This is a genomic window from Streptomyces sp. NPDC091292, from assembly GCF_044757265.1.
Lineage (GTDB): Bacteria > Actinomycetota > Actinomycetes > Streptomycetales > Streptomycetaceae > Streptomyces.
On record NZ_JBIVUQ010000020.1, the window covers coordinates 56,004 to 112,954 of the forward strand.

The 56,951-nt window shown below is 71.5% G+C and carries 51 protein-coding genes, 1 pseudogene and 1 riboswitch (2 of these 53 cut by a window edge); of the genes and pseudogenes, 16 read left to right on the plus strand and 36 right to left on the minus strand.

What is annotated here, in order from left to right:
• From ACIQNU_RS35565 to ACIQNU_RS35605, 9 genes are all read right to left on the minus strand, one after another.
• Positions 1-309: the 5' end (the start) of a glycine C-acetyltransferase gene (locus ACIQNU_RS35565; RefSeq protein WP_401374316.1), read on the minus strand. 897 nt of this gene lie to the left of the window's left edge; 309 of the gene's 1,206 nt are visible here — the first part of the coding sequence; its start codon is at positions 307-309; its stop codon lies off the left edge, out of view.
• A 57-nt stretch (positions 310-366) separates the two neighbouring features.
• Positions 367-1,395 (minus strand): L-threonine 3-dehydrogenase, encoded by a 1,029-nt coding sequence (tdh, locus tag ACIQNU_RS35570; protein ID WP_401374478.1) that lies wholly within the window; start codon positions 1,393-1,395, stop codon positions 367-369.
• 155 nt (positions 1,396-1,550) lie between these two features.
• The gene (locus ACIQNU_RS35575; RefSeq protein WP_401374319.1) at positions 1,551-2,753 is read right to left on the minus strand and encodes a Gfo/Idh/MocA family protein; all 1,203 of its coding nucleotides are present in this window, start codon (positions 2,751-2,753) and stop codon (positions 1,551-1,553) included.
• A gap of 84 nt (positions 2,754-2,837) precedes the next feature.
• Positions 2,838-3,416, minus strand: coding sequence for a GAF domain-containing protein (locus ACIQNU_RS35580; RefSeq protein ID WP_401374321.1), 579 nt, complete (start codon positions 3,414-3,416; stop codon positions 2,838-2,840).
• Complete coding sequence (locus ACIQNU_RS35585; protein ID WP_401374323.1) at positions 3,413-4,012, minus strand: GTP-binding protein; 600 nt, start codon at positions 4,010-4,012, stop codon at positions 3,413-3,415. Before ACIQNU_RS35585 ends, ACIQNU_RS35580 begins: the two co-directional genes overlap by 4 nt.
• Entirely contained in the window at positions 3,990-4,361 is a 372-nt protein-coding gene (locus ACIQNU_RS35590; RefSeq protein ID WP_401374326.1) for a DUF742 domain-containing protein, read from the minus strand. Before ACIQNU_RS35590 ends, ACIQNU_RS35585 begins: the two co-directional genes overlap by 23 nt.
• Positions 4,362-4,363: 2 nt before the next feature.
• Entirely contained in the window at positions 4,364-4,831 is a 468-nt protein-coding gene (locus ACIQNU_RS35595; RefSeq protein WP_401374328.1) for a roadblock/LC7 domain-containing protein, read from the minus strand.
• Between the two features lie 109 nt (positions 4,832-4,940).
• Positions 4,941-6,887 carry a sensor histidine kinase gene (locus tag ACIQNU_RS35600; protein WP_401374331.1) on the minus strand — a complete coding sequence of 649 codons (1,947 nt, stop codon included), beginning with the start codon at positions 6,885-6,887 and terminating at the stop codon, positions 4,941-4,943.
• Between the two features lie 516 nt (positions 6,888-7,403).
• Entirely contained in the window at positions 7,404-8,648 is a 1,245-nt protein-coding gene (locus ACIQNU_RS35605; protein WP_401374334.1) for an MBL fold metallo-hydrolase, read from the minus strand.
• A 197-nt stretch (positions 8,649-8,845) separates the two neighbouring features.
• Between ACIQNU_RS35605 and ACIQNU_RS35610 the strand changes: the two genes are divergently transcribed.
• The 3 genes from ACIQNU_RS35610 (at position 8,846) to ACIQNU_RS35620 (ending at position 11,475) form a co-directional block, all read left to right on the plus strand.
• The gene (locus ACIQNU_RS35610; RefSeq protein ID WP_401374337.1) at positions 8,846-9,448 is read left to right on the plus strand and encodes a carboxymuconolactone decarboxylase family protein; all 603 of its coding nucleotides are present in this window, start codon (positions 8,846-8,848) and stop codon (positions 9,446-9,448) included.
• Positions 9,449-9,551: 103 nt separating this feature from the next.
• Positions 9,552-10,748: a Glu/Leu/Phe/Val dehydrogenase dimerization domain-containing protein gene (locus ACIQNU_RS35615; RefSeq protein WP_401374340.1), complete on the plus strand. Its 1,197-nt coding sequence runs from the start codon at positions 9,552-9,554 to the stop codon at positions 10,746-10,748.
• Positions 10,749-10,845: 97 nt separating this feature from the next.
• Complete coding sequence (locus ACIQNU_RS35620) at positions 10,846-11,475, plus strand: TetR family transcriptional regulator C-terminal domain-containing protein (protein ID WP_401374343.1); 630 nt, start codon at positions 10,846-10,848, stop codon at positions 11,473-11,475.
• Between the two features lie 70 nt (positions 11,476-11,545).
• On the opposite strand, the gene ACIQNU_RS35625 is transcribed toward ACIQNU_RS35620, so the two are convergent.
• On the minus strand, positions 11,546-12,694 hold the full coding sequence (locus ACIQNU_RS35625) for a DUF6745 domain-containing protein (protein WP_401374481.1): 1,149 nt from the start codon (positions 12,692-12,694) through the stop codon (positions 11,546-11,548).
• A 140-nt stretch (positions 12,695-12,834) separates the two neighbouring features.
• On the minus strand, positions 12,835-13,161 hold the full coding sequence (locus ACIQNU_RS35630) for a hypothetical protein (protein ID WP_389895499.1): 327 nt from the start codon (positions 13,159-13,161) through the stop codon (positions 12,835-12,837).
• 287 nt (positions 13,162-13,448) lie between these two features.
• On the opposite strand from ACIQNU_RS35630, the gene ACIQNU_RS35635 reads away from it, so the two are divergent.
• From ACIQNU_RS35635 to ACIQNU_RS35655, 5 genes are read left to right on the plus strand one after another with little or no spacing between them, the layout of a single operon-like run.
• Positions 13,449-14,402 (plus strand): STM4015 family protein, encoded by a 954-nt coding sequence (locus tag ACIQNU_RS35635; RefSeq protein ID WP_401374346.1) that lies wholly within the window; start codon positions 13,449-13,451, stop codon positions 14,400-14,402.
• Between the two features lie 3 nt (positions 14,403-14,405).
• On the plus strand, positions 14,406-15,545 hold the full coding sequence (locus ACIQNU_RS35640; protein ID WP_401374349.1) for an STM4014 family protein: 1,140 nt from the start codon (positions 14,406-14,408) through the stop codon (positions 15,543-15,545).
• 43 nt (positions 15,546-15,588) lie between these two features.
• Complete coding sequence (locus ACIQNU_RS35645) at positions 15,589-16,404, plus strand: STM4013/SEN3800 family hydrolase (RefSeq protein WP_401374351.1); 816 nt, start codon at positions 15,589-15,591, stop codon at positions 16,402-16,404.
• Positions 16,401-17,765 carry an STM4012 family radical SAM protein gene (locus tag ACIQNU_RS35650; RefSeq protein ID WP_401374354.1) on the plus strand — a complete coding sequence of 455 codons (1,365 nt, stop codon included), beginning with the start codon at positions 16,401-16,403 and terminating at the stop codon, positions 17,763-17,765. Before ACIQNU_RS35645 ends, ACIQNU_RS35650 begins: the two co-directional genes overlap by 4 nt.
• Positions 17,762-18,766 carry an STM4011 family radical SAM protein gene (locus ACIQNU_RS35655; protein WP_401374357.1) on the plus strand — a complete coding sequence of 335 codons (1,005 nt, stop codon included), beginning with the start codon at positions 17,762-17,764 and terminating at the stop codon, positions 18,764-18,766. The genes ACIQNU_RS35650 and ACIQNU_RS35655 overlap by 4 nt, the downstream gene beginning before the upstream one ends.
• Here the strand turns inward: ACIQNU_RS35655 and ACIQNU_RS35660 are convergent.
• The 3 genes from ACIQNU_RS35660 to ACIQNU_RS35670 all read right to left on the minus strand — a co-directional run bounded on the left by ACIQNU_RS35660 (position 18,716) and on the right by ACIQNU_RS35670 (position 23,289).
• Positions 18,716-19,507, minus strand: coding sequence for an SGNH/GDSL hydrolase family protein (locus ACIQNU_RS35660; RefSeq protein WP_401374359.1), 792 nt, complete (start codon positions 19,505-19,507; stop codon positions 18,716-18,718). The genes ACIQNU_RS35655 and ACIQNU_RS35660 overlap by 51 nt on opposite strands.
• A 199-nt stretch (positions 19,508-19,706) precedes the next feature.
• Positions 19,707-20,663 carry a peptidoglycan DD-metalloendopeptidase family protein gene (locus tag ACIQNU_RS35665; protein ID WP_401374362.1) on the minus strand — a complete coding sequence of 319 codons (957 nt, stop codon included), beginning with the start codon at positions 20,661-20,663 and terminating at the stop codon, positions 19,707-19,709.
• Between the two features lie 4 nt (positions 20,664-20,667).
• Positions 20,668-20,837, minus strand: a riboswitch (cyclic di-AMP (ydaO/yuaA leader).
• Between the two features lie 331 nt (positions 20,838-21,168).
• Entirely contained in the window at positions 21,169-23,289 is a 2,121-nt protein-coding gene (locus tag ACIQNU_RS35670) for an alpha-galactosidase (RefSeq protein WP_401374364.1), read from the minus strand.
• A gap of 266 nt (positions 23,290-23,555) precedes the next feature.
• Between ACIQNU_RS35670 and ACIQNU_RS35675 the strand changes: the two genes are divergently transcribed.
• A complete protein-coding gene (locus ACIQNU_RS35675) occupies positions 23,556-24,353 on the plus strand; it encodes a tyrosine-protein phosphatase (protein WP_401374367.1) in 798 nt (265 codons plus the stop codon).
• Between the two features lie 42 nt (positions 24,354-24,395).
• On the opposite strand, the gene ACIQNU_RS35680 is transcribed toward ACIQNU_RS35675, so the two are convergent.
• The 20 genes and pseudogenes from ACIQNU_RS35680 to ACIQNU_RS35775 all read right to left on the minus strand — a co-directional run bounded on the left by ACIQNU_RS35680 (position 24,396) and on the right by ACIQNU_RS35775 (position 46,192).
• The gene (locus ACIQNU_RS35680; protein ID WP_401374370.1) at positions 24,396-24,590 is read right to left on the minus strand and encodes a DUF6126 family protein; all 195 of its coding nucleotides are present in this window, start codon (positions 24,588-24,590) and stop codon (positions 24,396-24,398) included.
• Complete coding sequence (locus tag ACIQNU_RS35685) at positions 24,587-25,252, minus strand: helix-turn-helix domain-containing protein (protein WP_401374372.1); 666 nt, start codon at positions 25,250-25,252, stop codon at positions 24,587-24,589. The genes ACIQNU_RS35680 and ACIQNU_RS35685 overlap by 4 nt, the downstream gene beginning before the upstream one ends.
• A gap of 77 nt (positions 25,253-25,329) precedes the next feature.
• Positions 25,330-26,715, minus strand: a complete 1,386-nt coding sequence (locus ACIQNU_RS35690; protein ID WP_401374375.1) for an aspartate aminotransferase family protein — start codon at positions 26,713-26,715, stop codon at positions 25,330-25,332.
• A 248-nt stretch (positions 26,716-26,963) separates the two neighbouring features.
• Positions 26,964-28,847: pseudogene (gene dxs, locus ACIQNU_RS35695) on the minus strand (1-deoxy-D-xylulose-5-phosphate synthase); the annotation flags it as partial.
• 30 nt (positions 28,848-28,877) lie between these two features.
• Complete coding sequence (ispG, locus tag ACIQNU_RS35700) at positions 28,878-30,092, minus strand: flavodoxin-dependent (E)-4-hydroxy-3-methylbut-2-enyl-diphosphate synthase (protein ID WP_401374378.1); 1,215 nt, start codon at positions 30,090-30,092, stop codon at positions 28,878-28,880.
• Between the two features lie 4 nt (positions 30,093-30,096).
• Positions 30,097-31,119 (minus strand): adenosyl-hopene transferase HpnH, encoded by a 1,023-nt coding sequence (gene hpnH / locus ACIQNU_RS35705; RefSeq protein WP_401374382.1) that lies wholly within the window; start codon positions 31,117-31,119, stop codon positions 30,097-30,099.
• Between the two features lie 5 nt (positions 31,120-31,124).
• Positions 31,125-31,853 (minus strand): 1-hydroxy-2-methyl-2-butenyl 4-diphosphate reductase, encoded by a 729-nt coding sequence (locus ACIQNU_RS35710; protein WP_401374384.1) that lies wholly within the window; start codon positions 31,851-31,853, stop codon positions 31,125-31,127.
• Positions 31,853-33,955, minus strand: a complete 2,103-nt coding sequence (gene shc / locus ACIQNU_RS35715) for a squalene--hopene cyclase (RefSeq protein ID WP_401374385.1) — start codon at positions 33,953-33,955, stop codon at positions 31,853-31,855. Before shc ends, ACIQNU_RS35710 begins: the two co-directional genes overlap by 1 nt.
• Before the next feature lie 105 nt (positions 33,956-34,060).
• Complete coding sequence (locus tag ACIQNU_RS35720; protein ID WP_401374388.1) at positions 34,061-35,128, minus strand: polyprenyl synthetase family protein; 1,068 nt, start codon at positions 35,126-35,128, stop codon at positions 34,061-34,063.
• A 62-nt stretch (positions 35,129-35,190) separates the two neighbouring features.
• Positions 35,191-36,630, minus strand: a complete 1,440-nt coding sequence (hpnE, locus tag ACIQNU_RS35725) for a hydroxysqualene dehydroxylase HpnE (protein ID WP_401374390.1) — start codon at positions 36,628-36,630, stop codon at positions 35,191-35,193.
• On the minus strand, positions 36,627-36,776 hold the full coding sequence (locus ACIQNU_RS35730; protein WP_401374392.1) for a DUF6380 family protein: 150 nt from the start codon (positions 36,774-36,776) through the stop codon (positions 36,627-36,629). Before ACIQNU_RS35730 ends, hpnE begins: the two co-directional genes overlap by 4 nt.
• The gene (gene hpnD, locus ACIQNU_RS35735) at positions 36,773-37,726 is read right to left on the minus strand and encodes a presqualene diphosphate synthase HpnD (protein WP_401374394.1); all 954 of its coding nucleotides are present in this window, start codon (positions 37,724-37,726) and stop codon (positions 36,773-36,775) included. The genes ACIQNU_RS35730 and hpnD overlap by 4 nt, the downstream gene beginning before the upstream one ends.
• Positions 37,723-38,709 carry a squalene synthase HpnC gene (hpnC, locus tag ACIQNU_RS35740; protein ID WP_401374396.1) on the minus strand — a complete coding sequence of 329 codons (987 nt, stop codon included), beginning with the start codon at positions 38,707-38,709 and terminating at the stop codon, positions 37,723-37,725. Before hpnC ends, hpnD begins: the two co-directional genes overlap by 4 nt.
• Positions 38,710-39,101: 392 nt before the next feature.
• Positions 39,102-39,887, minus strand: coding sequence for an ABC transporter ATP-binding protein (locus ACIQNU_RS35745; protein ID WP_401374399.1), 786 nt, complete (start codon positions 39,885-39,887; stop codon positions 39,102-39,104).
• Complete coding sequence (locus ACIQNU_RS35750) at positions 39,880-40,809, minus strand: ABC transporter permease (protein ID WP_401374401.1); 930 nt, start codon at positions 40,807-40,809, stop codon at positions 39,880-39,882. Before ACIQNU_RS35750 ends, ACIQNU_RS35745 begins: the two co-directional genes overlap by 8 nt.
• A gap of 96 nt (positions 40,810-40,905) precedes the next feature.
• On the minus strand, positions 40,906-41,751 hold the full coding sequence (locus tag ACIQNU_RS35755; protein ID WP_401374483.1) for a glycosyltransferase family 2 protein: 846 nt from the start codon (positions 41,749-41,751) through the stop codon (positions 40,906-40,908).
• 47 nt (positions 41,752-41,798) lie between these two features.
• Complete coding sequence (locus ACIQNU_RS35760; protein ID WP_401374403.1) at positions 41,799-42,578, minus strand: CDP-alcohol phosphatidyltransferase family protein; 780 nt, start codon at positions 42,576-42,578, stop codon at positions 41,799-41,801.
• Positions 42,556-43,617 carry an iron-containing alcohol dehydrogenase family protein gene (locus ACIQNU_RS35765; RefSeq protein ID WP_401374405.1) on the minus strand — a complete coding sequence of 354 codons (1,062 nt, stop codon included), beginning with the start codon at positions 43,615-43,617 and terminating at the stop codon, positions 42,556-42,558. The genes ACIQNU_RS35760 and ACIQNU_RS35765 overlap by 23 nt, the downstream gene beginning before the upstream one ends.
• Positions 43,605-44,369, minus strand: a complete 765-nt coding sequence (locus ACIQNU_RS35770; RefSeq protein WP_401374409.1) for a sugar phosphate nucleotidyltransferase — start codon at positions 44,367-44,369, stop codon at positions 43,605-43,607. The genes ACIQNU_RS35765 and ACIQNU_RS35770 overlap by 13 nt, the downstream gene beginning before the upstream one ends.
• Positions 44,366-46,192, minus strand: coding sequence for a DUF5941 domain-containing protein (locus ACIQNU_RS35775; RefSeq protein ID WP_401374485.1), 1,827 nt, complete (start codon positions 46,190-46,192; stop codon positions 44,366-44,368). Before ACIQNU_RS35775 ends, ACIQNU_RS35770 begins: the two co-directional genes overlap by 4 nt.
• Positions 46,193-46,526: 334 nt before the next feature.
• On the opposite strand from ACIQNU_RS35775, the gene galE reads away from it, so the two are divergent.
• The 4 genes from galE (at position 46,527) to idi (ending at position 50,828) form a co-directional block, all read left to right on the plus strand.
• Positions 46,527-47,510: a UDP-glucose 4-epimerase GalE gene (galE, locus tag ACIQNU_RS35780; protein ID WP_401374412.1), complete on the plus strand. Its 984-nt coding sequence runs from the start codon at positions 46,527-46,529 to the stop codon at positions 47,508-47,510.
• A 168-nt stretch (positions 47,511-47,678) separates the two neighbouring features.
• On the plus strand, positions 47,679-48,617 hold the full coding sequence (locus ACIQNU_RS35785) for a cation diffusion facilitator family transporter (RefSeq protein ID WP_401374415.1): 939 nt from the start codon (positions 47,679-47,681) through the stop codon (positions 48,615-48,617).
• A gap of 243 nt (positions 48,618-48,860) precedes the next feature.
• Positions 48,861-50,114 carry a bifunctional class I SAM-dependent methyltransferase/N-acetyltransferase gene (locus ACIQNU_RS35790; protein WP_401374486.1) on the plus strand — a complete coding sequence of 418 codons (1,254 nt, stop codon included), beginning with the start codon at positions 48,861-48,863 and terminating at the stop codon, positions 50,112-50,114.
• A gap of 120 nt (positions 50,115-50,234) precedes the next feature.
• Positions 50,235-50,828, plus strand: coding sequence for an isopentenyl-diphosphate Delta-isomerase (gene idi, locus ACIQNU_RS35795; RefSeq protein ID WP_401374418.1), 594 nt, complete (start codon positions 50,235-50,237; stop codon positions 50,826-50,828).
• Positions 50,829-50,903: 75 nt separating this feature from the next.
• Here idi and ACIQNU_RS35800 read toward each other — a convergent pair whose 3' ends face one another.
• Positions 50,904-51,476, minus strand: coding sequence for an ATP-binding protein (locus ACIQNU_RS35800; RefSeq protein WP_401374421.1), 573 nt, complete (start codon positions 51,474-51,476; stop codon positions 50,904-50,906).
• Positions 51,477-51,709: 233 nt separating this feature from the next.
• On the opposite strand from ACIQNU_RS35800, the gene ACIQNU_RS35805 reads away from it, so the two are divergent.
• From ACIQNU_RS35805 to ACIQNU_RS35815, 3 genes are all read left to right on the plus strand, one after another.
• Positions 51,710-52,480, plus strand: a complete 771-nt coding sequence (locus ACIQNU_RS35805; RefSeq protein WP_401374424.1) for an enoyl-CoA hydratase/isomerase family protein — start codon at positions 51,710-51,712, stop codon at positions 52,478-52,480.
• 100 nt (positions 52,481-52,580) lie between these two features.
• Positions 52,581-53,444: a hypothetical protein gene (locus ACIQNU_RS35810; protein ID WP_401374427.1), complete on the plus strand. Its 864-nt coding sequence runs from the start codon at positions 52,581-52,583 to the stop codon at positions 53,442-53,444.
• Positions 53,445-53,632: 188 nt separating this feature from the next.
• The gene (locus ACIQNU_RS35815) at positions 53,633-56,119 is read left to right on the plus strand and encodes a Tex family protein (protein WP_401374429.1); all 2,487 of its coding nucleotides are present in this window, start codon (positions 53,633-53,635) and stop codon (positions 56,117-56,119) included.
• 63 nt (positions 56,120-56,182) lie between these two features.
• Here the strand turns inward: ACIQNU_RS35815 and ACIQNU_RS35820 are convergent, their stop codons facing one another.
• Positions 56,183-56,951: the end of an ABC-F family ATP-binding cassette domain-containing protein gene (locus ACIQNU_RS35820; RefSeq protein WP_401374432.1), read on the minus strand. The gene runs 869 nt beyond the window's last position; 769 of the gene's 1,638 nt are visible here — the last part of the coding sequence; the start codon falls outside the window, past its right edge; its stop codon occupies positions 56,183-56,185.

Consider the following 56,951-nt stretch of genomic DNA (forward strand, 5'->3'; position numbering starts at 1 on the left):
GAGGAACGCCGAAAGGCGCTGCTCCAGCTCCTTGTGGACCTCCTGCGTTCCGCAGATGAAGCGCACCGACGCCATGCCGTAGCCCCAGCGGTCCAGGGCCCGGTGGGCGGCGGCGACCACATCGGGGTGGTCGGCGAGGCCGAGGTAGTTGTTGGCGCAGAAGTTGAGGACGGCGCCGGGGTGCCCGCCGGCCGTGACGCCGACGGTCGCGGACTGCGGGGTGCCGATGACGCGCTCGGGCTTGTGGAGCCCGGCGGCGCGGATCTCGTCGAGTGTGGCGCGCAGGTCGTCGCGCACGGAGTCGAACATGGGGAAGCTCCTAGAAGTGCTTGTGCGGTACGGGGATCGCCACGCGCGGTACGGGAATCACGCGGTCCAGTCGAGGATGATCTTGCCGCCGCGTCCGCTCGCGGCGTCCGTGAACGCCGCCTCGTGGTCGCGGTAGTCGTAGCGCCCGGTGATCACGGGGGCCAGGTCGAGGCCGCCCTCAAGAAGCACCGACATCGCATACCAGGTCTCGAACATCTCGCGGCCGTAGATGCCCTTGATGGTGATCATGGAGGTGACGATCCGGGCCCAGTCGACCGGGAACTCCTCGGCGGGCAACCCGAGCATGGCGATCCGGCCGCCGTGCGTCATGTTGGCGATCATGTCCCGCAGCGCCTCGGCGCGCCCCGACATCTCCAGTCCGATGTCGAACCCCTCGCGCAGCCCGAGCATCCGCTGACCGTCGGCGATGCTCGCGCCGGACACGTTCAGGGCCAGCCCGGCGCCTATCTTGCGGACGAGGTCGAGCCGTTCCTCGCTGACGTCGGTGACGACGACATTGCGGGCGCCCGCGTGCCGGGCCACCGCGGCGGCCATCAGCCCGATCGGACCGGCGCCGGTGATCAGTACGTCCTCGCCGACCAGCGGGAACGACAGGGCGGTGTGCACGGCGTTGCCGAACGGGTCGAAGATCGCGGCGACATCGAGGTCGACGGGCACGCGGTGCACCCACACATTGGCGGCGGGCAGCGCCACGTACTCGGCGAACGCCCCGTCGCGGCCGACGCCGAGGCCGACCGTGGCGCGGCATAGATGGCGCCGCCCGGCAAGGCAGTTGCGGCACTTCCCGCACACCAGGTGGCCCTCGCCGCTGACCCGGTCGCCGGTGGCTATGTCGGTGACGTCACGTCCGGTGGCGACGACCTCGCCGACGAACTCGTGGCCGACGACGAGCGGGGTGCGGATCGCGTTCTGCGCCCAGCCGTCCCAGGCCCGGATGTGCAGATCGGTGCCGCAGATCCCGGTGCGCTGCACCTTGATGAGGACGTCACCGTGACCGATCTCCGGTTCCGGTACGTCCAGCAGCCGGAGTCCCGGCTCCGCTTTCTCCTTGACCAGCGCTTTCAACGACACGGCTCCCGTCGTGGACCGACGGGCCGTCCCACACGCACCCGTCGCACCGCACGCTGCCGTACGGCGGGCGCCGTGGTCCATCGAGGATTTCTTAAGCGCGACCTCAGCTTTCCTTCAGCCCCGGCGGCCCGCGCAGCCGGCCCGCTGCCTCAGCCGCCGACCGCCGGGGTCTGTCCGCGCGCGAAGTAGGCGATCAGCTCCGGGTCGAGCGGCGGGATCTCCCGGGGCGTGCCGCCGTCGCGCAGGGACTCGGTCGCGCGGACCCCGGCGGCGACGGCCATCCGGGCGGCGACGGGCGAGGTGTCGGTCCTGCCGCCCTCGCGGACGAACCGTACGAACTCGTCCATCAGCAGCGGGTCTGCGCCACCGTGGCCTCCGTCGTCCTGCGCGTCGGGCACCGGATACACCGCGTCGGCGTCGGCCCGGTAGCCGGAGCGGCGGGTGTTCCACACCTTCACGTGTCCGCCGGGCCCGTCGCCGAAGTTCTCCAGGCGGCCCGCGTCGCCGACGACGGTGTAGTTGCGCCAGTAGTCGGGGGTGAAGTGGCACTGCTGGTAGGCGGCGAGTACGCCGTTGTCGAGGCGGAGATTGACGAGGGACACGTCCTCGACGTCGATGACCGGGTTGAGGGCCCGCTGTTCGGCGGGCGGCCAGTGGCCGTCCTCGGTGTACCAGTCGGCGGCCTTGGGCTCGCCCGGTGCGCGCCGGTGCGGGCTGTCCCCGTACACCATCAGATCGCCGAACGCCTGTGCCTGCCGGGTGTATCCGCCGGCCAGCCAGTGCAGGACGTCGATGTCGTGGGCGCCCTTCTGGAGCAACAGGCCGTTGGTGTACTGGCGTTCGGCGTGCCAGTCCTTGAAGTACCAGTCACCGCCGTACCCGACGAAGTGGCGGACCCACACCGTCTTGACCTGGCCTATCTCGCCGCGCGTGATGAGGTCGCGCATCAGCCGGACCACCGGCATGTGGCGCATGTTGTGCCCGACGTAGAGACGGGTGCCCGTCTCGTACGCGGTGCGCAGGATCTCGTCGCAGCGGTCGATGCCGATGTCGAGGGGCTTCTCCACGAAGACGGGTTTCCCGGCGCGCAGCGCCTCGCACGCCAGCTCGGCGTGGGTGTGGTCGGGGGTGAGGATCACGACGGCGTCGACGTCCGGGTCGGTGAGGACCTTGCCGTGGTTCTCGACGGTCTTCACCCCGTCGAGCCGCTCGGCGGCGCGGGCGCGCATCGCGGGGTCGGGGTCGGCGACGACGCTCACGCGCGCGCCGCTGCCGGGCCGGTGGGCGGTCTCGGCGAGCGAGCCTCGCAGTCCGAATCCGAGGACGCCGATACGCAGGTCGGGTGCGGTCACAGGTGGATGCCCTTCCGGTCGGGCGGCGCGGAGCGGTGCGTACGGCTCCGAGTGGGCCGTCCGGCGCGGTGGGGACCGTCCGGCTCAGAGCAGCCCGTCCTCCCGCCGGTGGATCTCCTCGACCAGCTCGGCCGCCATGGTCTTGATCGTCTCCAGGCCGGGCCTTCCCCACGGCCGCGGCTCGGTGTCCAGTACACACACCGTACCGAGTGCGATGCCCGTACGGTCGATCAACGGCGCACCCAGATAGGAGCGGACGCCCGTCTCGTCCACGAGCGGGTTGCCCGCGAACCGCGGATAGTCGCGGACGTCCTCCAGGACCAGCGCCTTGCGGCGGACGACGACATGCGGGCAGTAGCCCCGGTCGCGCGCCAGACAGCGCTCGGGCCCGCCGTCCACCGCGGGGACCGCGCCGAGCGGGACACCGCTGCGGCCCCGCGGGGTGCGCAGCCCGGCGAAGAACTGCCGCCTCTCACCGACGAAGTTGACGATCCCGTACGGCGAACCGGTCACCTCGACCAGCCGGTCCGCGAAGGCGTCGAACACCAGGTCGGGCCCCGCTCCGAGGCCGAGGGCGCGCAGGCGCCGTACGCGCTCGGGGGCCTCCCGGTCGACGGGCGTCAGCAGACCGTGCGCGGGCCGCGCCCCGGGCTCGTATCTCATGTGTGCGCCCCATGGATCGGCGCGCGGCGCGGCGCGTGCGCGAGCAGATGGCGTACGAGGGTGAGCAGCGTCTGGATTCCGGAGCTGGAGATCCGCGCGTCGCAGCGGACGACGGGCACGCCCGGGTCGAGGTCGATGGCGGCGCGGACCTCTTCGGTGTCGTAGCGGTAGCCGCCGTCGAACTCGTTGACGGCGAGGACGAATCCGAGGCCGCGCTTCTCGAAGAAGTCGACGGCCGCGAAGCAGTCCTGAAGGCGGCGGGTGTCGGCGAGGATCACCGCGCCGAGCGCGCCCTCGGACAGCTCGTCCCACATGAACCAGAACCGTTCCTGCCCGGGTGTGCCGAACAGATACAGGACGTGCTCCGGGTCGAGGGTGATCCGGCCGAAGTCCATCGCGACGGTCGTCTCGGTCTTGTTCTCGATGCCCTCCAGACTGTCGGTCGCCGCGCTGACCGTGGTGAGCAGCTCCTCCGTGCTGAGCGGCGCGATCTCGCTGACGGCACCCACGAAGGTCGTCTTGCCGGCACCGAAGCCTCCCGCGACCAGGATCTTGAGCGCTGTGGGGAAGGGGTCAGAGCTGTCGTCGTAGTCCATCGAGCACTGCCTCCAGTAGGGACCGGTCCGTGGGGTTGTGGTAGAAGGCGGGCGGTTTGGTGGTGAGCGCTCCGCAGTCGACGAGGTCGGACAGCAGCACCTTGGTGACGGCGGCGGGCAGCCTGAGCTGGGCCGCGACCTCCGCCACGGAGACGGGGGCCTCGCACAGCGCGAGCGCTTCGGAGTGTTCCGGCCCGAGATAGCCGAAGGGCGTCGCCCCGGTCGACATCACCTGCGACATCAGATCGAAGGCGGTCGTCGGGCGGGTACGGCCGTTGCTGACCGTGTAGGGGCGGACGAGCCGGCCGGCCGCTTCGTCGAGCCACGGCCCGTCCTTCGGCGTGACCACGCTCAATGCCTCATCGCCGTGGGTTCCACGGAGGCGGGCACCTGGGCGCGGCCGGCGGCCGGCGGGGACTGCCGTGGAGCGGTCGCGAGATACGGCCGCACGCTCTTGACCAGCATCGCCATCTCGTAGCCGAGCACGGCGGCGTCGGCCTCGCGCCCCGCGAGCACCGCGAGACAGGTGCCGGACCCGGCGGTGGAGACGAACAGCAGGGTGGAGTCCAGCTCGACCACCACCTGCCGTACGTCGCCGCCGTCGCCGAAGCGGATGCCCGCGCTGCGGCCCAGCGAGTAGAGGCCGGAGGCGAGCGCGGCCATGTGGTCGGCGCCGTCCGGATCGAGACCGTGGACGGACTTCACCAGTCCGTCGGATGACAGCAGCACCGCGCTGCGGGTGTGCGGCACGCGCTGCACCAGGCCGCTCATCAGCCAGTCGAGATCGGAAACCTGGCCGGTCGGCACGTCGCTCGCCATGGTGGATCGACTCCTTGGGGTACGGACTTGGGGGTACGAAGGGGTACGAACGGTGGGGGTACGAACGGTGGAGTGCGGGTGGCACGTGGGGTGTCGAGGGGTACGGGGGTCAGCCGGCCGGGGTGCTCCCGTCGCGTCGGGGGGCCAGGTCGGGGCCGGGTATCTGGACGGGTCGCGGTGCCGGTGTCTGTGGGGGTGCCGGTGTCCGTTGGGGTGCCGGGTCGAGGGCGTTCTGTGCCTCGGCCAGGCCGATGCCGCGCTGGAACGCGGCCATCAGGCCCGGGTCGTGGCCGATGTACTGGTCGTCGTCGCACCGGGGTCCTGGACCCTCGCGGAGTTGGGGGGCCAGGTGCTCCTGGGCCTGGCGCTTGGGCAGTTGGGGCCGGCCCATGGTGCCTCGGACCGTGCCGTTCCGGGGGACGAGCGGCGCCACGGGGCGGTCACCGGCTCCCGGCGCCCCGCCGCCGGGTCGCGGACCGGGCGGCGCCTCGGCCGGGTTGGGGCGGGAGGTGTGGGTGCGGACGGGGAGCGGGACGTGGCCGTGGGGGGTGGCGGGGTCGCTCGGGTGGGTTGCCGCCGGGGCGGCGGGCGTGGGGCCGGTGGGAGCAGGGGCGGGCGCGCCGGTGGGATGCCCGTTCGCGTGGCCGTGTTGACGCGGCGCTCCGGCCGGTGGCCGGTGCCCGGGGTGCGTGGCCTCGGCCTGCTGATGCTGGGGATCGGTTACGGCGCCGGGCGCGGCGGGCGCCCCGGAGTGGGGGGCAGTGGAGGCGGGCGTGGGGCCCGGGGCGCCGGCGGCAAGGGCCGGGGCGCGGCGCGGGCGGGCCGCCGGGGGCTGTTCGTCGTCGCCGCCGAGCAGGTCCTGCGGCAGGACGAGTACGGCCTGCACTCCCCCGTAGATATTGGTCTGGAGCCGGACGGCGATGCCGTGCCGGTGGGCGAGTTGGGAGACCACGAGGAGCCCGATCCGGCCGTCCCGCAGCAGGCTGGCGACATTGACCTGGTCGGGGTCGGCGAGGAGGTCGTTCATCCGCTTCTGCTCGCCCACCGGCATGCCGAGCCCGCGGTCCTCGACCTCGACGGCGAGCCCGGAGGTGACCGGGTTGACGCGCAGCAGGACTTGGGTGTGCGGGGCCGAGAACACCGTGGCGTTCTCGACGAGTTCGGCCATCAGATGGACGACGTCGGCGACGGCGTGGCCACGTACGGTGCCGTCGATCGGCGGGACGAGGCGGACCCTGGAGTACTGCTCGACCTCGGCGATGGCCGAGCGCAGCACCTCGTGCACGGAGACCGGGTTGCTCCACTGGCGGCGGGACACGGCGCCGCCGAGCACCGCGAGGTTTTCGGCGTGGCGGCGGATCCGGGTGGCGAGATGGTCGACGTGGAAGAGGCCCTTGAGGAGTTCGGGGTCCTCGACCTCGTTCTCCAACTCGTCCAGGATCGAGATCTCGCGGTGCACCAGCGACTGGAGCCGGCGCGCGAGATTGACGAAGACCTCGACCTTCTGTTCGCTGCCCGCCTGCCCGGAGAGCTGGGCGGCCTGGTGCACGGCGGTCAGGGCCGTGTCGTGGGCCTTGGCCAACTCGTGGGCGAGCAGATCGAAGTCGTCGCTGTCGGCGGGTGCGGTCGCCGGTGCGGGGGCGCGGCGGCGCGGGGGTGTGTCGCCGCGCCGGAGCGCTTCCACGAGGGCGCGCAGGTCTGCCTGGTCGCGCCCGGCGCCCCTGCGGAGCGCGGCCAGCCGGTCGGTGACGGCGCGGGCCGCACGGTTCGCGGCGACGGCGGCGATGACGAGTCCGGCGGCGGTGACGGCGGCGGCACCGGTGAGCACGAGCCAGAGCGCGGGCCCGGTCCGTACGGGGGCGGCGCGCACGGTGAACAGCACGGCGGCGCAGGCGCTGAGGGCGACGGCCACGGCGGGGAGCACCGCGATCCGGACGAGTTGCGCGCGTATATGGGTCTCGGGCAGGGGTGGCGCGGGGGTGCGGCCACCGGGTCTGCCGTGCCGTCCGCCCTCACGGCGGTCTGCGCGTGCGGCCGGTGCGCGAAGGTGTGACATCAGCGTCCTTCTGGCGTCCTGAGAGGTACCCCAGGCCCCGGGGGCCGTGAGGAGCGTCGGGACTCCTGGAACGCGAATCGGGCACACGGCATCGCGGTGCCGGTGTGGTGGAGCGGCATCGCGGTGCCGTGCGGGCGGGCCGGTTCACCATTCCTGAGCCACTCGGCGACCACACACCGTAGTCGGGAACACCTCATGTGCGCCGGGCAGTTGACAAACTCCTCCGAGCAACATCCCGCTCTGGTATGACCCTTCGCACGACTGCCCGAAACGGGACCGGCTACGCAAGTCTCCCGGGCATCTCCCGGGCATCTCCCGCGCAGGGTTCACGGGTGATTACCGAGGGGAGGCAATGTCGCACGGTGAGTGATATGAGGTGGGGGGCTCAGGGTCGCGGCGGGCTGGGCCGGGGGCGAGTCCAGGGCCCAGGCGGGCCGATTTGGTGACTCTCCGCTTACGGCGGGGGGTGAGCTTGCGTGCACACCCCCCGCCCTGATTCCCGCCCTGATCCCGGCGCTACTTCCCCGCCCCTTCCGACTCCGACTCCCCCGCCCCGCCCACCGGAACCGCCTCCGCGGGTTCCGTCCCCGCAGGTTCCGACTGCGCGGGTTCCGTCTCCGATGTGGTCGCTGTCGTCGGCCAGCCGCCGTCCGGCACCGGTGCCACCGGGCGCCACCACAGGTCCTGGGGGAGCGAGTCGGCCGCGGGCTCGAACGGCTCACCCGGGCGCGGCAGGGCGATCCGCGTGGACAGGGCGCGTCCGGCGGCGACGGTGCCTTCGCCGGGGTCGGCCCAGGCGTGCGGCGCGAGATTGAAGGTGCCCCAGTGGATCGGCATCATCACACCGGACGGCACACCGCCCTGGAGGTCCACATGCGCCCGCATGCCCTCGGCGGGTGTCATATGGATGTCGGGCCAGTACTCGGAGTACGCCCCGATCTGGATCATCGTCGCGTCGAACGGGCCGTGCTCCGCGCCGATCTCCTGGAAGCCGGGGAAGTATCCGGTGTCCCCGCTGTGGTAGATCCGGTGTGCGTCGCCGGCGACGACCCAGGACGCCCACAGGGTGTTCTGCGTGTTGCGCAGCCCGCGTCCGCAGAAGTGCCGGGCGGGTGTCGCCGTGAGACTGAGCCCGGCGATCTTCGTGGACTCGCCCCAGTCCAGCTCCCGCAGCCGGTCCGCCGGGACGCCCCACCGCTCCAGATGTGCCCCGACGCCGAGCGGCACCGCGAACACCGTGTCCGTGCCGGCGAGGGCCTTGATCGTCGGCATGTCCAGGTGGTCGTAGTGATCGTGGGAGATCACGACCGCGTCGAGCGTGCCCAGCGCGGCCAGCGGCACCGGGACGGGGTGCAGCCGTCTGGGTCCCGCGAAGGAGAACGGGGAGCACCGCTCGCCCCAGACCGGGTCGAAGAGCACCCGCCGCCCGTCGATCTCGGCGAGCACGCTGGAGTGCCCCATCCAGGTGAGCCGCAGCCCGCTCGACGGCTCCCGGCCGAGATCGGTGAGCGTCGCCTCGTACAGCGGGATGGTGCCCGTGGGGGCCCGCCGGACGCGCTCTTCCTTGCGGAAGTAGTTCTTCGCGAACTCGGTCATGGAGCCGGACGGGCGGGTCCTCGCACCGAGCGGATTCTGGAACGTCCCGTCGGCGAAATGCGGTGATCTGCGAATACGCTCCAGCCGCTCGCCTGTCGCGTCCGCGCCGAAAGCAGCGGGCCGCAGCGCGCGAAGCCCGGAGCGCAGGGAACGGGAACCGGTCACGGTGCCTCCTGGTGGGGTCGGTCAGCTTTTCCATTATGGGCGGCCCCTCCGACAACGCCGGGTGCCAGGGACGGCCAACGGTGTCGTCGGGGCTCTCATGGATCTGGACGCGACAACCCTCTGCGGGGATGTCACATTCCGGGGCCTCCCCTCCGTCGTACAGGTGACAGCACACCGTCCGCCCTGGAGGTGGCCCCATGGCCCGCATCTCGCTCAGCCCGCCCCGCACCCTGTTCCACCGCGCGATCGAGTGGTACTCGAAGCGCTCCTACGGCGCGGTCCTGGAGCCGGCGAAGGCTCTCGGCCACCACCCGCGCGTCCTGTGGACCGATCTCCGCCTCGAACAGTCGGTCGCCAAGTGGGACAAGCTCGACCCCACCCTGAAGGCCCTCGCCGTGATGGCGTCGGCCGCGTCGATCGGGTGCTCCTGGTGCATGGACTTCGGCTACTGGGAGAACACCCGGCACGGTGTCCCGGCGGAGAAGCTGCACCATGTGCCGCTGTGGCGTGACAGCGATGTGTACGCGCCGCTGGAGCGGGACGTCATGGAGTACGCGGAGGCCATGACCGCGACCCCACCCACCGCCACCGACGCCCTGACCGAACGGTTGTGCGAGCAGCTTGGCGAGGCCGCGTTCGTCGAACTGACGGCGATGATCGCGGTGGAGAACCTGCGCTCCCGGATGAACTCGGCGCTGGGCCTGACCAGCCAGGGCTTCAAGGACTCCTGCGAGGTGCCGCCCGCCGCCGCCCGGAAGGCCGCCGACGCACCGGCCGGGGCCTCCGCGGAATCGCGTTGACACGCGCGACGCCCTCTCCTGATACTGACCGGCGGTTCAGTTGAGCCGCCCGGTCGTTGTCCCGAGGGGGCCGTCCGATCGCCGTTCCGCGAGGAGAGACCGCATGCCCGCCGCACCCGCCGCCACCGACCCGCTGATGTCGCTGACGTGGACCGATCACGTCACGGGGCGGCGGGGCCACCTGGTCGTGGACCGGCTGGTGCGGGGTGTCTCCAGCGGCGGACTGCGGATGCGGGACGGCTGCACCCTGGACGAGGTGACCGGCCTGGCGCGCGGAATGACCATGAAGGAAGCCCTCCACTACAACCCCGACGGCCGCTACGTCCCCCTCGGCGGCGCCAAGGGCGGCATCGACTGCGACCCCCGGGACCCGGAGGCGTACGGCGTACTGGTCCGCTATCTGCGCGCGATGCGCCCGTACATCGAGCGGCACTGGACCACCGGCGAGGATCTGGGGCTGACCCAGGACCTGGTCGACCGGGCGGCGGCCGAGGCGGGCCTCGTGTCGTCCGTGCAGGCGGTCTACCCGCTCCTCGACGACGAGGCGGGGGCCCGCCGGCGGCTCGCGGACGCCTTCGCGGTCGAGGTCGACGGGATCGGTCTGGACGAGTTGGTCGGCGGCTGCGGGGTCGCCGAATCGGTCCTCGCCGCGCTGGACCGGGCGGGCCTGCCGTACACGGGCACGCGCGTGTCGGTCCAGGGGCTCGGCACCATGGGCGGCGCCACCGCCCGCTTCCTCGCCCGCGCGGGCCTGACCGTGGTGGCGGTCGCCGATGTGCGGGGCACGCTCGTGAACCCGGCGGGCCTCGACATCGAAACCCTGCTCGCCGCCCGCGACGCCCACGGCACCGTCGACCGCGCCGCCCTGCGCCCCGGCGACCGCGAACTCCCGGGCGCCGCCTGGCTGGCCGTCGACGCCGACGTCCTGGTGCCCGCCGCCGTGTCGTACGTCATCGACGCCACCAATCAGCACCACATCAGGGCCCGTTGGGTGGTCGAGGCCGCCAACATGCCGGTCCTGCCGGGCGCGGAGGAACTGCTCACCGCGCGCGGGATCACCGTTCTGCCCGATGTCGTCGTCAACTCCGGTACGAACGCCTGGTGGTGGTGGACCCTCTTCGGCGACATCGGCGCCGACGCCGACGAGGCGTTCGCCCACACGCGGCGCGCCATGCGTCTGCTGATCGACCTGATGCTCGCGCGCGCCGAGGCCGACGGGACGACGCCTCGCGCCGCCGCCCACGCCATCGTGGCGGAACGGCTGCCGGTGATCGCGGAACGCTTCGGCTGGTACCGGTGACGGCCCGGCCCGCAAACGCCAGTGCAGTGCGTGCCCGACCGGGCACCGGAGGCGGCCCCCGGTCGCCGGTCCGTGACGAGCATCTAGGGTGGCCCGGGTGGCAAGAGTGCGGTTGAGCGTGGCCGAGCGGCGTGAGGAGATGCTGCGTGCCGCCATCGGACAGATCGAGGCGCGGGGTGTGGCCGCCGTACGCATCGCCGATGTCGCCTCCGCCCTGGGCGTGAGCAACGCCCTCGTCCTGTACCACTTCGGCTCCAAGGAGAACCTGGTCGCCGCCGCTTTCGCGCATGCCGCCGAAGCCGATCTGGCCCACCTCCGCAAAATCCTGAGCCGCCGTACGTCCGCCCTGCGGAGGCTGCGCGCCGCCGTCCGCTGGTACGCCCCCACCGGTCCGGCCAAGGGCTGGCGCCTGTGGATCGAGGGCTGGGCGGTGTCCCTGCGTGAGCCGGCCCTGCGCGAGGTGACCCGCGACCTCGACCGGCAGTGGAAGGCCGCACTGGCCGAGACCCTCACCGAGGGCGTGGCGGCCGGTGAGTTCGCCTGTACCGACCCGACGGCCGCCGCACTGCGCCTCACCGCCCTCCTCGACGGACTCGCCGTGCAGATGACGGCCTATACGGGTGCCGTGTCCCGCGCCCGCACGCAGGAGTGGGTCGACGACGCCCTCGCGCGCGAACTGGGTATGGAGCGCGAGGCGTTGACCGCGCAGGGGGCGCACGGGGTGTAGGCCGCGAAGGTCGCGCGGGGACCGATGGTCGTGGCGCAGGGATCGCCGGTCGTCGCATACGGGCGGCCGGTCATGTCTGGCGCTCCGGCTCGTACGCCTCGGCCGCGAGGCCGAAGGTCCAGGCGACGCCCTCCTTGGCCGTGCGCGTCGTCGGCGGCACCCGGAGCCAGTACGTGCGACTCGTGCCGTCGGGCTCCGGCGTCGAGTTGACCACCTCGACCATCACCACGTCCTCGTCACCGGTCAGGGCGATGCGCCAGAGCACCCCGGTCTCGTCCCGGTGCACCGGGACGGCGCCCGACTCGGTGAGATACCGGTCGTAGCCGAAGTGCTCCAGCATCACGCGGCGCAGTTCGGCGTTCTCCTCCTCGCGGATGCGCTCCGGGGTGAGCGCCGACAGTTCCTTCAGGAAATCACCAGGCACCGGCATCCCGCGCCACGCGTACAGGGAGAAGCCGTCGGGGAAGGCGAGCGCCGGGCCCTCCGCGTGGTCGAGGCGGCCCGCTTCGTCCCGGTGCAGCTCGGTCGGGCGCTCGCAGACCACGGCGACCCGCTCGAACGGCCACCACCAGCCCGCCGACCGCGCCACCGCCGCGAGTCCGTCGAGCGGCCCGCCCTCGGCCGTGTCGAACGCGCAGAGCCAGGCCGCGTCGTGCTGACCGAGCACCGCGTCCAGCAGGATCAACCGGAGCTGCGACTCCTTCACGGGGCTGCCCTGCGCATCGACGAGCGGTTCACCGGGCGGCTCTTCGGCGGCGCGCCCGGCGGTACGGACCGCCAGCTCCTCTATCAGGCCCGCTCGCAGACGCTCGGCCAGCGCCTGTACCGAGTCCCAGAGCTGACCTCCCGTGGCGCCCCAGTGGGCCGCCCAGCCGACCGGCCCCAACTCGGCGTGCAGGCGCTGCCGTTCGGCGGCCCACGGGCGGCTCCTGATCTCGTCCCGCACACTGCGGCCCGGCGCGCCGCCCAGCGCCTGAGGCCCACCGACGACCAGGCGGACGGCCTCGCGCGGGGACCCGGCCCAGACGATTCGCTCCGGTTCGGGCAGGCCCGCCCGTCGGTACGCCAGCCGCACCCCGGCCTCGGCCACGGCACGCTCGGCCGGCCGGCTCACCACCGCGGCCTCCCGCCAGCCCGCGACCGCGTCGCCGACGGTCTCCTCGCCGACCTCCGCCCCCGCTGTCTCCCCCGACCGCACTGCTTCCGCCAAACCCGTCATGCCCTCTGCCTCCGCCATGTCCGATGTCCCCGCCACGCTCGACTTCCCCGCCATGTCCCCGCGCCCCGTCATCTCCGTACGCACCGTCAACTCCCTGGCCCCACGTACTCGCTCAGCGCACTCGCTCGCCGCCCCGAGCCTCAGTCGGCGACGATCCGTACCGACCCCGGGATGTACTCCCGCTGCCGCACGACCCGGTACCACCCCTTCGGCAGCGGTATCGCCGCATGCTCCTCGTGCACCACGCGCCCGCCGTCCGGCAGATGGAGCAGAAACGGTCCGAACGGGCCCGGCTCCCGCACGAGTCGGCCCGGTCCGACCACCGCGTGGGCGTGGCCCGTGACTTCGCCGAGGGCGAGGATCAGCCGGCCCCGGGCATCCCTCGGCTCCTGCGGTGCGTCGGCCGCATGGGCCGGAACCGCGGACTCCGCGACCGGCACGATGAGGACGTCTCCCTGTCGGAACATGGCTCTCCCCTCCCCGGCCGTCACACGGTGCGACGGCCACGAGATCGACAGTAGGCCGAGGGTCTGACAATCGAGCCCCGCCGGCCGCCACGCCGGAGCCGGCGGTGGCCCGCCCACCGGAGCCGCCCCACCCGCCCCACCTGAGCCCGGACCGCCCGCCGCACAAGTTCCGTACGCCTGCCGTCCCCCCGCCGCACCCACCCGTCCCACCGGCTTGTCAGAGCGGCTTGGTACAACTTCAGGCACATCAGCCCGACCCTCGTCCTCATGTGTCAGGAGCAGCAGGCATGGCCATCTCGCAACACCTCCAGGAGCTGTACGGTTTGCCCGCGTTCCACTTCCCGGAGCCGGGCGAGGAGCAGAAGCTGCCCGATCCGGGGGCGGTGGCCTGGCGTGTGGAGGTCGACTCGTACGACAGCGAGGAGACGTGGGAGAGCGCGTTCGCGCGCTTCCTCGACGCCGTGGACACGACCGAGGTGCGGGCGCTGATCGTCGGCGCCTGGAGCGATGTCTACGACACGGCTCCTGACGAGGTCGTCGCGGCCCTGCTCGCGGCCAGTGACCGGCTGCCGGCGCTGCGGGCCCTGTTCCTCGGCGACATCACGTTCGAGCAGTGCGAGATCTCGTGGATCAACCAGGGCGCGGTCGCTCCGCTGCTCGAAGGGTTCCCGCAGTTGCACGAGTTCTCGGTGCGCGGCGGCACCGGCTTGGTGTTCGACCCGCTGCGGCACGAACAGTTGCGCTCGCTGACCGTACAGACCGGTGGCCTGCCCGTCGCCGTGGTGCGCGGCATCGGCGCGAGCGACCTGCCCGCCCTTGAGCACCTGGACATCTGGCTGGGCACCTCCTGGTACGGCGCGGAGGCCGAGGTGTCCGACCTGGCGCCGTTCCTGTCCGGTGCGCGGCTGCCCAGCCTGAAGCGGCTCGCGCTGCGCAACAGCGAGATCCAGGACGAGATCGCGGTGGCGTTGGCGGCGGCCCCGGTCGTGGCGCGCCTGGAGCGGCTGGATCTGTCGATGGGCACGATCGGTGACGTGGGGGCGGCGGCGCTGCTGTCCGGGCAGCCGCTGACCCACCTCAAGTCCCTGGACCTGAACCACAACTACTTCTCCGACGCGATGCGCGAGCGCCTGCGGCAGGCCCTGGAGCCGGCCGGTGTCGAACTGGACGTCGACGGGGACGACGCCGACGAGGACGAGGACGAAGACGGCGTTCAGCGCTACACGGCAGTGGCGGAGTAGCCGGTGCCTGGTGAGTCGGTCCGCTTCGTGGTCGTCGGGAACCCCGGCAACCGCCGTGTCACGTTCTTCCTGGACGCGGTGCGTGCCGCAGGGCTGCCTCCCGCGCGCGTGCTGCCGTGGCTGGACGTCCTGCGCGGGGGTGCGGAGTTCCGGCCGGGCGAGACCGTGCGGATCGACTCACCGGGCGAGGACCCGGAGGTCGACGCGATCCTGCGGGGTGTCGGCGATCCCGCGCGCGTGGAGGGCACGTCCCGCTGGTACGAGCGGTTCACGGAAGCGGTCCGGGGAGTCGCGGACGCGGCGGCCAGGACCGGCTGCCGACTGCTCGACGGACCGGACGACGTCGCGACGCTGTTCGACAAGCGGCTCTGTCATCGCGTGCTGAGCGATGCCGGTGTTCCGGTGCCGCCGTCGCCGACATCCGGCGCGCGCGTACCCGTGCGGGGCTGGGACGACGTACGGGACCTGATGGCGGAGCACCGGATGCCACGGGCCTTCGTGAAGCTCGCGCACGGTTCGTCCGCGTCGGGGGTGCTGGCCGTCGAGACGGCAGGGCTCGGCCGGGTCCGGGCCACCACGTCGGTCGAGCTGACGGACCAGGGGCTGTTCAACTCGCTGAAGGTGCGCCGCTACACGTCCGAGAGCGAGGTCGCCGCGCTGGTCGACGCGCTGGCGCCGGACGGGCTGCACATCGAGCGCTGGCTGCCGAAAGCGTCGCTCCACGCGCGCGTGGCGGACCTGCGGGTCGTGGTCGTCGCAGGCCGGGCCACCCACGCGGTCGTCCGCACCAGCCGCTCCCCCATGACCAATCTGCATCTCGGCGGCGCCCGGGGCGATCTCGCGCTCGCGCGGGCCGCCGTCGAGCGGGCGGGCGGCGACTGGGCCGACGCCCTGGCCGTCTGCGAGCGGGCCGCCGCGTGTTTCCCGGACACGCTCTGTGTGGGCGTGGATCTGCTGCCGGGCATCGGCTGGCGCAGGTTCGCGGTCGGCGAGGTCAACGCCTTCGGCGATCTGCTGCCGGGCCTCACAGGTCTGGCGGGCGGTGGGGCCGAGGGCCTGGACACCTACGCGGCGCAGGTGGCGGCCGTCCACCACACCCCGGCACCCGACCGACGGGAGGGGAGCCACCGTGCGACCGCCTGAACCACCCGAAATCCCCGACGTGAACCCCGGCACTAACCCCAACATGAACGAGGTCGTAGGCCGTGACGACCTCCTCCTCGTCACGCTCGACACCCTCCGATACGACATCGCCGCCGACCTCGCCGCATCCGGGCGGCTGCCGCATCTGGCGCGCCATCTGCCGGGCGGCGTCTGGGAGAAGCGGCACGCGCCCGGCAGCTTCACCTACGCCTCGCACCAGGCGATGTTCGCCGGTTTCCTGCCGACGCCCGCCACACCGGGCCCGCACCCCCGGCTGTTCGCCGCCCGGTTCGCGGGCAGTGAGACAACGGCGGGCCGCACCTTCGTGTACGACACGCCGGACCTGGTCTCCGGCCTCGCCCGCGCCGGCTACCGCACGGTGTGCGTCGGAGGTGTCGGGTTCTTCAACAAGCAGGGCGCACTCGGCGATGTCCTGCCGGGCCTGTTCCAGGAGAGCCACTGGGAACCCGAGTTCGGCGTCGCGTCGCCCACGTCGTTCGAGGCACAGGTCACGCGCGCGGAGAAGGTCGTGGCGGAGCTGCCGCCCGATCAGCGCCTGTTCCTGTTCGTGAACGTGTCGGCGCTGCACCAGCCCAACTGGTTCCACCTCCCGGGCGCCACGCGCGAGGCGGGCGACAGCCCCGCGACGCACGCCGCCGCCCTGGAGTACGTCGACCGGCACATCGGGCGGCTCCTCACCGCGATGAGCACGCGCCGCCGCTGTTTCGCGATCGTCTCCTCCGATCACGGCACGGCGTACGGGGACGACGGATTCACCGGTCACCGGCTCGGCCACGAGGTGGTCTGGACAGTGCCGTACGCCCACTTCTTCGTCGACCCGACCGAGGCACCCGTATGAAAACCCTGCCGAACACCCCGCCGAGCACTCAACTGAACACCCCCGTCGACACCCCGTACCAGAGCTACGTATACGCATACCCGCACAAAACGGCATACCGCCCGCTCCCCGACCGCCCCGCGCTGCGCGACCTCTGGCAGGGCGAGCCCAAAGGCGCGCTCTCCCTCTACGCGCACATACCGTTCTGCGAGATCCGCTGCGGGTTCTGCAATCTGTTCACGCGGATCGGCGCGCCGGACGAACTGACCACGCGGTATCTCGACGCACTGGACCGCCAGGCCACCGCCGTGCGGGACGCGCTGGGCGACGGTGAGCCGGTCCGGTTCGCGACGGCGGCGTTCGGCGGGGGCACACCGACGTTCCTGACGGCGGACGAGCTGAACCGGCTGTGCGACATCGCCGAGAAGCGGACGGGCGTCGACCTGCGCGCGGTGCCGCTGTCCGTGGAGGCGTCCCCCGCGACAGCCACCCCGGACCGGCTTGCCGTCCTCGCCGAGCGCGGCACGACACGGCTCAGCCTCGGTGTGCAGAGCTTCGTGGACGAGGAGGCGAGGGCGGCCGTACGACCGCAGCGGCGGGCCGATGTCGAGGCGGCGCTCGGGCACATCAGGGAGGCGGGCATCCCGGTCCTGAACATCGACCTGATCTACGGCATCGACGGGCAGACCGCGCACTCGTGGCGCACGTCGCTGGACGCGGCGCTCGCCTGGCGGCCCGAGGAGCTGTATCTGTATCCGCTGTACGTGCGGCCGTTGACGGGTCTCGACGGGCGGACGCCGCTCGGGGACCGAGCGTGGGACGAGCAGCGGCTGCGGCTCTACCGGCAGGGCCGCGACCATCTCCGCGCGCGGGGCTACGAACAGGTGTCGATGCGGATGTTCCGCCGGGCGGACGCGCCCCCGCAGGGCCCCGACGACTACGCGTGCCAGACGGACGGCATGATCGGCCTGGGCTGCGGCGCCCGTTCGTACACCTCGACGCTGCACTACTCCTTCGACTACGCCGTGCACGCGCGCGAGGTCCGCTCGATCATCGACGCCTACACGGCGACGGAGGACTTCTCGCGCGCGGCGCACGGGCGACACGTGGGCGCCGACGAGGCGCGGCGGCGCCATCTGCTCCAGTCGCTGCTCCAGGCCGACGGTCTTGACCGGGCCGAGTACCGGGAGCGCTTCGGCGGCGAACCGGAGCGCGACTTCGCGGCCGAGTGCGCCCGGTTCACCGCGCGCGGGTGGCTCGACGACACGGCGGACGACCGGCTGCGGCTGTCTCCCGAGGGACTCGCCCACTCCGACGCGCTGGGCCCGGAGCTGTTCTCGCCCGCCGTGCGCGCCGCGATGGCCGCGTACGAGGCCCGATGAGTACGGAGAACGGAGAGGGCGGGAAGAGCGGCACGGTGGGCGGCTCGGATCTCACGGTGCTGTACCGGGGCCCGCTGGCGTCCTGCGACTACGACTGTCCGTACTGCCCGTTCGCCAAGCGGCGCGACAGTCCCGACCAGCTTCGGGCCGACCGGGCCGCGCTCACGCGGTTCACGGAGTGGGCCGGGCAGCGCACGGACGGCCGGCTGTCCGTACTGTTCACGCCCTGGGGCGAGGGCCTGGTCCGCTCCTGGTACCGGCGCGCCCTGGTCGAGCTGTCGTGTCTGCCGCACATCGACCGGGTGGCGATCCAGACGAATCTGAGCTGCCGTACGGACTGGCTGGCGGAGGCCGACCTGGACACGGTCGCCCTGTGGTGCACATACCACCCGGGGCAGACTCCGTACGACCGGTTCCTCGCGAAGTGCGGTGAACTCGCCGAGCGGGGTGTGCGGTTCAGTGTCGGCGTGGTCGGCCTTCCCGAGCACCTGGAGCACGCCCGGCGGCTGCGGGCGGCGCTGCCCGCGCACGTGTACCTGTGGATCAACGCGGCAGAGGGCCATACGTACACCGACGCGGAGGCCGACCGGTGGACGGCGATCGATCCGCTGTTCCCGTACAGCCGCCACCCGCACCGGAGCGCCGGGCTGCCGTGCCGCACCGGCTCGTCCGTGATCTCCGTGGACGGCGAGGGCACCGTGCGGCGCTGCCACTTCGTCCCGGCCGAGCTGGGGAACCTGTACGACGGCTCGTACCGCGCGGCGCTCGGTCCGCGCGCGTGCCCGCGCACGGCGTGCGACTGCCACATCGGGTACGTCCATCTGGAGACGCTGCCGCTGTACGACGTGTTCGCCGGCGGCGTCCTCGAACGCATACCGGCGAACACGGTCGCCCCCGCGCGTGGTGCGTATGCGGGCGCTTCGGAGGCGGGCGCTTCAGAGGCGGGTGGTTCAGAGGGGCAGCAGGTCCGGACGCTTGGCCTCCACGTGATCACCCGATGACTCGCCCCGCAGCCGCCGCCCGATCCACGGCACCAGATACTCACGGGCCCAGTGGATGTCGTCGCGCCGTACTTCGAGGGGACCGCGCGGCGGCAGCGGCGGCCAGGGCTGGTCGGGGTCGGCGGGTATGTCGACGCCGAGGACCTGCCCGGCGCGCAGCGCGACCCGGGTGTGCCCCTCGGGCGACAGATGCAGCCGGTCGTCGTCCCAGGCCCGCCGGTCCTGCACGGTCCGCAGCGACCAGAGGTCGAGCACGGGACAGCCGTAGCGGTCGGCGACCGCGCGGACGTGTCCGTTGTACGTGGCGATCTTGCCGCGCAGATGCTTGAGCACCGGCACGTCCCGGGTGTCGAAGCCGGTGGTCACCATGACGGTGCCGACGGCGTCGGTGAGGTCGGCGACGGCCCGTTCGAACCGCTCGGCGACCTCGTCGGGGTCGGTGCCCGGCCGGATGATGTCGTTGCCGCCCGCGGCGAAGGTCACGAGGTCGGGTGCCAACTCCTTGGCGCGCGGAACCTGGTCCGCGACGATCTGGTCGAGGAGCTTTCCGCGGACGGCGAGATTGGCGTACCGGAAGGTGTGTTCGGGGAGTCGGTCGTCGAGGAGGACGGCGAGCCGGTCGGCCCACCCGACGAAGCCGCCGTCGGGCCCGGGGTCCCCGACACCCTCGGTGAAGCTGTCGCCGACCGCGGCGTAGGAGCTGATTGCGTCTCTGATGAAGGATGTCGACTCTGCTGCCACGTCGGCCTATTTTTCCCTCGCGCCAGTGACCTACGCCACCGTAATAAAGCCATCCCGGGGGTTGACGACGCGTGAGAAAGACCACCGGTCAAGATTCGGCCAACCCGGAATAGGCGGAAGGGGTCGCATCCGCCGATGCGACCCCTTCGCTCAATCTCCGGAATTCCCGGGTCCGGCTACGGCGCGGACCCTGAACGTCTCAGATGCCGACGCCGTGCGACCGCAGGTAGGCCAGCGGGTCCACGTCGGAGCCGTAGTCGGGCCCGGTGCGGATCTCGAAGTGCAGGTGCGGTCCGGTCACGTTGCCGGTCGCGCCCGAGAGTCCGAGCTGCTGGCCACCGGCCACGGTCTGCCCGGCCGAGACGGACAGCTGGGAGAGGTGGGCGTACTGCGAGTACTGGCCGTCGGTGTGCTGGACGACGACCTGGTTGCCGTAGGCGCCGCCCCAGCCCGCCGAGACGACGGTGCCCGGACCGACGGACTTGATGGTCGTGCCGGTCGGGACGACGAAGTCCACACCGGTGTGGTAGCCGCTGGACCACATGCTGCCGGACTGGTGGTACGGCGTACCGACCGCGCCGCCGTCGACGGGCAGCGTGTACCCCGAACCGGCGGTGTCGGTGGACGTGCTCGCGCCCTGGTCGGCCGGGGCCGCGGTGTCGTCGGACGGCGCGGAGGGTGCGGCTGGTGCCGGGTCGGTGGACGGCGCCGCGGTGTCGTCCGAGGACGAAGCCGACGACGGGTCGGCCGCCGGAGCGTCCGCGGCCGTGCCGCCGATGGTCAGCTGCAGACCGGGGTGGATCAGGCTCGGGTTCTCGCCCACGGCCTCCCGGTTGTCCTCGTAGAGCTGGTGCCAGCCGCCGCTGACGCTCTGCTCCTGCGCGATCTTCGAGAGGTAGTCGCCGGGCTTGACGGTGTACGTCGTGACCGTGGGCGTCTCGGCGGACTGCGCCGCCTCGGCCTTCCGGGCGGCGGCCTGGTCGAGGGTGGCGGCGGACTTCTCGGCGGCCACGGGAGCGGACTGCGGCGCCGCGGCGTGGGCACCGGTGGCGCCGATCAACGGCAGTGCGAGCGCGGCGCCACCGGTGCCGGCGACCGCGATTCCACGGGTGAGGCGCTGGGCCTTGGGACGACGGTGCTTACCCTTCGCGGGCATGACGAATTCCTCTCCGGCGCCTGCGAGGTGAGCTGTCGGGTTCGGGCTGGAGATGCCCGGTCGCGTTCGCACGCGACTTCACCCCGAGCCGCTCCGGTCTCCCGATGGGGGTTCCGGAATCGGCGTACTACCTGTGGATCCCCCGCTCCTGCCGGTTTCGGGTGGGTGTGCGGATTCCGGGCGGCGGCAGGATTAGGCGTCCGTCCGGATGGGGCTGGACGCTAAGCGAGCAGGAATGCCGCAGACAAGCAGCGAATTCGCAAAAGCATTCCGCTTCTTGATCCTCGGCGGAATTACCGGTCACCCTGCGTCGACGAACGATCTTCCGGAATACGGCAATTCCCGTGGTGCGCACGGAACATGGCCCGAGCATGATCGCCACCCACCGTCACGGATATGATCCTGCTCACTGACGCCGACAGCACAGCGCCTCATTCCGCTTATTCCAGGGCCAGTTGGACCAGCAGCCCAGAGCCTTACCAATCGCCCTAACAGCCCAATTCGGTCAGATACGGCGTAGCCGGATGATCGTCGCGTCCAGATCACCGCGCAGACCGGTGGGCAGACCGTGGTGCAGCAGGACCGCGCCCCGGTGCACGGTCCCGGTCTCCCGGCACTCGTAGGCGGCCGATGCGTCCAGGCCGCTCAGCCGGACCGGGGCCGCCGGCTCGCCGTACCGCTGGGCCGGCAGCCAGGCGAGTACGACGACCTCGTCACCCAGTACGTACTGGATGGCGCTCGGCCCGCCGGGCGCGCCGTCGGGTGCGCGCAGCCGGTAGAGGTCTCCGCGCTGGACCACCGGCCTGATCTCCTTGTAGAGATCCACCCAGGTCCGCGCCTCGGCCAGCTCATCGGCGCTCCACTCGGTGAGGTCGCCGCCGAGGCCGAGCACCCCGGCCATGGCGCTGACGAAGCGGAAGCGCAGCGAGCTGACCCGGTCGTTGAGCTGCGTGTTCGGGCTGTCCGTGACCCAGGCGGCCATCACCCGCGCCGGATGGAGCTGGCTGAAACCGTGCTGGATCGCGAGCCGGTCCAGCGGGTCGGTGTTGTCGGAGGTCCACACCTGGTCGGTGCGCGCCATGATCCCGAGGTCGACCCGGGCGCCGCCGCCGGAGCAGGACTCGAAGGCGACACCGGGATGCGCCGCGCGCAGCCGGTCCAACAGGGCGTAGAGGGCACGTACATGGGCGTTCCAGAGCTTCTGCGGGTACGGCTCGCCCGGCCAGCCCGCGTCGGTGAAACAGCGGTTGAAGTCCCACTTCACATAGTCGATCGGGGCGCTGTTCAGGAGGGTGTCGAGCCGTTCCCACAGATATGCCTGGACGTCCTCGCGGGCAAGGTTGAGGATGAGCTGATTGCGGAATTCCGTCCTGATACGTCCGGGAAAGTGCTGCACCCAGTCGGGGTGCGCGCGGTACAGGTCGGAATCGGGGTTGACCATCTCGGGCTCGACCCAGATCCCGAACCGCATGCCCAGCGCGTGCACGTCGTCGGCGAGCGGCTTCAGACCGGACGGGAAGCGGTCGGGGTTGGGGGTCCAGTCGCCGAGTCCGGCCCGGTCGCTGGTGCGGGACCCGAACCAGCCGTCGTCCACCACGAACAGCTCCACGCCCACGTCGGCGGCGCGCCGGGCGAGCGCGCGCTGCTGCTCCTCGGAGATCCCGAAGCCGGTGGCCTCCCAGGAGTTGTAGAGCACCGGACGGTCGCGGTCCGCGTCCGGGACGACGTACGCGCGCTGGTAGGCGTGCCAGGCGCGGCTCGCCCCGCCGAAGCCGCCGTCGCTCCACAGTCCGGCGAAGACGGGGGTGGTGAGCGTGGCGCCGGGCGCGAGCAGGTCCTGGCCCGCGTCGTCGTGTCCGGTGCCGCCGGTGATCTGGACGGCGCCGTCGGGCAACCGGTGCACGGCGATCCGCCAGGACCCGGACCACGCGAGGGCGCAGCCGTAGACCTCGCCGCGCTCCTCGGTCGCCTCGCCGTCGGCGTCGAGCGCGACCCAGGGCAGATGCTGATGCCCGGTGTGCCCGCGCCTGCTGCCGATGATGTGCTCCCCGTACGTCAGCTCGGAGCGCGCGAGCCGGGTCTCGGCGGCCCACCGCCCGTGCAGCTGCGAGAGCCGCCAGCCGTCGCGCCGGGGCAGCGTCCAGGTCGCGGAGTCGGCGCGCAGCACCTCCAGCGCGGGCGCGTCAGCGGGGCCATCGTGGGCCAGGGTCGCGGAGCGTTCGACGACATCACCGCGCATGCCGTACCGGAGCGTGAGCAGCAGCCCGACCAGGTCGTCGGAGAACCGCACCTCCAGCAGGTCGTCCCCGACGAACGCGTCCCGGTAGCGCCATGCGGTGCCGCGGATCTGGTCGGTGCCGTGGGGTTGTTCGGTACGGACGGACAGGGCGGGGCGTACGAAGCGGGGGCCGCCCTCGACGGGGTACTCCTCGCGCCCGTCGAGAGGGGCGTGGAAGGGGCGCGGCGCGGGTGGCGGCCCGGCGGCCAGGGACTCGGCGTCGGCGAGGGAGATCCTGGGCCCCCAGTGGAGATGCAGCAGGGCGTCGTCGTCCGCGACGCGGAGCGCGTAGCTGCTCGTCGGCCCGGAAAGGAGCCAGGTCCGCCCGTCAGCACCGATCTCGATCATCAAACCCCCACAGATCCGAACAGCCGCGCTCAGGTACGCACATCATCGAGGGCGGTACGGGTCCGGGGCAACGCCCCCGACGAGTCCGGGGCAACGCCCTGTACCGGACTGGGGAAACACCCTGCACGGCGAGACGTTCATCTCCGTATCGGGGGGTGTCCCGGCGGCGGTCGTCCCGGAGATGATTGCCCCAGGAATCCATGTCGTAAGGTCGAAAGCGCGCCACGCCGATGAGCGGCGTCGGCGGCCGAATGGGAGGAGCCCCCGTGACGCAGCAGGTCCCGTCGACAGAGCCCGAGCTGGCCGGTGTGCGGAACTTCCGCGACGTGGGCGGGCTGCCGACCGTGGACGGCCGGCGGGTCCGGCAGGGCCGGCTGTTCCGCAGCGGGCACCTCGCGCACGCGACCGCCGAGGACACCGCGTTCCTGTCGTCGCTGGGCCTGCACACGATCTTCGACTTCCGCAACGCGGCCGACCAGCGGCTCGAAGGCCCGGACGTGGACCTGCCCGGGGTGCGCAACGTGAATCTGCCGCTGACCGACCCGGCGGACGGCGCCGAGTTCTGGAAGATGGTCCGCGACGGCGATCTCGACCAGCTGCGGGCGCTGCTCTCGGAGGGGCGCGCGGCGAACCGGATGATCGAGTCGTACCGCGCGATCATCTCGCAGCGCACCGCCGAGCACGCGCGCGTGCTGCACGCGATGGCCGACGACAGCGTGCCCGCGCTGATGCACTGTGCGGCGGGCAAGGACCGCGCCGGTCTGTCGATAGCCGTGACGCTCCTCGCCGTCGGCGTCGAACGCGACGCCATCGAGGCGGACTACCTGGCGTCGAACGCCGCCCACCGCCGCTACAAGGTGCACCGCAGCAGCGACACGGCCGACGCCTACTCGCCGGAGGTCATGGAGCTGCTCAGCCCGCTCTTCGACGCCCGCGCCGAGTATCTGGCGGCGGCCTTCGACACCATCGAGGAGACCTGGGGCGGCACCGACGCGTATCTGGAGCAGGGCCTGCGACTGTCGCCGGACCAGCGGGAACGGCTCCGCGCGCACCTGCTCGACTGAGCCCCCGCACCACGCCCCACGCCGCACGCCCCGCGCGGTGGACTACTGGTTCTGCGCGCCGATCTCGAAGAGCAGGAAGATGAACGCGGCGAGCAGATGCCCGACCGCGACATAGACGAGCAGCCGCACCCACAGGCCGCGCGGAAGCTTCTCCTCCATGTCGCGGCGGCTGGGCGTCGGGGGCGCGATCGGTTCGGTGGGCTGTGTCGGCTCCGGCGAGCGCGGGGCTTCCGTCATCGGGGGTCTCCCAGGATGGGGTGGCCGGTCGCCGGGCCGAGGCACAGCGCGGCGGACGGGCTCTGCAGCAGGGTGTGGACGAACAGAAGGTCGGCGCCGCTCTCGTCGGCGGCGGCGATCCGGTGCGGGGTGAGTGAGTCGAAGTGCGCGCTGTCGCCCGGCGCGAGGACGTGGGCGCTGTCGCCGAGGCGCAGCCGCAGCCGCCCTTCGAGGACGTGGAGCCATTCCTCGCCGGGGTGGACGCGGACGATGTCGCCCTGCGCCCCGTACGGCACGTGCACGCGCAGGGCCTGCATTCCACGGCCGGGGGCGCCCGCCGTCCAGTAGGTCCAGCCGCCGGCCCTGACCGGTTCCATGGACTGCGCGCGCACGACGGCGTCCCGGTCGGCGACCGTCTCGCCGAGCAGCTCGGACACGGTCGTACCGTAGACACGGGCGAGCGCGAGCAGCATGGGCAGCGAGGGCTGGCGCCGGCCGGTCTCCAGGCGGGACAGATGGGCCGGGGAGAGTCCGGCGGACGCGGCGGCGGCCTCCAGGGTCAGCGAGGCGCGGTGGCGCAGCGAGCGGAGCTGCGGGGCGACGGTGGGCAGCGCGTCGGCCTCGGTCAACGGCTCCGCGGCCGGTTCGGGACCCGGCTCGCGTGCCGCATCGGAAGGGCTCATACCTTGATTGAGCCAGAGCCGTGCCTCTCGGGCAAATTTCTTGCCAGAGAGGCAAAAGGCTCGCTACGCCGCGCGGACTACCGGTTGGCCACCGCCTGCTTCATCAGTGTCTTACCGAAGTCCCACATCAGGCCACCCCCGCTGTGCGCGTCGTCCATCACGGCGGTGAAGGCCTCCACGAAGCGGTCGACGTCCGCCTCGTCCAGGACCAGCGGCGGGATCAGCTTGATGACCTCCAGATGGTCGCCGGAGACCTGGGTGAGGATCCGGTGCTTCTGGAGCAGCGGTACGACCACCATCTGCGCGAACAGACCCTTGCGGGCGGCCTGGAGCATGGTCCAGCCGCTGCGCAGCTTGAGGGATTTGGGCCGCCCGAACTCGATGCCGATCATCAGGCCCCGGCCGCGTACGTCACTGAGCATCTCGTAGCGGTCGGTCAGCGCGGCGAGCCGGGACTTCAGCAGCTCACCCGTCACGCGCGCGTGGGCGACGATCTGCTCGTCGTCCATGACCGACAGGACGGCGAGTCCGGCGGCCATGGCCTGGGCGTTGGACCCGAAGCTCGCGGAGTGGACCAGGACGCGGTCCATCGACGAGTACACCTTCTTGAAGATCCAGTCCTTGCCGAGGGTCGCGCCGACCGGCACATAGCCGCCCGACAGCGCCTTCGCGACGCACACGAGGTCCGGTTCGACACCGTCCTCGTGCTGGTACGCGTAGAAGTCGCCGGTCCGGCCGAGGCCGGTCTGCACCTCGTCGGCGATGAGCAGCGCCTTGTGCTTACGCAGCAGCTCCTGGGCGGCCCGCAGATAGCCGGGCGGTGCCTCGTGGACGCCCTTGCCCTGGATCGGCTCGACGATCAGCCCGGCGACGTCACCGCGCGCCAGCTCCTTGGCGAGCGCGTCCAGGTCGCCGAGCGGTACGGCGGTGTCCGGGAGCAGCGGCGCGAAACCGTCGCGGAACCCGGCCTCTCCGTTCACCGAAAGGGAGCCCGTGGTCAGCCCGTGGAAGGCGTGCGCGCAGTACAGGATCCTCGGCCTGCCGGTGGCGAACCGGGCGAACTTCAGCGCGGTCTCGACGGCCTCCGTGCCGCTGTTGCCGAAGAACACCCGGTCCAGGTGCGGGCTGTACGTCAGCAGCTTCTCGGCGAGCAGGCCGGGCAGCGGCTGGCAGTCGAACCGGGTGAGATCGGCGAGCGACGCGTCGAGCACGTCGTGCAGCGCCTTGCGGACCACGGGGTGGTGCCGGCCCAGGCCCATCACGCCGAACCCGGCGAGCATGTCGAGGTAGTCGTTCCCGTCCGCGTCCCAGAAGTGGGCGCCCTCGGCCCGCTCGTACACCTTGTCGAAGCCGATGGTGTGCAGCATGCGCGGCAACTGGTGGTTCAGATACTTGCCATGCAACTCGTACCGCTCGGCACCCCGCTCGGCCAGCAGCCTGCCGAGGTCGAACTCCTTGCTCATTCGGCTGACTCCTCGGGGGACGACGTGTCCGTACGGGACGACGGCTCTGCGCCTGACCGGGCGGCGGGATCGGGCGCCCCGGGATCGACCGCACCCCGCACCTTGCCCCCGGACCGACGGCCCCGCGTCTCGGCGGCACTCGTCTTCGCGGCGACGGACTTCCGTGCGGAGGGTTTCCGTACGGCGGACTTCGGCTCTGCGGACTTCCGTACCGCAGACTTCGGCTCGGCGGACTTCCGCTCGGCAGATTTCGGCTCGGCACTCTCCTTCGCCGCCAGACTCGCCCCGATACGCCCCGCGATCTCCACCGGCGTGAGCCCGATGTCCGCCAGGACCTCACCCCGCTTGGCGTGCGCCAGGAACTGGTCCGGGATACCGAACCGCCGTACCGGTACGTCGACCTCCGCCTCGCCGAGTGCCAGCGCGACCGCCGCCCCGACCCCGGCGGCGCGGCTGTTGTCCTCGACCACCGCGACCAGCCGGTGCCCGGCCGCGAGCGGGGGCAGCGCCTCGTCCACGGGCTTGACCCAGCGCGGGTCGACCACGGTGCAGCCGATCCCCCGGGCTTCGAGGAGTTCGGCGGCCTGGAGGCACACCGGCGCCATCACGCCGACGGCGACAAGGAGCACGTCGGACCGGTCGGCGCGGTGCAGCACGTCGAGCCCGCCGATCCGGTCCACGGCCGGAATCGCGGGGCCGACCGACTCCTTCGGGAACCGCAGCAGCGTCGGCGCGTCGTCCACGGCGACCGCTTCCCGCAACTGCGCCCGCAGTTGGTCCGCGTCGCGCGGCGCGGCGATCCGCAGCCCCGGCACGACCTGGAGGATCGACATGTCCCACATGCCGTTGTGGGATGCCCCGTCGACCCCGGTCACGCCGGCGCGGTCCAGCACGAACGTGACCCCGCAGCGGTGCAGCGCCACATCCATCAGCAGTTGGTCGAAAGCGCGGTTGAGGAAGGTCGCGTACACGGCGACCACCGGATGCAGCCCGCCCGTGGCGAGCCCTGCGGCGGAGACGGCCGCGTGCTGCTCGGCGATGCCGACGTCCCACACGCGGTCCGGGAACTTGTCGGCGAACTGCGTCAGCCCCACGGGGTGGAGCATGGCCGCCGTGATCGCCACGACGTCCTCACGCTCGGCGCCGATCCGCACGATCTCGTCGCCGAACACCGACGTCCACGAAGGGCCGTTGGACGGTGCCAGCGGCTCGCAGGTCAGCGGGTCCATCACGCCGACCGTGTGGAACCGGTCGGCGTCGTCCGCGAGCGCCGGTTCGTACCCGCGCCCCTTCTCGGTGAGGCAGTGCACGAGGACGGGCCCGTGGAACCGTTTCGCCCGGCGCAGCGCGGACTGGACGGCGCTGATGTCGTGCCCGTCGATCGGGCCGACGTACTTCAGGCCCAGGTCCTCGAACATGCCCTGCGGGGCGAAGGCGTCCTTGAACCCCTTCTTCGCGCCGTGCAGCGACTCGTACAGCGGCTGTCCGATGACCGGGGTGCGCTGGAGGACGTCCTTGCCCCAGGCGAGCACCCGCTCGTAGCTGTCGGTGGTCCGCAGGGTCGCCAGGTGGTTGGCGAGGCCACCGATGGTGGGGGCGTACGAGCGTTCGTTGTCGTTGACGACGATGATCAGCGGCCGGTCCTTGGCGGCGGCGATGTTGTTCAGCGCCTCCCAGGCCATGCCGCCGGTGAGCGCGCCGTCCCCGATGACGGCGACGACATGGCTGCGCTCGCCCTGGACATCGCGGGCCTTGGCGAGACCGTCGGCCCAGCCGAGCACGGTCGAGGCGTGGCTGTTCTCGATGACGTCGTGCTCGGACTCGTCACGCGAGGGGTAGCCGGAAAGGCCGCCCTTGCCGCGCAGCTTGGAGAAGTCCTGCCGGCCGGTCAGGAGTTTGTGTACGTAGCTCTGATGGCCGGTGTCCCAGAGGATCCGGTCGACCGGGGACTCGAAGACCCGGTGCAGGGCGATGGAGAGTTCCACCACCCCGAGATTGGGCCCGAGATGGCCCCCGGTCCGGGCGACCGCCTGGACCAGGAACTCCCTGATCTCCTCGGCCAGGTCGTCGAGTTGCTCCTCGGACAGCGCTTTAAGGTCGCGCGGCCCCCTGATGGTCTCCAGAATCGTCACGCTCGGGCCCCCTCTCAGTACGTGCTTCGTTCAGCTCACAGTGGCGGCGGAGGTCCCCGAAGGGGTGGCCCCGGGAGCGCCGGACGCGATGACCTCGGGAGCACCGGACGGAACACCGTCCCGCTCCATCTGCTCGGCGATCTTCATCGCCTCCTCGATCAGGGTCTCCACGATCTTCGACTCGGGCACCGTCTTGATGACCTCGCCCTTCACGAAGATCTGACCCTTGCCATTACCCGACGCCACACCGAGATCCGCCTCACGGGCCTCACCCGGACCGTTCACGACACAGCCCATCACCGCGACCCGCAACGGCACCTCCATGCCCGTCAGACCCGCCGTGACCTCCTCGGCCAGCTTGTACACATCGACCTGCGCCCGCCCGCACGACGGACACGACACGATCTCCAGCCGCCGTTGACGGAGATTCAGCGACTCCAGGATCTGGATGCCGACCTTCACTTCCTCGACGGGCGGCGCGGACAGCGAGACGCGAATGGTGTCACCGATGCCCTCGCTGAGCAGCGCACCGAAGGCGACCGCCGACTTGATGGTGCCCTGGAAGGCGGGGCCCGCCTCGGTGACGCCGAGGTGCAGCGGGTAGTCGCACTGGGCCGCGAGCTGCCGGTAGGCGTTGACCATGACGACGGGGTCGTTGTGCTTCACCGAGATCTTGATGTCCCGGAAACCGTGCTCCTCGAACAGCGACGCCTCCCACAGCGCCGACTCCACCAGGGCTTCGGGCGTCGCCTTGCCGTACTTCTTCAGCAGCCGCTGGTCCAGCGATCCCGCGTTCACCCCGATACGAATCGGCGTACGCGCGTCATTCGCCGCCTTCGCGATCTCCTTGACCTTGTCGTCGAACTGCTTGATGTTCCCGGGATTCACCCGCACCGCAGCACAGCCCGCGTCGATCGCCGCGAACACGTACTTCGGCTGGAAATGAATATCCGCGATCACCGGAATCTGCGACTTCCGCGCAATCACCGCCAAAGCATCCGCATCATCCTGAGTCGGACACGCGACCCGCACGATCTGACACCCCGACGCCGTCAGCTCCGCGATCTGCTGAAGCGTCGCCCCGATGTCCGACGTACGCGTCGTCGTCATCGACTGCACCGACACGGGCGCACCGCCTCCGACGGCCACCGGTCCGACCTCGATCCGCCGGGTGAAGCGGCGGGTGGCGAGGGGTCGGACCGGCAGCTCGGGAAGGCCCAGTGGGACAGGCTCTCCGGAGGTCATGACGTCACCCGCGGTTTCCGGAGACGGTCTCGCGCGCGGCGCGCAGGGACTCCTTCAGGGACCCCATCGTGGCGAGCACGGCGGTCGGCTCGTAGCCGCAGTGCGCCATGCAGTTGGCGCAGCGCGGGTCCTTGCCCCGGCCGTACGCGTCCCAGTCGGTCTTCTCGATGAGGTCCTTGTACGTGGTGACGTACCCGTCGCTCATCAGATAGCAGGGCTTCTGCCAGCCGAACAGCGAGTAGTTGGGGATCGCCCACGCCGTGCACGGGAAGTCGACCTTGCCTTCGAGGAAGTCGAGGAACAGGGGCGAGTGGTTGAGCCGCCACCGCAGCCTGTTGCCGCCCGCGAACGCCTTCTTGAAGAGTTCCCGGGTCTGCTCGACGCCGAGGAAGTGCTCCTGGTCGGGCGCCTTCTCGTAGGCGTAGGCAGGCGAGATCATCATCTCGTCGACCTTGAGGTCGTCGTTGAGGAAGTTGAGCACCTCGATGATGGTCTGCGGGGTGTCCGTGTTGAAGAAGGTCGAGTTGGTGGTCACCCGGAAGCCGCGCCGCTTGGCCTCCTTGATGGCCTCCACGGCCTCGTCGAACACGCCCTCCTTCGCCACGGATTCGTCGTGGCGCTCGCGCAGTCCGTCGATGTGCACGGCGAACGCGAAATACGGCGAGGGCGTGAACTTGTCCATCTTCTTGCGCATCAGCATGGCGTTGGTGCACAGGAAGACGTATTTCTTCTTCGCCACCAACTGCCGCACGATCTCGTCGATCTGCGGATGCATCAGCGGCTCGCCACCGGCGATGGACACCATCGGCGCGCCGGACTCCAGGACGGCGCCGACGGCCTGGGCCACCGGCATCCGCTGCTTGAGAACCCCCGCCGGGTGCTGGATCTTGCCGCAGCCCTCACACGCCAGGTTGCACGCGAAAAGCGGTTCCAGCTCGACGATCAGCGGGAACTTGTCGCGCTTGCGGAGCTTCTGTTCAAAGAGATACGTCGCCACCTTGACGGTCTGACGCAGCGGCATGGCCATCTAGCTCACCTCCGGGGGAGCATTGCATTGCGGTGCCATTCAAAAAATGCGGGAAGCACGGCACGAAGTACGCGGAAAGCTGATATTCCACCGCGGACCGTGCCGATACGGACGAGTTCATGCTCAGGAGCGTCCACGACCACCCGGACAGCCGCAACCGGACGGCTGCCCGCCGCCACGGCCGTCCGCAGGGTCGCGGCGGACTCCATGTCCACCGCGATCGCCCCCGTGGCCAGCAGAGCGGCGCGTTCGTGGCCGCGCACGACATGGTCGGAACCGATGAGCGGTCCCGTGTGGACGGTCCGGCCGGGCAGGGCCCCGGCCAGCTCCTTGACCAGCAGCTCCGTGCCGGTGCAAGAAGTGGTCGTGTACGGAGTGGTCGTGTACGGAATGGTGGTGCCGGTCGGGGTGGTACGGCCCGTGGTGGCGCCGCTGCCCCCGTCCACCGACGGAAGGCGGGTCTCCTCGGCGACCACCAGGTCACCCGGGTGCATCCCGGGCGCCAGGCCCGCGCAGAAGCCGGTCGCCACGACGGCGGCGCCACGCAGCGCCTCACCGGCCAGCGCGCGGGCCACCGCCCGCTCGGCGGCTCCCGGACCCATGCCCGTACGGAGCAGGGTCATGGGCACCGGCGTGGAGCCGCGGCTGCCCGAGCGCAGGGCGAGGTGCTCGATGCCGAGCGCACAGGCGATCAGCAGCGGCGGGGTGCCCGGGGATGCCGGCGTTTCGGCCATCAGCTCCCCTTGGCCGACCGGCCCGCCGGCCCGCCCGCCATACCGGCCACCCTGTCGGCCACCCTGTCGGCCGCCATGCCGGTCACCCCGTCGGCCGTCGCGTCGGCGGCCATACCGGCCGTCAGGTCCGCGAACGGCTCTCCGTGGACGTACCGGCCGAGCGCGGTCAGCGGGAAGACCTGCCGGTACAGGTGGTAGTTGATCGAGAAGTCCCAGGGGAAGCCCGTGCCGGTGAAGTAGGGCTCGTCCCAGGAACCGTCCTCGTTCTGGGTCTCGGCGAGCCAGGCGACGCCCCGCTCGACGGCCTTCGACTCCTGCTCCCCCGCCGCGAGCAGGGCCATCAGGGCCCAGCCGGTCTGCGATGCCGTGGACTCGCCGCGACCGCTCCAGCCGTCGGCGTCGTCGTAGGAGCGCAGGTCCTCGCCCCAGCCTCCGTCGTCGTTCTGCACGGACTCCAGCCAGGCCACGGCCCGGCGGATCGCCGGGTGCGATACGGGCAGGCCCGCGGCGGTGAGCGCGGGGACCACGGACCCGGTGCCGTAGACGTAGTTGACGCCCCAGCGGCCGAACCAGGCGCCGTTCGGCTCCTGTTCGGCGAGCAGCCAGGCGATGCCCCGGCGGGTGCGCGGGTCGTGTGCCTTGCCCTCGATCGCGAGCATCTCGACGACGTGCGCGGTGACGTCGGCGGACGGCGGGTCGATGACCTCGCCGAAGTCGCAGAACGGCAGCCGGTTGGGGAAGGCGCTGGTGTTGTCGACGTCGAAGGCGCCCCACGCGCCGTTCTTCGACTGCATGCCGAGGTTCCACTTCACTCCGCGCGCGATGGCACGCTCGGCCCGCTCGGGGTCGGGGTGGTGGACGCGGCGCAGGGCGAGAACGACCTCGGCGGTGTCGTCGATGTCGGGGTAGTTGTCGTTGTGGAACTCGAACGCCCAGCCGCCCGGGGTGAGATGGGGTCGGCGCACCGACCAGTCGCCGGGCCGGACGATCTGTTCGCCGAGCATCCAGTCGGCGGCCTTGACGAGCTGCGGATGGTCGGCGGGCACACCCGCGTCGGCGAGCGCGATGGTCGCCAGGCAGGTGTCCCACACCGGCGACTGGCACGCCTCGATCATCCGGGCGCCGTCCTCGCGCCACACCGCGAACCGGTCCAGGGACTCAAGTCCCGTGCGGATCACAGGGTGTTCGAGGTCGTAGCCGAGCAGATGCAGGGCCATGATCGAGTACACGGCGGGCGGCTGGATACCGCCCCAGCAGCCGTCGTTCTCCTGGCGCTCGATGATCCACCGGGCCGCGCTGTTCATGGCGGCCTTGCGCAGCGCGCGCGGCGCCACCTTGCGGTACGCGTGCAGCGCCTTGTCGAGGCGCTGGAAGACACCGTCCCAACTGGCCACCGGGGCGAGCGGCCCGGCCGGGTTGGGGTCGGCGGCGTCGGTGTGCAGTTCGTCGAGCGGGAAGGGCGCGGGGCGCACGGGCCGCTTCGCGGAGACGATGGTGAGCGGCACGATGGTCTGCCGGGCCCAGCAGCCGAAGTCGTAGATGTTGAGCGGGAACCACTTCGGGAAGTACACCAGCTCCGGCGGCAGTTCGGGCAGGTCGTCCCACTTCCACCAGCCGAACAGGGCGAGCCAGATCCGGGTGAAGACCCGGCCCGCGGCGATGCCCCCCTGGGCGCGGATCCACTCCGCGGCCTTCGCCATGTGCGGGTCGTCGGGGCTGTCGCCGGCCAGCCGGAGGGCGACGTACGCCTCGATGGTGGCGGAGAGGTCGCCGGGGCCGCCGAAGAAGGTGGCCCAGGTGCCGTCGTCGCGCTGCTCGCCCCGGATGAAGAGGCCCGCGGCCTTGGTGGTGGCCTCGTCGCGGATGCCGAGGAACTGCCGGAGCAGCAGGTCTTCGGCGTCCATCGTCACATTCGTTTCGAGGTCGCCCTTCCACCAGCCCTCGGCGTCCTGCCGGGCGAGCAGGAAGTCGGTGGCGCGCCGGACGGCGCGTGTGGCGGCGTCGAGGGTCCCGGACGCCGGCGGGGTCGTGTCGGTTGTTCCGGTGGCCGAGGCAGCGCGGAGCGGTACGGCTCCGGTGCTTCCGTCGGTCGTCGCTGTCATGGCTTCCCCTTCGTGCAGTGATTCTTCTTCTGCTGGGTCCGCCGTCGGCCGGTGCCCTGGATGGGCACCGGTCGGCGACTGCGATTCATATACGGGCGATAATGATCATCTCTCTCGGACGACGACGAAGTCGGCGAGCGCGACGAGTTGCGCCCGCACCTGGTCCGGCATCTCGACGGTGTCCAGCGCCTCGATGGCGACGGCGTGCTGACGCCGTGCCTCCTGCGCGGTCCACTCGCGCCCGCCGGCCTCCTCGATCAGAGCGGCACGGGCGGCGAACTCCTCCTCGGAGAAGCTGTCGAAGTCATTGCTCTTCGCGTCGGCCGCGAGCAGTTCGCCGAGCTGCTGCGACGCGGGTCCGCCGGCGGCGAGCGCGGCGACCACCGGGAGGGACTTCTTGCGCTGGCGCAGATCGCTCCAGGTCTGCTTGCCCGTGGCCTCCGGGTCGCCCCAGATGCCGAGCAGGTCGTCCACGGCCTGGAAGGCGAGCCCCAGGTGGTAGCCGTAGGTCTCCAGGGTGTCGGCGGTGCGGTCGTCGGCGCCGCCGAGCACCGCGCCGATGGAGCAGGCGCAGGCGAGCAGGGCGCCCGTCTTGTTGCCCTCCATTTCGAGGCACTCCTCGACGGTGACGCGCTCCCGGTGCTCGTAGGAGATGTCCTGGGCCTGACCGTCGATCAGGGCGCGGGTCGCGGCGGTGAGTCGCCGCGTGGCGCGGCCGGCCTCGACGGTGCCGAGTTCCAGGAGGATCTCGTTGGCGAGCGCGAAGAGGGCGTCGCCGACGAGGATGGCCTGCGCGGGGCCGTGCACCTTCCACACGGTGTCGCGGTGGCGGCGCTGTTCGTCGCCGTCCATCAGGTCGTCGTGCAGCAGCGAGAAGTTGTGGACGAGTTCGACGGCGACGGCGCCGGGCACCCCGACCTCGGGCGCGGCGCCCGCGGCCTGCGCGGAGAGCAGGGCGAGCGCGGGGCGTACGGCCTTGCCGCCGTCGCCGTGCACGGGGTTGCCCTCGGCGTCGATCCAGCCGAAGTGGTAGGCGGCGACGGTGTCCATGGGCGGGGCGAGGCGGTCCACGGCGGCCCGTAGCACCGGCGACGCCAGGGTCCTGCCGCGCTCCAGGAGCGCGGTCACGTCCACGGCCTCGGCGGACGGTTCGGCCGGGGGCACAGTGGGCACAGTGTCTCCTCTTGTCGCGGTGCCGGGGATGCGGGGACCTGCCCCGAGGAGGTGGTCGAGCGTCACGCCGCCTCCTCGAAGAGATGACCACGGGGTCGGCCGAGCACCATGAGGGCGGCGTCAGCGGCTTGGACACCGCTGCGTACCGCGCTTTCCATGGTCGCGGGCCAGCCTGTGGCGGTCCACGCGCCGGCCAGGTAGAGGCCGGGTGCCTTGGTGCGGGGGCCGGGCCTGAGCCGGCCGACCCCGGGCGTCGGGGCGAAGGTCGCGGTGCGCTCCCTGGTGACGAAGAAGTCGCGTACCTCGGCGCCCCGGGCGGCGGGCAGCAGGCGTTCCAGCTCCGGCAGGAAGCGTTCCCGCAGCGCGGCGACGGGTGCGTCGATCTCGTCGTGGACCGCCGACTGGGAGAGCGCCAGATACTGACCGTCGGTCAGCCCCGAGGCGTCGGTGCGGTCGAACACCCATTGCACCGGCGAGCCGACCGCCGCGAAGAACGGCCGCCTGAGCACGGTGCGGTCGTAGACGACGTGCAGATTGAGGATCGGTGCCGTGCCGATGCCGAGGAGCCGGTCGGGATCGTCGAGCGCCCCGTCCGGGAGGAGGTCGTGGGTCTCCTGCTGCGGGACGGCGAGGACAACGGTGTCGGCCTCGATGCGTTCACCGGGAACCTCCACCGTCCACCGCCCGTTCTCCATAGGCGAGAGGGAGGTGACGCGTGTACGGATCTCGGTACGTACGCCCGCGGAGTCGAGCGCCTTGCGGGCCAGAGTGTCATGGAGTTCACCGAGTGGGACGCGGGCCCAGCCGATATCGGCGGCGCCCGGCTCGGACAACAGCCCGGTCTTGAAGACCATCGCGGCGAGACCCAGCGAGGAGTCGCCCGCGACCGCGTTCAGGGTGGCCACGCCGACGAGATCCCAGAGTGCTTCGACGGCGCGCGCCGACTGGCCGTGTCTGCGCAGCCAGGAGCCGAAGTCCTGGTTGTCCAGCTCCGGATCGGCCAGGTCGAGGCTCTTCAGCGCGAGCGCGGCCCGCCCGACCTTGACGCGTTCGGCGAGCGACAGATGCGGATAGCCGGCGAGACTGCGCGCGAGATGCAGCGGTACGGGCAAGGCGGTGCGGCGCAGACTGCCGAGCCGTGGTCCTTCGCCGGACCGGGTGCGTACGCGGGTGGCGGCGTCGAGGACAGGCACGTCGAGGCGGTCCTGGAGCGGTGCGAGAGAGGTCGCGTCGATGCGGTCGAGGAACCACCGGTAGGCCGTGCAGCAGCGCAGATAGACGTGCTGGCCGTTGTCGACGGTGAGGTCGCCCCGCTTGAAGGAGAAGGCGAGCCCGCCCAGTCGGGGCCTTCCCTCAAGGAGGGTCACCCGCACACCGGCGTCGGCGAGTCCGAGTGCGGCGGTGATCCCGGCGAGCCCTCCGCCGATCACGACGGCTTCCCGTCCGGGGCGGCCTTCGGCGTCGGCGGGCAGCCGCGCGGGCCGCTTGTCCGTGTCGCTCACGCGCCCTCTCCGTCCACCGTGCCGTGCGCCCGTCCGGCATGATCGCCGAACGCCGCGCGGGCTGTCTCCGTCAGGGACGCCGAGGTGGGGTGGAGGGTTGCCCGCCGGTGGTGCGCGGGCGTGGGGTGATCGCCCAAGGGGCTCATCGGACGCGCCTCCTGACGGTCTGACGCGCGATGTGCCGGGCGTCGAGACCGGACAGTCCGCGCACGGCGACGTACGCCTTCTCGCGTCCGGGCAGCGAGACCCGGCCGCGCAGGACGGCCTCGGGGTCGCGCTCGATGCGGTCCAGGAGGCGCCGGTAGATACCGGCCATGGCGGCGACGCAGGCGCCGCTGCGCCGGTCGAGCAGGGGCAGCAGCCGGTAGCCCTCGGCGAACAGGGTGCGGGCGCGCCGGACTTCGAAGTGGACGAGGCCCGCGAAGTCCGATCCGGGCGGCGGTGTCGGGCCGTTGAACCCGGCGGAGCAGCCGAACTTGGCGAGGTCGTCGGCCGGCAGATAGGTGCGCCCGCCTCCGGCGTCCTCGCGAACGTCGCGGAGGATGTTGGTGAGTTGCAGCGCGAGTCCCAGGGTGTCGGCGTACTCGGGGGCCCGCTCCACGCCGCGCGCCGCCGGCTCGGTGCCGAAGACACCGAGCGAGAGCCGGCCGATGGCTCCGGCGACACAGCGGCAGTAGACCTTCAGGTCGTCCCAGGTCTCGTAGGTCTCACCGCGTACGTCGCTGAGGACGCCGTCGATGAGTTCGTCGAGGCCGCCGAGCGGGATCGGGAACTCGGTGGCCGCGTGCGTGAGGGCGACCGCGACCGGGTCGGTGTCGTCCTCGTCCACGGCGCCTTCGCGGACCCGGGTCAACAGGGCCCGGGTCTCCTCCAGTCGCACCTGCTTGACGTCGGGGGCGAGTGCGCCGTCCCCGATGTCGTCCACGCGCCGTGAGAACGCGTAGAGCGCGGACATGGCACGGCGCTTGGGCGTCGGCAGCAGCCTGATCCCGTACGCGAAATTCCGGGCCTGCTGCCCGGTCACCGACTCGCAGTATCCGTATGCGGCGAGTACCGGTGCGGACACGTGTTGGTCTGGCTCCACGGCCCGGCTCACCCCTCTCCTCGCAGTGTCGCTCCCACCTCGCGCAGCAACTGGACCTTGGTGGGCTTCGGCGGTCCAGGAAGGACGTCGTAGGAGACGGCCGCGACAGCGTGTACGGCCGCCCTCCCCCCGGCCACGAACCCCGCGAGGAGCAGCTTCAGCCTGCCGTGGACGCTACCCACGAGGGGGGTGCCTTCATTCAGCAGCCGCAGGGCGCGTTCCGCTTCGAACGCGATCAGGGCCCGCACCGAGGCGCCCGCGCTGGGCGCCGCGAGGTCGGACTCCTGGACGTGGAAGCGTTTCATGTCCTCGGCGGGCAGATAGACGCGGCCCTGCGCGAGGTCCTCGGAGACGTCCTGGATGTGTTCGACGATCTGCAGTGCGGTGCACACGGCGTCGGAGCGCCGGATCCGCTCGGGTGTCGCGGTGCCGGTGACGGCGAGGACGAGTCGGCCGACCGGGTTCGCGGACAGCTCGCAGTAGGCGAGGAGGTCGTCGAACGTCTCGTAGCGGGTGACGAGCTGGTCCTGGCGGTTGGCCTCGATCAGGCCGAGAAAGGGTTCGGGGGTGAGGGCGTGGCGGCGGACGGTCGGCCTCAGTCGTTGCAGCAACGGGTGGCGGGGGCCGCCGGGGTCGCCGTCGGCGCCCCTGCTCACGTCGGTGTCGCCGCCGGTGTCGCTGTCGGTGTCGAACACACGTCGGAGGTCGGCCTCGAAGGCGTCGAGAAGTGCGAGCCGGTCGTCGGCCCGTTCGGGTGACAGGCCCAGGAGACGGGCGTCGGCGCCGCCGGGTGCGAGGTCGCCGTCACCGATGTCGTCGACCAGCCGGGCGTACCCGTAGAGGGCCATGAGGTCGTCGCGCCAGGCGCGGGGCAGGAAGAAGGGGGCCACGGGAAAGTTCTCGGCCGCGGCCTTGTCCAGGGTGCCGTGCACCGCCGCCGCCTGGGAGCCGCTCCGGGGGGCGGGCCCCGACCGGGTTCTCCCGGGGCCCGTCACCACGCGCTGCCCGGTGCGGGGACGGCGGAAGCATCGCGGAGCTGGAGACTTTCCGTAGCCATTGCCGTCACATCTCCCGTTCTACACTGCCGACCCAATACATCCTATTTCGGACACGCCGCCCCGCCCGCCGCGGGCCGACCCGCAGGGGGACCTTGCGGCTTATCGCCCCACTTGCCGCGCATCAGGACCGGTACAGCTTACGTTGTACAACGAGACACGGTTCGTCGGGGTGTCCTGCACATCACAACAACACACCGATTGGCGTCAAGATTCCCCAGCAGCAAAGAAGTTGAGACATCCGAACACGTGCGAACACGACGGAACCCCGCCGGACGGTTCCGGCGGGGTCCATGCGATCCGGGCGGGCGGGCCGTGACCTGCGTGTACGGCTACTTCCCGGTGAATTTCTCGTACTCCTTGAGTACGTCGTCCGTCGGGCCGTCCATACGCAGTTCCCCACGTTCGAGCCACAGCACCCGGTCGCAGGTGTCACGGATGGATTTGTTGTTGTGACTCACCAGGAAGACCGTTCCGGCCTCCTTGCGCAACTCCCGGATGCGGGCCTCGGAGCGCTTCTGGAACTTGCGGTCGCCGGTGGCCAGCGCCTCGTCGATCATCAGGACGTCGTGGTCCTTCGCGGCGGCGATGGAGAAACGGAGCCGGGCCGCCATGCCGGACGAGTAGGTGCGCATCGGCAGGGTGATGAAGTCGCCCTTCTCGTTAATGCCCGAGAAGTCGACGATCCCCTGGTAGCGCTCCCTGATCTGCTCGCGGGACATGCCCATCGCGAGCCCGCCCAATATGACGTTCCGCTCCCCCGTGAGGTCGTTCATCAGGGCCGCGTTCACACCGAGCAGCGAGGGCTGCCCGTCGGTGTAGACCTTGCCCTTCTCGGGGGGCAGCAGTCCGGCGATGGCGCGCAGCAGCGTCGACTTGCCGGAGCCGTTGGAGCCGATGAGGCCGACCGCCTCACCTCGGTAGGCGACGAAGGAGACGCCCCGTACGGCGTGCACCTTGCGCACGCCGCGCCTCTCCTCGTCGGAGCCGCGCTTGACGATCCGGCTGAGGGCGGCGGTGGCGCTGCCCTTGCCGGTCCTGGCGCCGTTGACGCGGTAGACGATGTGGAGTTCGTCCGCGATGACGGTGGGGATCCCCCCGGGGTGCTGTTCAGCCACGGCCGTACCGCTCCTCCGCCTTCCAGAAGTACACGAAGCCGCCGACCGCGACGAGGACGGACCAGCCCAGGGCGACCGCCCAGACATGCGCCGGGAGGTTGCCGGAGCCGTAGCCGTCGATGAGCGCGAAGCGCATCAGGTCCATGTAGACCGCGGCCGGGTTCCACTGGAGGATGTCGGCGATCCACGCCGGCTTGTCCTTCAGCATGACCGGGATGGAGAACATGACGCCGGACGCGTACATCCAGGTCCGCATCACGAACGGCATGAGCTGGGCGAGGTCGGGCGTCTTGCTGCCCATCCTTGCCATGATCAGCGCGAGCCCGGTGTTGAAGAGGAACTGGAGTGCGAGGATCGGGACGATCAGCAGCCAGGAGGGGCCGGGGTAGCTGCCGAACCCGATCACGATGACGAACAGCACGATCATCGAGAACAGCAGTTGCTGGAGCTGCTGGAGCGCGAAGGAGATCGGCAGCGAGGCGCGCGGGAAGTGCAGGGCCCGGACCAGGCCGAGGTTGCCCGCGATGGCCCGGACGCCCGCCATCACCGAACTCTGGGTGAAGGTGAAGACGAAGACACCCGTGACCAGGAACGGGATGTACACGTCGTGCGACATGCCCCGGCTGGCGTTCAGGATGAGACCGAAGATCAGGTAATAGACGAGCGCGTTCAGCAGCGGGGTGGCCACCTGCCACAGCTGGCCCAGTTTGGCCTGGCTGTACTGGGCGGTGAGCTTCGCCTGCGAGAAGGCCAGGATGAAGTGGCGCCGCCCCCACATCTGGCGGACGTACTCGATGAGCCCGGGGCGGGCACCACTGACGGCGAGGCCGTACTTGGCGGCGAGCGCGGCCGGGGAGAGCCCGTCGTCGGGCGACGGAGGCGCGGTCAGCGTGACGCCGCCGTCATGCGTTGTCTCACTCACAAGTGGAAACTTTCGTCTTCAAGATGCGCAGCCTGGTCGGGCATAGGCGGGAGCCAGGGACCGGACACGGCCCGAATGCTCTCAGAGATCAGCTTGTCAGATGACAGGAGGGCGGCCCAGTCGTGTCAGGCGCCACACCGTACGCCACTTCATGGGCCGACGGGCCCCGCAGGGAGTGGTCCAGCCTTCCCTGAACCCGCCGAACCATGCCTTCAGCGCAGGTCCCGAGGGGCGCCGGGCGAGCGTCAGCAGCATCCAGACGCCCAAGTAGACGGGGACCAGCGGGGCCGGCAGATTGCGGCGGGCCAGCCAGACGCGGTTGCGGGCCACCATGCGGTGGTAGACCGCGTGCCGCGAGGGCGCGGTCGTGGGGTGGAACAGCACCATGTCGGAGCGGTAGTCGATCATCCAGCCCGCGTCGAGGGCGCGCCAGGCGAGGTCGGTCTCCTCATGGGCGTAGAAGAACTCGCCGGGCAGCGTGCCGGCGTCGGCGAAGACCTGGGTGCGTACGGCGTTGGCGCCGCCGAGGAAGGTCGTCACGCGCGAGGAGCGCATCGGGTCGGACGCGCGCAGCCGCGGCACATGGCGGCGCTGGGTGACCCCGGTCCCGGGGTCGGCGATACGGAAGCTGATGATGCCGAGCGACGGGTCGTCGGCGAAGGCGCGGCGGCACAGCTCCGCGGTGTCGTGCTGGGCGAGCAGTCCGTCGTCGTCGAGGAACAGCAGGACGTCGACGTCGCCGCCGGACGGCCCGAACGCCTCTATGCCGACGTTCCGGCCGCCGGGGATGCCCAGGTTCTCGGGCAGCTCGACCGTGCGGACCCCGGCGGGCACGTCCGGTACCGGGGAGCCGTTGCCGACGACAACCACCTCGACCGGGTCGCCGTCCTGCTTGGCGACCGAGTCGAGGAGGGCGCGCAGCTCTTCCGGCCGGTTGCCCATGGTGATGATCACGGCGCCGACCTTGAGGGGGCTGCTCCCGGGGGTCCTCACTTCAGCCTGCTCGAAGCGAGGACGGACACGAGGTGCAGCAGGGCCTGGACCATCGCGATACCGGCCAGCACGGCGACGCCGAGCCGGGTGAAGAACAGGTCGCCCCTGACCGCGTCCAGGATCGCCAGGACCAGGATCAGCAGGGACGCCTCGATACCGAGAACGAGCCGGTGGAAGTTCAGCGCCGACGCGGCCCTGCGGGCCAGGGCCAGTCCGGACGAGCGCGGCGCGGACGCCGACTCCTGGACCGGCGGCAGCCCGCCCTGGTGCCGTGCGACACCGACGAGGTCGGTCTCGGCCTTGATCAGGATGGCGCCGAGGGCGGCCAGGGTGCCGAGGAACGCCCACAGCCAGTCGATCCGCCCCTCGCCCCAGAGGTCCGCGGCGCGCAGGCCGAAGCCGACGAGTACGGCGGCGTCGCAGAGGTAGGCGCCGACGCGGTCCAGGTAGACCCCGCTGAGCGAGAACTGCTTCTTCCAGCGGGCGATCTCGCCGTCGACGCAGTCGAGGAGCAGATAAAGCTGCACCATGAGTACGCCGAGTACCGCGCCCGCGATGCCCGGCACCAGGAGCGCCGGGGCGGCGAGGACGCCGAAGACGGTCATCAGATAGGTCAGCTGGTTGGGCGTGACCCGCGTGGGGACCAGGTACCGGTCCACGCGCAGCGAGATCTCGCGCATGTACAGGCGTCCCGCCCAGTGCTCACCGCTGCGCCGGTCCTTCACCCCTGCGGGGTGCACGACGGGGCGGAGTTCAGCTACCGATGGCCTTGGCATAGTCGGCGTATGCGTCCTTGATCTGGTCGGTGGACAGGTCGAGGTGTTCCAGGATCGTGTAGCGGCCGGGGCGGGTCTGCGGGGCGAAGGCGACGACCTGGACGAACTCGTCCTGGCTGAAACCGATCTCCTCCGGCAGGACGGGCAGTCCGTGCCGGCGCAGCACCTCGGCCATGTGTTCGGACTCCTCGTGCGCACCGCGCAGATGCATCGCGAACGCGGCGCCTATCCCCACCTGCTCGCCGTGGCTCGCGGCGCGCTTGGGGAAGAGGAGGTCGAAGGCGTGGTTGATCTCGTGGCAGGCGCCGGACGCCGGTCGGGAGTCGCCCGCGACCGACATCGAGATCCCGGTGAGGACCAGGCCCTCGGCGAGCACCTGGAGGAAGGAGTCGTCGCCGACGCCGCCGGGGTGGCGCAGCACGGCTTCGCCGGCCTGCCGTGCCATGGCGGCGGCGAGGCCGTCGATGGACTCGCCGGTGACCCGGTTGGACAGCTCCCAGTCGGCGACGCAGGAGATGTTCGAGACGGCGTCGCCGATGCCGGAGCGGACGAACCGTACGGGTGCCTCCCGGATCACGTCGAGGTCGATGACCACGGCGATCGGGTTGGGCACTCCGTACGAGCCGCGGCCCGCGTCGTTGTCGAGGGTCGCGACCGGGGAGCACAGGCCGTCGTGCGACAGGTTCGTCGCGACGGCGACCAGCGGCAGGCCGACGCGCGCCGCGGCGAACTTGGCGCAGTCGATGATCTTGCCGCCGCCGAGGCCGACGACCGCGTCGTAGCGGCCCTTCTTGATGGCGTCGGCGAGCTTGACCGCGTCGTCCAGGGTGCCGCCGCCGACCGGGAACCAGTCGGCTCCCGGAAGGGCAGGCTCCAGGCGCTGGCGCAGCTTGGCGCCCGAGCCGCCGCTGATCGCGACGGCGAGCTTCCCGGAGGCGGAGATCCGCTGGTCGGCGAGGACCGAGGCGAGGTCGTCCAGCGCGCCCGCGCGGATGTCGACGACGACCGGCGAGGGGATGAGCCTCGTCAGTACTGGCACGCGATCTCACGTCCCTTGGCGAGGTCGTCGTGGTTGTCGATCTCGACCCACTTCACATCGCCGATGGGGGCGACGTCGACCTTGAAGCCGCGGTTGACCAGCTCCTGGTAGCCGTCCTCGTAGTACAGGTCGGGGTCGCGCTCGAAGGTGACCTTGAGGGCGTCGGCCAGTTCGGCGGCGGCCTCGCCCTCGATGAGGGTGACGCCGATGTACTCGCCGGTCGCCTCGGCCGGCTCCATCAGCTTGGTGATCTTCCGGACACCCTTCTCGGGGTCCACGACGACCTTCATCTCCTCGTCGGCGAGCTGCTTGACCGTGTCGAGGGCGAGGATGATCTTCTTGCCGTCGCCGCGCGCGGCGAGCAGGGTCTTCTCGACGGAGACCGGGTGCACGGTGTCACCGTTGGCGAGGATCACGCCGTCCTTCAGGGCGTCACGGCCGCACCACAGGGAGTAGGCGTTGTTCCACTCCTCGGCCTTGTCGTTGTCGATGAGGGTGAGCTTCAGGCCGTACTTCGCCTCCAGGGCGGCCTTGCGTGCGTAGACGGCCTCCTTGCGGTAGCCGACGATGACCGCGACCTCGGTCAGGCCGATCTCGGCGAAGTTGCCGAGCGTGAGGTCGAGCACGGTGAGATGGTCCGCGGAGCCCTCCTCGGACCCTTCGGGTCCCACCGGCACCAGTGCCTTGGGCAGGGTGTCGGTGTAGGGGCGCAGACGCCGTCCGGCGCCGGCCGCCAGCACGAGGCCGATCATGCGGGTTCTCCTTCATCGTGTACGGCGGGTGCATGCGAGGACACCCAGAAGCGGATGCTCTCGGCGAGCACCACGAGTGCCACGGCCACGGCGAGTGCCGTGAGCGCGAGGCCGAAATCTGTGTTGCCGAGCAGGGCGGCGACGGTGACCAGCAGCACCCTGCCCTCCTGGCCGCCGGTCGACCGCACCAGCCACTGCGGCGGCGCGCCGGTGCCGCCGCGAATGCGGTAGACCGTGTCGTAGTGATGGTAGGCGACGGCGGCCACCAGCCCGAAAGCCGCTGGCAAGGCTCCGTTCACCTGGGTGTGGGCCGCCAGTACCAGAACCGTCCCGTACTCGGCCGCGCGGAAGAAGGGCGGAACGAGCCAGTCGAGGGCGCCCTTGAGGGGCCGGGCGACGGCGAGGCCCGAGGTGACGCAGTACACGCAGGCGGCGACGATCGGCAGGGTCCCGCCGTACGGCGTGAAGGCGCTCGCCGCGACGACGAAGGCGCCGCCGGCCAGGGCGAGCGCCGGTGCCGCGAAGGACGGCAGCCGGCGCGCGAAGCCCTTGAGGGCCTCCGCGAAGGACTGCGCGAGGATCCCGCAGTCGGCGAGATCGGACAGGGCCCGCGCGGACCGGTCGGTGCGGGCGGCCTTCCTGGTCAGGGACCGCAGGACGCGTCCGGCGGTGGTGTAGCAGGCGGCGAGGCCGCAGCCGATGAGCAGGACGGTGAGCGTGAGGCGCGGTGTGGTCAGGGCGGTGAGTACGGCGATCAGCGCCCAGCGCTCCCCGATCGGCAGCACGATCATGCGGCGGGCCCAGACCGTCCAGCCGACGCTGTCGAGACGGCCGGAGAGGGCGGCGGTGGGGCTGGTGCCGGAGTCGGCCGTGCTGACCGTGCTGTCGTAGGTGGATTCGCTGAACGAGAAGTCCACGACGTGCCGGCAGGTCTGGAGCACCATGGCGCCCAGCGCGAGCGCCCACACGTCGTCCCCGCCCCGGGCGGCGCCGAGGGCGAGTCCGGCGTAGTACGCGTACTCCTTGGCGCGGTCGAAGGTGGCGTCGAGCCAGGCGCCGAGGGTGGAGTACTGGAGCGAGTAGCGGGCGAGTTGGCCGTCCGTGCAGTCCAGGACGAAGGAGAGGAGGAGCAGGACGCCGGCGGCGACGAATCCGGCGCGGGTGCCGGTGGCTGCGCAGCCCGCCGCGATCAGCGCGGTGACCAGCGACGCGGTGGTGACCTGGTTGGGGGTGAGGCCCCGGCGGGCGCACCAGCGGGCGAGGTAGCGGGAGTAGGGGCTGACGCAGTAGGTCGTGAAGAAGCCGTCGCGCGATTTCACGGCGGTCCGCAGCCGTACGGCCTCGTCGTCCACGGCGGCGACGGACTGCCGGGCCTCGTTGCGGGCCTGCGGGTCGGCGGGGACGACGGCGACGAGCGTGCCGAGGTCGGGCCGGTGCGGCGGGGTGTCGCCGGCCTCCATGAGAGCGGCGACGCGGTCGGCGAGGGAGTCGACGGCGACGGTGGCGCCACCGCGCGCGGGACCCTCCGTGGTGTCGCGCACCGCGCCGAGCAGTGCGGCGCGGGCGGCGGGCTTCGCGGTCACGGCGCCAGGGATCGCGGCGGCTTCGAAGCGGGGGTCGGTCAGGCCGAGCCGGAGCGCGTGGACGTGTCCCACGAACCGGCTGTCCACGAGCGCGACGCGCTGGTCGGCGGGGACGTCCGTGAGGAGTCCCGCGACGTCGGACGGGTCATCGGTGAGCCGCACGTCGAAGCCGAGTTCCCGCAGATCGCCTTCGAGCGACGACCCTGGAACCGGCCTGCCGGTGAGGATGGCGGTCGACAGACGGACTCACTCCTTGGAATGCCGACGCGGCCAGGCGCCGGGCGTGTGTGGGTGGGCGCGCCCCGGGGCCGGGGTCGGCCGGGCGGCGTGTCGGCAGAGGCTATCGGATGAATACAAGCGCGAGTTCACCGCCTGTTCATGGGCCGATAAGCACTGTCTGCCCGGTCGGCACCGCCGCGATCATCATTGTTGATCGAAGGCCCACTCGACAAACCGTGGCCCCAGATCCCTTTATACGAGGACATCCCTGACCGGCGAAGGGTTGCATTGTCGGTTTCGCCCCTCCGCGACGACATCCGGGACGGCGTCCGGGACGGGCTTAGGCTCGTGGACCATGACGTGGTTGATCACAGGTGGAGCCGGATTTATCGGATCGCACGTGGTGCGGTCCATGACGGGCGCCGGAGAGCGCGTGGTCGTCCTGGACGACCTGTCGTCGGGGGCGGCGGGGAGGCTGGCGCCGGACGTACCGGTGGTCGAGGGGTCGTCGCTCGACGGCGATCTGCTGAAGCGGGTCCTCGCGGAGCACGCGGTGACCGGTGTCGTGCATCTCGCGGCCCGCAAGCAGGTCGGGCAGTCCGTGGAGCAGCCGCTGCTCTACTACCGCGAGAACGTCGGCGGCCTCGCCACCCTCCTCGACGCGGTCGCGGAGGCCGGCGTACGGCGGTTCCTGTTCTCGTCGTCGGCGGCCGTGTACGGGAACCCGGACGTGGACCTGATCAGCGAGGACACCCCGTGCGCGCCGATGAGCCCGTACGGCGAGACGAAGCTCGCCGGGGAGTGGCTGGTACGGGCGGCGGGCCGGGCGCACGGCATCGCGACGGTGTGTCTGCGGTACTTCAACGTGGCGGGCTGCGCGACGCCGGAGCTGGCGGACACCGGGGTGTTCAACGTGATCCCGATGGTCTTCGACCGGCTGACGCGCGGCGAGGCCCCGAGGATCTTCGGCGACGACTACCCGACGCCGGACGGCACCTGCGTACGTGACTACATCCATGTCGCCGACCTCGCGGACGCCCATCTGGCGGCGGCGCGACGGCTGAACGCGGAGCAGGTCACGGGTGACTTGACGGTGAACATCGGGCGCGGCGAGGGAGTTTCCGTACGCGAACTACTCACGTTGATCGCCGAGGCGTCGGGTGACCACCGTCCGGCGGTGGTCGAGCCCCGCCGCGCGGGCGACGCCCCGCGTGCGGTGGCGTCGGCGCGACGGGCCGCCGAGGAGCTGGGCTGGACGGCCCGGCTCGACGCCCGGGAGATGGTCGATTCGGCCTGGCGCGGCTGGTGTCTGCACCACCCCGAGGCGGCCGGCCGCTGATCCCACCGAGCCGCTTCCACGCTCTGACCTGCGGTTCATTTCCGCAGGTCAGAGCACATGACAACGGTGTTCAGCACCGTGTTGCCGTATACCCCCCACCCGTAGTTCACTGAAGGCACCGAGGGGTCTTCGACGAGACTTCAGGGCGACGACGGAGGGCGGTATTTCATGGGGGCCGGACACGACCACGGGCAGCCGCACGGCGGACCGACCACGGGTACGGCCGCCGCCGCGTACCGGGGACGGCTGCGCGTCGCGCTGTCGATCACGCTGACCGTGATGGTGGTCGAGATCGTCGGCGGGCTGGTCGCGGATTCGCTCGCGCTCATCGCGGACGCGACCCACATGGCGACGGACGCCCTCGGACTCGGCATGGCCCTGCTGGCCATCCACTTCGCGAACCGCCCGCCCAGCGCGCGCCGCACCTTCGGCTACGCACGGGCCGAGATACTCGCCGCCCTCGCCAACTGTCTGCTGCTGCTCGGCGTCGGCGGCTACGTCCTCTACGAGGCGATCCAGCGGTTCGTCACCCCGACGCAGACCGAGGGCGGACTGACGCTCGTCTTCGGTGTGATCGGCCTGGCCGCGAACATGGTGTCGCTGTCGCTCCTGGTCCGCGGCCAGCGGGAGAGCCTGAATGTGCGGGGCGCCTTCCTGGAGGTCGCCGCGGACGCGCTGGGCTCCGTCGCCGTCCTGGTGTCGGCCGTGGTCATCCTGACGACGGGCTGGCAGGCCGCCGACCCGATCGCCTCGATCGCGATCGGCCTGATGATCGTTCCCCGTACGGTGAAGCTGCTGCGCGAGACGCTCGACATCCTGCTCGAATCGGCGCCCCGGGATGTCGACATGGCGGAGGTACGGGCGCACATCCTGGCGCTTCCCGGTGTCGAGGCGGTCCATGACCTGCACGCCTGGACGATCACCTCGGGCCTGCCCGTCCTGTCGGCGCACGTGGTCGTCAGCGGCGAGGTGCTGGACACCCTGGGCCACGAGAAGATGCTGCACGAGTTGCAGAGCTGCCTCGGCGGACACTTCGACGTCGAGCACTGCACCTTCCAGTTGGAGCCCGGCGGTCACGCGCGGCACGAGGCGAAGGTCTGCCGCTGAGCCGCCGGGGCGCCCGGTACGGCTGGGGCGCCTGCTACGGTGTGCGGGATCTTTCGGCGTGCGGACCACGGGACACCGGGTAGCGCACATATGTGGAGGTGGGTTGATGACGGTCGTGGTGAGCGCTGCTTCGTGCGGCGACCGACGCATCCCCCTTTCACGGGCCCACGGCTGACCGACTCTTCGGCAGCACCGGGGCCCCCACACCCCGAAGGTTTCACGTTGTCCGACAACACCGCCTCCATGGAGGCGTTCTTCGCCCTGCACCGCGGCCTTCCGCGTCAGGGTCCCGGCTCCGGCGCCACCACCCGTCACCTCCTCTCGGCCGTCTCCGCCACCCGGCCGCTGCCCGCGCGTCCGCGCGTGCTCGACCTGGGCTGCGGACCCGGCAGCTCCGCGCTGGTCATCGCCGCGGAGACCGGTATGGAGGTGACGGCGGTGGATCTCCACGAGCCGTTCCTCGACGAGCTGCGGGCCGCCGCCAAGGCCCGCTCGCTCACCGACCGTATCCACCCGCTCCGCGCCGACATGGGGGACCTCCCGTTCCCCGACGGTTCCTTCGATCTCGTCTGGGCCGAGAGTTCGGCGTACTCGATCGGCTTCGACACCGCCCTGCGGAAGTGGCGCAGGCTGCTCGCGCCGGGCGGCGCACTGGTGCTCACGGAGTGCGAGTGGACCACCGACACGCCGGGCCCCGAGGCGCGCGCCTTCTGGGACCCGCAGTACCCACTGCGGACGAGTGACGAGAACATCCGTGCGGCGACGGCCGCCGGGTACCACGTCGTCGATGTCTTTCCGCAGCCCGAGTCCGACTGGGACGAGTACTACGGACCGCTCTCCGCGCGCGTGGCCGCCGCCGACCCCGGGGCGCCGGGCATGGCTGAGGCCCTGGCGGCGACCCGCGAGGAGTTGGCGATGCGCCGCGACCACGGGGAGGAGTACGGGTACACCGGGTACGTCCTGCGCCCCGCGGACACCGCGGCGGGGTCGGGATGGCGCACCCGGCCCGAGACGGCCGCCGACCGGGCGGCCGTACGGGCCGTGAACGCCGCGGCCTTCCCCACCGAGGACGAGGCGGCGCTCGTGGACGCGCTGCGCGCCGATCCGGAGGCGTGGCTGCCCGGTCTGTCGTACGTCGCCGAGGCGCCGGACGGCACGGTCACGGGCCACGCCCTGATCACCCGCTGCCGGGTGGGCGACACGCCCGCCCTCGCGCTGGCTCCGGTGGCGGTCCTGCCCGCCCACCAGCGCCGGGGCGTGGGCTCGGCGGTCGTCCGGGCGGTGCTCGACGCGGTCCGCGCGCGGGGCGGCGACAACCTGGTCCTCGTGCTGGGGCACCCCGAGTACTACCCGAGGTTCGGCTTCGTACCGGCGTCGCGGTACGGGATCAGGCCCGGGTTCGAGGTCCCGGACGAGGCAATGATGGCGCTGGTGTTCGACGGTTCCGTGCCGGTACCCCAGGGAACGATCAGGTATCCGGCCGCTTTCGGCGTCTGACCAGTACAGGCCGCATGTCCCGCCCGCTTCGGCGCGGCGGGACATGCGGGCCCGCCGGTACCGGGAGTGCCGGTGTTGTACGGCAGACTTGAAGTTCGAAGACCGAAGCGAAGGATGGGTATGCCGATCACACCTGCCACCGCGGAGCACAGTTCGTCGAACGGCACCGCAGAAACCATCTTGCTGGAGCTGGTCGACGAGGACGGCACCACGATCGGCACGGCGGAGAAGCTCGCCGCGCACCAGCCGCCCGGTCAGCTGCACCGGGCGTTCTCCGTATTCCTGTTCGACGAGCGGGGCCGGCTGCTGCTCCAGCAGCGCGCGCTCGGCAAGTACCACTCCCCCGGTGTCTGGTCCAACACCTGCTGCGGGCACCCGTACCCCGGCGAGTCGCCGTTCGCGGCTGCGGCCCGGCGGACGTTCGAGGAGCTGGGGGTCTCGCCGTCCCTGCTCGCCGAGGCGGGCACCGTGCGCTACAACCACCCGGACCCGGCGTCGGGCCTGGTGGAGCAGGAGTTCAACCATCTGTTCGTGGGGATGGTGCAGTCGTCGCCCCTGCCGGATCCGGCCGAGGTCGAGGACACCGTGTTCGTGACCGCCGCGGAGCTGGCGGAGCGGCACGAGAAGGACCCCTTCTCGGCCTGGTTCATGACCGTGCTCGACACGGCGCGGCCCGCGATCAGGGAGCTGACCGGCCCGTCGGCCGACTGGTGAGACGGCGCCCGGCCGACCGGTGGGACGACGGGAGGCCGGGCCGCTGTCACCGGTCGGCACGGGGGCGGCCGGTCGCTACGGAAGTGGCAGCCCCAGTCCTTCGGGCTCGGTGGGCCTGCCCGGCCCGAGGGGCAGGGCCGCCCAAATGACCTTGCCGCCGGTCGCCGTGTGCTCGACGTCGCACGCCCCGCCGGCCTCCCTGGTCACCTCACGGACCAGGAGCAGGCCCCGCCCGCCGGTCTGGCCGTGATCGGTCACCAGGGCGGTCGGCCGGTACGGATGGTTGTCCTCGACGGAGACCCGTACCCACTCGGCGCCGACGGCGACCTCGACCGCCAGCATCGGCGACAGCAGCGCCGCGTGCCGTACGGCGTTGGTGACCAGCTCCGAGACGATCAGCAGCAGGCCGTGCACCACGTCGTCCGACGCGGGCACCCCCTGCCGGGCGAGCAGATCACGTACCGCGTGCCGTGCCTGCGGCACCGAGGAATCGGTGGCGGGGGCGGTGAACCGCCACACACCCTCGTACGACAGCGGTCTCTGCCCGGCGTCCGGGTACACCCCCGGGCCGCCCTCCAGGGGCGCGCCGGAACCCCACCCGCTGCTGTCCATCGTCCGGTCGCCGCCCTTGCGCTCGATTGTCACCACACGTCGAGTGTTGGGAATGCCCTGGTCCATGCCGGATGACTGACCAGAAGTCAGCGAGTATCGACGCGTTCTGACCGATGGCGTATGACGGCGTCATTCGTGCGACTGCTCCTGTCCGTGTTGTGGTGGATTGGAGCCCTCTTCAGGTTGTAGGGGTTGGAGCGGCCCGTGACGGGCATCACCTGCGGCCGTATCGATGATCACGCGCGCGATGCCGTCGATAGCATCCGCCCATGGAGCAGCAGCCGGCACCCTTGGCACAGTTGGCACACCGTCTGGCCGACGGGGTCGCCACCGTCGTGATCAGCCACCCCGCCAAGCGCAACGCGATGACCGAGGCGATGTGGCGCTCCCTGCCACCGCTCCTCGACACCCTCGCGGCCGACCCGGAGGTACGGGCCCTGGTGCTCACCGGCGAGGGCGGCACCTTCTGCGCGGGCGCGGACATCTCCTCGCTGCGCGGTCCCGCGCCGGCCGCACAGGATCTCGCGGTACGGGCCGAGGACGCGCTCGCCGCCTTTCCGAAGCCGACGCTGGCCGCCGTACGCGGGCACTGTGTCGGCGGCGGCTGTCAGCTCGCGGCGGCGTGCGATCTGCGGTTCGCGGACGAGGAGGCGCTGTTCGGGGTGACGCCCGCGAAGCTCGGCATCGTCTATCCGGAGCCGACGACACGGCGGCTGGTGTCCTTGGTGGGTCCGGCGACGGCCAAGTACCTGCTGTTCTCGGGCGAGCTGATCGACGCCGGCCGGGCGCTGCGGACCGGCCTGGTGGACGAGGTGCTGCCCACGGGGGAACTGGACGGGAGGGTGGCCGAGTTCACCCGGGTCCTGGCGTCGCGTTCGCAGCTCACGCAGGCGGCGGCGAAGGAGTTCGCGGCGGGCCGGGCGGACCGGGCGGAGCACTGGGCCCGGCAGGCGCGGGGCAGCGGTGACACGGCCGAGGGGGTCGCGGCGTTTCTGGAGCGGCGCCGGCCGCGCTTCACCTGGTCCCCGACGGCGGACTGACCAGTGCGGGACCGACCCGCCCCCTGCCTCCCTCTGCCCGCGCTTCCCGGCATCCTGCCGACACCTTCCCCACGTACCGACCAGTCGGTAACATCGAGCCATGGAATCTCTGCCGGAGCGTGCCGGTCGCCGATGTCACCACATGCTCAACCCCTTGCACTCGGCCCACTACTTCTCGCCGGACCTCGGGCGTGAGCTGGCCGGGATCGGGATCGAGGACCCCTCCGCCGCCTACTTCGCGGTGCGCGCGGCGGCCATGGGGCCGGTCGGTGCGGGCGTGGTGACGGCGACGTTCTACAACTTCAACCATGAGCTGGTGGCCCGGCACGTGCCCGCGATCTGGTCGGTCGCCGACCCGGAGACCGTGCTCGCGGCGCGCACGCGCGCGGTGGACGCGACCCTGCGGCGGCTGCTCGGCGACGAGCTGATCGCGTCGGCGGAGCTGGCGGAGGCGGCGAAGCTGGCGCTGCGCGCGACGGAGGCGTGCGCCAGGGCGGCCCGCCCGCTGTACGCGGCGCACGCCGATCTGCCGGTGCCCGACGCGCCGCACCTCGCCTACTGGCACGCGGCGACACTGCTGCGCGAGCACCGGGGCGACGGCCACCTCGCGGCGCTGCTCGACGCGGAACTGGACCCGGTGGAGGCCTTGGTGACGCACACCGCGACCGGCCGGGGCATGACGCCGAGATTCGCCGTGGGCAGCCGGGGCTGGTCGCGCACCGACTGGGACGCCGCCGCGGGACGGCTGCGCGAGCGCGGACTGCTCGACCCGGACGGGGAGTTGACCCGCGAGGGCGTGGCGCTGCGCGAGGACGTCGAGGCCCGCACGGACCGCCTCGACCACGCCCCGTACGCGCATCTGGGCGCGGCCGGAGTCGAACGGCTCACCGAACTCGCCGGAGGAATCCTGAAGACGGCGATGGCGGCCGGGATGTTCCCGCCCGGAGCGTTCGGCAAGACCTGATCGGCAGGAACTGGGCCGCCACGCCCAGGGCCCGCGCCCGACGCACCGCGCCACACCCAGGACCCCCTTGCCCGACGCGCCCCGACGGGCCCTGCCCGAGCGGCGCCGTCGGGCGCCCTGCCGCCCGGTTGTCGGTGCCACCTGCCACAATTGCCGCGCAACCTCAGTGGAGAAGGCGGTACGGGATCGTGACGACACCCCTCGTAGGGTCCATCGAAGGCAGGATCGCCGAGCAGCTCGGCGTGCGGGAGCGGCAGGTGAAGGCCGCGGTCGAGCTGCTCGACGGCGGCTCGACGGTTCCCTTCATCGCCCGCTACCGCAAGGAAGCGACGGAGATGCTCGACGACGCCCAGCTGCGCACCCTGGAGGAGCGGCTGCGGTATCTGCGGGAGCTGGAGGAGCGGCGCACCGCCGTCCTCGAATCGGTGCGGGAGCAGGGCAAGCTCACCGAGGAGCTGGAGGCGTCGATCCGGGCGGCCGACACCAAGGCGCGCCTGGAGGACATCTATCTGCCGTTCAAGCCGAAGCGGCGCACCAAGGCGCAGATCGCGCGCGAGGCGGGCCTCGAACCGCTCGCGGACGGCCTGCTCGGCGACCCGTCCGTGGAGCCGTTCGCCGCCGCCGCGGCCTTCGTGGACGCCGACAAGGGCGTGGCCGATCCGCAGGCCGCCCTCGACGGCGCCCGCGCCATCCTCACCGAGCGCTTCTCGGAGGACGCCGACCTGATCGGCGAGTTGCGCGAGCGCATGTGGGGCCGGGGCCGGCTGGCCGCGAAGGTCAAGGACGGCAAGGAGGAGGCGGGCGCGAAGTTCGCCGACTACTTCGAGTTCACCGAGCCCTTCACGGAGCTGCCCTCGCACCGGATCCTCGCGATGCTGCGCGGCGAGAAGGAGGACGTCCTCGACCTCACCCTGGAGCCCGAGGAGCCGTCGGACACGCCGGGCCCCTCCTCGTACGAGGGGATGATCGCCCACCGCTTCGGGGTGACCGACCGGGGGCGCCCGGCCGACAAGTGGCTCGCGGACACGGTCCGCTGGTCCTGGCGGACCCGGATCCTGGTGCACCTCGGGATCGACCTGCGGCTGCGGCTGCGGACGGCCGCCGAGGACGAGGCGGTGCAGGTGTTCGCGACGAATCTGCGGGACCTGCTGCTCGCGGCGCCCGCGGGCACCCGCTCGACCCTGGGCCTGGACCCCGGATTCCGTACGGGTGTGAAGGTCGCCGTGGTCGACGCGACCGGCAAGGTCGTCGCCACCGACGTGATCTACCCGCATGTCCCGCAGAACAAGTGGGACGAGGCGCTGGCCAAGCTGGCGCGCCTGGCGAAGGAGCACACGGTCGAGCTGATCGCCATCGGGAACGGCACGGCGTCCCGCGAGACGGACAAGCTCGCCGGTGAACTGATCGCGGGGCACCCGGAGTTGCAGCTCACGAAGGTGATGGTGTCGGAGGCCGGCGCGTCGGTGTACTCGGCGTCGGCGTTCGCCTCGCAGGAGCTGCCCGGCATGGACGTGTCGCTGCGCGGCGCCGTGTCGATCGCGCGGCGGCTCCAGGACCCCCTCGCCGAGCTGGTCAAGATCGACCCGAAGTCGATCGGGGTCGGCCAGTACCAGCACGATCTGTCCGAGGTGAAGCTCTCGCGCTCGCTGGACGCGGTCGTGGAGGACTGTGTGAACGGTGTGGGGGTGGACGTCAACACGGCGTCCGCGCCGCTGCTCGCGCGGGTCTCCGGGATCGGCTCGGGACTCGCCGAGAACATCGTGGCGCACCGCGACGAGAACGGCCCGTTCCGTTCCCGGACGGCCCTCAAGGGCGTCCCCCGGCTCGGCCCGAAGGCGTACGAGCAGTGTGCGGGCTTCCTGCGGATCCGGGGCGGCGACGACCCGCTGGACGCGTCGAGCGTGCACCCGGAGGCGTATCCGGTGGTGCGGCGGATGGTGAAGACCGTGGGGAGCGAGGTCGCGTCGCTCATCGGCAACACGGGGGCGCTGCGCTCCCTGCGCCCCGCGGACTTCGTGGACGACACGTTCGGGCTGCCGACCGTGTCGGACATCCTCAAGGAGCTGGAGAAGCCGGGGCGCGACCCGCGGCCCGCGTTCAAGACGGCCACCTTCAAGGAGGGCGTCGAGAAGCTGTCCGACCTGGTACCGGGGATGGTGCTCGAAGGGGTCGTCACGAATGTGGCCGCGTTCGGCGCGTTCATCGACGTCGGCGTGCACCAGGACGGCCTGGTCCATGTGTCCGCCATGTCCAGGACGTTCGTCAAGGATCCGCGCGATGTCGTGAAGTCCGGCGACATCGTGAAGGTGAAGGTGCTGGACGTCGACATTCCGCGCAAGCGGGTGTCACTGACGCTGCGTCTGGACGACGAGATCGCGCCCGTGGACGGGTCGTCGGACGGCGGCAAGGGTCGCGGGGCTCAGCGCGGCGGGCGCCCGCCTCAGCCGCGTCAGGGCGCGGGACGACAGGGCGGCGAACGTCAGGGGGGCGAACGTCAGGGTGGTGGTGCCGGGCGCCAGGGCGGAGGCCGACAGGGCGGTGCCGGGGGCCGTCAGGGCGGCGGGCAGCAGGGCGGCGGCCGGCCGGCTTCCGCGCGGCAGCCCGCTCCGCCCGCGAACAGCGCCATGGCGGACGCGCTGCGCAGGGCCGGGCTTGTCGACCCGAACAACAGGTGAATCCGGACAACCGGTGAGTCGTGGGGGCGCCCCGGGAGACCGGGGCGCCCTCCGGGGCGCCGCTCACACCTCGGTGAGCTTGCCCGCCGCCATCTCGATCCGGCGGGTCGTGTGCACCGCGTCCAGCATCCGGCGGTCGTGCGTGACCAGGAGCAGCGTGCCCGGGTAGGACGCCAGCGCCGATTCGAGCTGTTCGATGGCCGGCAGGTCCAGATGGTTCGTCGGCTCGTCGAGGACCAGCAGATTGACGCCCCGGCCCTGGAGCAGGGCGAGCCCCGCGCGGGTCCGCTCGCCCGGCGAGAGGGTCGCCGCCGAGCGCAGCACATGGTCGGACTTGAGACCGAACTTGGCCAGCAGGGTGCGTACCTCGGCGGGCTCCGTGTCGGGCACGGCCGCGCAGAACGCGTCGATCAGCGACTCGCTGCCGTAGAACAGCTGCCGGGCCTGGTCGACCTCGCCGACCACGACCCCGGGACCGAGCGCGGCATGCCCGGCGTCGAGCGGTACGCGGCCCAGGAGGGCGCCCAGGAGCGTGGACTTGCCGGAGCCGTTCGCCCCGGTCACGGCGACCCGGTCGGCCCAGTCGACCTGGAGCGACGCGGGCCCGAAGCGGAAGTCCCCGCGCCGCACCTCGGCGTCGCGGAGGGTGGCGACGACCGCGCCGGAGCGCGGGGCCGCCGCGATCTCCATCCGCAGCTCCCACTCCTTGCGCGGCTCGTCCACCACGTCGAGGCGCTCGATCATGCGCTGGGTCTGCCGGGCCTTCGCGGCCTGCTTCTCGCTGGACTCGCTGCGGAACTTACGGCCGATCTTGTCGTTGTCGGTGGCCTTG

What these genes read in the sequence shown, in the direction of transcription:
- ACIQNU_RS35580 (WP_401374321.1), bottom strand. Translation starts at nt 3,416, where the DNA reads ATGAGATACGAGCCCGGGGCGCGGCCCGCGCACGGTCTGCTGACGCCC.
- ACIQNU_RS35585 (WP_401374323.1), bottom strand. Translation starts at nt 4,012, where the DNA reads ATGGACTACGACGACAGCTCTGACCCCTTCCCCACAGCGCTCAAGATC.
- ACIQNU_RS35595 (WP_401374328.1), bottom strand. Translation starts at nt 4,831, where the DNA reads ATGGCGAGCGACGTGCCGACCGGCCAGGTTTCCGATCTCGACTGGCTG.
- ACIQNU_RS35600 (WP_401374331.1), bottom strand. Translation starts at nt 6,887, where the DNA reads ATGTCACACCTTCGCGCACCGGCCGCACGCGCAGACCGCCGTGAGGGC.
- ACIQNU_RS35610 (WP_401374337.1), top strand. Translation starts at nt 8,846, where the DNA reads ATGGCCCGCATCTCGCTCAGCCCGCCCCGCACCCTGTTCCACCGCGCG.
- ACIQNU_RS35615 (WP_401374340.1), top strand. Translation starts at nt 9,552, where the DNA reads ATGCCCGCCGCACCCGCCGCCACCGACCCGCTGATGTCGCTGACGTGG.
- ACIQNU_RS35625 (WP_401374481.1), bottom strand. Translation starts at nt 12,694, where the DNA reads ATGACGGGTTTGGCGGAAGCAGTGCGGTCGGGGGAGACAGCGGGGGCG.
- ACIQNU_RS35630 (WP_389895499.1), bottom strand. Translation starts at nt 13,161, where the DNA reads ATGTTCCGACAGGGAGACGTCCTCATCGTGCCGGTCGCGGAGTCCGCG.
- ACIQNU_RS35635 (WP_401374346.1), top strand. Translation starts at nt 13,449, where the DNA reads ATGGCCATCTCGCAACACCTCCAGGAGCTGTACGGTTTGCCCGCGTTC.
- ACIQNU_RS35645 (WP_401374351.1), top strand. Translation starts at nt 15,589, where the DNA reads ATGAACGAGGTCGTAGGCCGTGACGACCTCCTCCTCGTCACGCTCGAC.
- ACIQNU_RS35650 (WP_401374354.1), top strand. Translation starts at nt 16,401, where the DNA reads ATGAAAACCCTGCCGAACACCCCGCCGAGCACTCAACTGAACACCCCC.
- ACIQNU_RS35655 (WP_401374357.1), top strand. Translation starts at nt 17,762, where the DNA reads ATGAGTACGGAGAACGGAGAGGGCGGGAAGAGCGGCACGGTGGGCGGC.
- ACIQNU_RS35665 (WP_401374362.1), bottom strand. Translation starts at nt 20,663, where the DNA reads ATGCCCGCGAAGGGTAAGCACCGTCGTCCCAAGGCCCAGCGCCTCACC.
- ACIQNU_RS35670 (WP_401374364.1), bottom strand. Translation starts at nt 23,289, where the DNA reads ATGATCGAGATCGGTGCTGACGGGCGGACCTGGCTCCTTTCCGGGCCG.
- ACIQNU_RS35680 (WP_401374370.1), bottom strand. Translation starts at nt 24,590, where the DNA reads ATGACGGAAGCCCCGCGCTCGCCGGAGCCGACACAGCCCACCGAACCG.
- ACIQNU_RS35685 (WP_401374372.1), bottom strand. Translation starts at nt 25,252, where the DNA reads ATGAGCCCTTCCGATGCGGCACGCGAGCCGGGTCCCGAACCGGCCGCG.
- ACIQNU_RS35690 (WP_401374375.1), bottom strand. Translation starts at nt 26,715, where the DNA reads ATGAGCAAGGAGTTCGACCTCGGCAGGCTGCTGGCCGAGCGGGGTGCC.
- ispG (WP_401374378.1), bottom strand. Translation starts at nt 30,092, where the DNA reads ATGACCTCCGGAGAGCCTGTCCCACTGGGCCTTCCCGAGCTGCCGGTC.
- hpnH (WP_401374382.1), bottom strand. Translation starts at nt 31,119, where the DNA reads ATGGCCATGCCGCTGCGTCAGACCGTCAAGGTGGCGACGTATCTCTTT.
- ACIQNU_RS35710 (WP_401374384.1), bottom strand. Translation starts at nt 31,853, where the DNA reads ATGGCCGAAACGCCGGCATCCCCGGGCACCCCGCCGCTGCTGATCGCC.
- shc (WP_401374385.1), bottom strand. Translation starts at nt 33,955, where the DNA reads ATGACAGCGACGACCGACGGAAGCACCGGAGCCGTACCGCTCCGCGCT.
- ACIQNU_RS35730 (WP_401374392.1), bottom strand. Translation starts at nt 36,776, where the DNA reads ATGAGCCCCTTGGGCGATCACCCCACGCCCGCGCACCACCGGCGGGCA.
- ACIQNU_RS35755 (WP_401374483.1), bottom strand. Translation starts at nt 41,751, where the DNA reads ATGGGCAACCGGCCGGAAGAGCTGCGCGCCCTCCTCGACTCGGTCGCC.
- ACIQNU_RS35760 (WP_401374403.1), bottom strand. Translation starts at nt 42,578, where the DNA reads ATGCCAAGGCCATCGGTAGCTGAACTCCGCCCCGTCGTGCACCCCGCA.
- ACIQNU_RS35770 (WP_401374409.1), bottom strand. Translation starts at nt 44,369, where the DNA reads ATGATCGGCCTCGTGCTGGCGGCCGGCGCCGGACGGCGTCTGCGCCCC.
- galE (WP_401374412.1), top strand. Translation starts at nt 46,527, where the DNA reads ATGACGTGGTTGATCACAGGTGGAGCCGGATTTATCGGATCGCACGTG.
- ACIQNU_RS35785 (WP_401374415.1), top strand. Translation starts at nt 47,679, where the DNA reads ATGGGGGCCGGACACGACCACGGGCAGCCGCACGGCGGACCGACCACG.
- ACIQNU_RS35790 (WP_401374486.1), top strand. Translation starts at nt 48,861, where the DNA reads ATGGAGGCGTTCTTCGCCCTGCACCGCGGCCTTCCGCGTCAGGGTCCC.
- idi (WP_401374418.1), top strand. Translation starts at nt 50,235, where the DNA reads ATGCCGATCACACCTGCCACCGCGGAGCACAGTTCGTCGAACGGCACC.
- ACIQNU_RS35805 (WP_401374424.1), top strand. Translation starts at nt 51,710, where the DNA reads ATGGAGCAGCAGCCGGCACCCTTGGCACAGTTGGCACACCGTCTGGCC.
- ACIQNU_RS35810 (WP_401374427.1), top strand. Translation starts at nt 52,581, where the DNA reads ATGGAATCTCTGCCGGAGCGTGCCGGTCGCCGATGTCACCACATGCTC.